The following is a 54139-nucleotide window of genomic DNA, read 5'->3' on the forward strand; positions in this document are numbered from 1 at the left end:
GGCCCCCTGGTTCATGGTGGAGGCCCTGCAGCGTGCGATGGGCGCGGTTCCGCTGTGCAGCGCCGCGCCCGTCACCGACATCTGCCGGATGCAAAAGTCGCCGGCCGAGCTGGCCCTGATCCAGCAGGCCATGTCGATCACGATCGAAGTGCAGCAACAGGCCTTCGAATCCCTGCGCCCCGGCATGACCACCCGTCAGGTCCGGGCCTTCATCGACGAAACCCATCGCGCGCTTGGCGCCGACGGCGGAAGCACCTTCTGCGCGGTCCAGTTCGGCGAGGCGACCGCCTATCCGCACGGCATCGCCGGCGACCAGCAACTCCAGCGGAACGACCTGGTGCTGGTCGACACCGGGTGCCAGGTCGAGGGCTACCACTCCGACATCACGCGCACCTATGCCTTCGGCACGCCCAGTGACGAACACCGCCGACTCTGGGACCTCGAACGCGATGCGCAGCAGGCGGCGTTCGATGCGGTCCGGGTCGGCGTGACCTGCGAAAGCATCGACAACGCCGCGCGCTCGCTGCTGACCCGCGCCGGCCTGGGGCCGGACTACCGCCTGCCCGGCCTGCCCCATCGCACGGGCCACGGCATTGGCCTGGCCATCCACGAACCGCCTTACCTGGTGCGCGGCGACCGCACGCCCTTGCAGGCGGGCATGTGCTTCAGCAACGAGCCGATGATCGTCGTCCCGCGCCGCTTCGGCATCCGCCTCGAGGACCACTTCCACGTGACCGACACGGGCGCGCGGTGGTTCACGCCGCCGGCCGAATCGATCGCGCGGCCCTTCGGTTGAGCACCGCGCAGCCACGCAGATGACCGGGCCGGCGGGAGCGGCGCCGGCCTTCGAAAGACCACGCCAGCGATGCGGCACCGGGCCGCCACGCGGGCCCGGGGGACCGTCCCCCGGCTGCAGGACCCCGGACCCGGACGGACAGGCAGTACGGGACCGGCCATCCATCGACATTGCGCAAGGGGGGCGTTGTCGGCGGCGGATACATCCGCCTCACTCATCCAAGGGAGACACCGCAATGCAAGCACCACGTACCCGCCGGGCCCGTCGCCTGGCCGCGATCGCCAGCATCGCCGCGATCGCTTCGTTCATCAGCTATGCCAGCCAGAACGGGCTGCCCGCGTTCGTGACCGGCCCCATGCCGGACAAGGCGGCCCCCAATGCCACGCCGGCACCTGCCGCGCGGCAGGTCGCCCAGGGCCGCACGCAACCCCGCAGCGCAAGCTTGCGCGCCGCCGATCCGTCGGCCCGCAGGATCAGCCGCCTGCGCGCAGTGGAAAAGTCGCCGCAGACCGAACGCCAGGTGTTCGGCCAGCACGTCCAGTCCGAGCGCCTGCCGCCTTCCCGCCGCATGCCCACGCAGAGCCCGTTGAGCCAATGGGTGGATACCGCCTACGACCACGGCGACGCGCGGGCCAACATCCTCCAGCGGCCGTCGCTGGAATCGCAGGGGACGATGCGTGCCGCCGCGACGACGGCCGACTGCACCAGCACCCAGTTCGCCTCGCTCAGCGGTGCGTCGCTGGTCGCGGCCGTCAAGGGCGCCACCACGAGCTGCATCAATGGACTGTTCTCGCTCACCGGGACCACCGCGCGCGACACGTTCAACGAGTCCAAGATGGTCACGATCGCCAACGCACTGGCGACTTCGTCCGGCCGCTATGACGGCACCAACCAGGACAGCACGCTGCAACTCGTGCTGTTCCTGCGTGCCGGCTACTACGTGCAGTACTACGACCCCGCCGTGGGCGACTACGGCGCGGCCTTGCGGAACGCCATCCGACCCGCGCTGGACGCCTTCGCATCCAACGCCAACTTCGGGCGGGTCGACGACGTCCACGGCGAAACGCTCGCCGAGTACGTGACCCTGATCGACAGCGCCACCGAGAACGCGCGCTACCTGTACGTGGTCAAGCGCCTGCTGAATGCCTACGACAACCGCTACGACGCGTACTACTGGATGCGCGCCGCGACCAACAATGCCTACCTCGTGCTGTTCCGGGGACACCAGAACACCGACTTCCAGCAACTCGTGCAGGCCGACATGTCGATCGTCGACACCCTGTACGACTTCGCCAACAGGCATTTCAGCCTGATGGGGAGCGAGAACGACTATCTGGTCTCCAACGCCGGGCGCGAACTCGGCCGGTTCCTGCAGTACGGTGGCGCGCTCAAGTCACTGGCCCGGTCCCGTGCGAAGGCGCTGCTGGACCGCTCGTCGGTCACCGGCGTCACCGCACCCTTGTGGGTGGGCGTCGGCGAGATGGTCGATTACTACGACAAGGCCAACTGCAGCTACTACGGCCTGTGCGACTTCAGGGAGCGTGTCGAAGCGGCCGCGCTTCCCATCCGGCACACCTGCAGCGCCACGCTGAAGATCCGCGCCCAGGCGATGAGCAGCAGCGAGCTGGCGGAAACCTGCCAGATCGTCGGCGGCCAGGAGGCCTACTTCCACGACCGCCTCGGCACCGCCGGCCGGCCAGTTGCCGACGACAACAACGCGGCGCTGGAGATGGTGGTGTTCAACAGCAGCACCGACTACGGCACGTACGCCGGCGCGATCTACGGCATCGACACCAACAACGGCGGCATGTACCTGGAAGGAGACCCGTCGGCGAGCGGCAACCAGGCGCGTTTCATCGCCTATGAGGCGGAATGGCTGCAACCGGAGACGTTCGAGATCTGGAACCTCACCCACGAGTACGTCCACTACCTCGACGGCCGGTTCAACATGCATGGCGACTTCGGGGACGCGATCTCCCAGGACACCATCTGGTGGATCGAAGGCCTCGCCGAATACATGTCCTATTCCTACCGCGGCATCCCCTACGCCGCGGCGGAACGCGAGGCGGCCAAGGCCACCTACGACATCAGCACCATCTACGGCAACGACTACGGCAGCGGCCAGACCCGGGTCTACAACTGGGGCTACCTGGCGGTGCGCTACATGTTCGAGGAGCGTCCCGGCCAGGTGGATTCGATCCTCGCCCGCCTGCGTATCGGCGACTACACCGGCTACGCCAGCTTCATGGCCAGCCTGGGCACCAGCAACAATGCGGGCTTCCGGAGCTGGCTGCCCTGCGTCGCGACGCCCGACGCGCCCATCTGCGGCGGGTCCGGCAACACCCCGCCGGTCGCGGCGTTCGGCGTGACGACGAATGGCCTGACCGCGCAGTTCTCCGACACCTCGAGCGACTCGGACGGCCGCATCGTCTCGCGGGCCTGGAACTTCGGCGACGGCACGTCCTCCACGTCCACCCACCCCAGCCATGCCTATGCGAGCCCCGGCACCTATACGGTCAGCCTGACCGTCACCGACGACGCGGGCGCGTCCCACACCCGCCAGCAGAACGTGACCGTCAGTAGCGGCGACGGCGGCGGCGGCTTGCCGGAATGCAGCGGGGGCAGCCAGGTGCTGGGCAAGGACTGCGCGCGCCGCAACGTATCCGTGGCCGCCGGGGACCATGCCTATCTGTACCTGTATGTCCCCCAGGGCACGCGATCGCTGCACATCAGCACCGCCGGCGGCAGCGGCAACGCCGACCTGTACGTGAACACGCTGGGCAGCTGGGCCACGCGTAGCTTTCATAACTACCGCTCGACCCAGGCCGGCAACAGCGAAACCGTCGTGGTGGACTATCCGCCCGCCGGCTATGTCTACGTCAGCCTGTACGGCCGGACGGCGGCGTCGGGCGTGACCGTCAGTACCCGCTACTGAGCTGCAGCCAGTGGTTTGGCGCCCGTCCAGATGGCGGGCGGGCCGGGGTGGAGGCCATGCCCTCCCCCCGGCGTTTTTTTGTTGCTACCCTTCCGCACGCCTCCGCCCTCGCCAACCCCGCAGCCCGGCGCCATGTCCCGCATCAAGATCTACGGCCTCAAATCGCACCTCGATCCCATCCGTGGCGCGCTTTCGGACACCATCCACGGCTGCATGATGGAAGCCTTCAAGCTCCCGGCCCATCACCGCTACCAGCGTTTCATCGGCCTGCAGGCGGATGAGTTCTACTTCGGCGACGGCCACTCCGACCGCTTCCTGGCGCTGGAGATCGCCTGCTTCGAAGGACGTTCGATGTCGGCGAAGAAAACCCTGATCCGGCTGCTGCAGGAACGCCTCGAGGCCCAGCACGGCATCCCGCGCAACGACATCGAGATCTCGATCACCGACACGCCTCGCTGGAACTGGGGCCTGTACGGCAAGGCCGGCGACGAAGTGATGGTGGACTACCCCGTCGGGGTCTGATTGCCCCACGGGACGTGGTCCTTCACCCGGTTGCGGGGAGGCGTCAAGAAGTAAGCCGGTGACCCTGGGGTTCGCGTGACACGCCGTAAACCCATCCCTGGGGGCTCGGGCGCGGCATCCATGCCGCGCACGGTCACGCGAACCCCAGGCCCACCGACTTCTGGACAGTAGCCTGGCGCTTTCGAAAGCAACCGAAGCCCTGAGCTGCACGATCGCGGTAGGCGCCGGTCGACGGGGTGGGGGTTGCGGAGAGCAGACCATGGATGGTCTGCGACCCGACTTCACGACAGGACGTCGTCAGGAGGGCGGAGCAACCCCCACCCCGGCGGGCGGCGACTCCTTCCGAAGTTGCCCCCACCCAGGAAAAGACCCACGAAAAAGGCCACCCGGAGGTGGCCTTTTCCTTGTCACGCTGGCGGAACCGCTCAGCCCGCGAGGCGCTTGGCGATCGCCGCGCCCAGGTCGCCCGGCGACTTCACGGTGGTCACGCCCGCCTTCTCCATCGCGGCGAACTTGCCCTCGGCCGTGCCCGAGCCGCCCGACGCGATCGCGCCGGCATGGCCCATTCGCTTGCCCTTCGGGGCCGACGCGCCGGCGATGAAGCCGACGACCGGCTTGGTGACGTGCTTGGCGATGTACTCCGCCGCCTGCTCCTCGGCCGAACCGCCGATCTCGCCGACCATGATGATGCCCTCGGTCTGCGGGTCTTCCTGGAACAGCTTCAGCGCGTCGATGAAGTTGGTGCCATTGATCGGGTCGCCGCCGATGCCAATGCAGGTCGACTGGCCCAGGCCCACGTCGGTGGTCTGCTTGACTGCTTCATAGGTCAGCGTGCCGGAACGCGACACGATGCCGATCTTGCCCGGCTTGTGGATGTGGCCCGGCATGATGCCGATCTTGCACTCGCCCGGGGTGATCACGCCGGGACAGTTCGGGCCGACCAGCACCACGTCCTCGAAGCCCTTCAGCACGTTCTTGACGCGCAGCATGTCCAGCACCGGGATGCCCTCGGTGATGCACACGATCACCTTGATGCCGGCGGACGCCGCCTCGAGGATCGCGTCGGCCGCGAACGGCGGCGGCACGTAGATCACCGAAGCGTCGGCGCCGGTGGCCCGGACGGCCTCGGCGACGGTGTTGAAGACCGGCAGGCCGAGGTGCTCGGTGCCGCCCTTGCCCGGGGTCACGCCACCCACGACCTGGGTGCCGTACTCGAGCATCTGCTCGGCGTGGAAGGTGCCCTGCGAGCCGGTGAAGCCCTGGACGATGACCTTGGTGTTCCTGTTGATCAAAACGCTCATGTCAGTCCTGCCTCACTTGCCCGAAACGGCGGCGACGGCCTTCTTGGCGCCGTCGTTGATGTCATCGGCCGGCGTGATCGCCAGGCCGGAGTTCTTCAGCAGGTCCTTGCCGGCTTCGACGTTGGTGCCTTCCAGGCGCACGATCACCGGCACCTTGACGTCGACTTCCTTGACCGCGGCGATGATGCCCTCGGCGATCATGTCGCAGCGGACGATGCCGCCGAAGATGTTGACGAAGATCGCCTCCACCTTGTCGCTCGACAGGATCAGCTTGAACGCCTCGGTCACGCGCTCCTTGGTGGCGCCGCCGCCGACGTCGAGGAAGTTCGCCGGCTCGCCGCCGTTGAGCTTGATCACGTCCATGGTCGCCATCGCCAGGCCGGCGCCGTTGACCATGCAGCCGATGTTGCCGTCCATCGTGACGTAGTTGAGGTCATGCTGGCTGGCCAGCACCTCGGTCTCGTCCTCCTGGCGGATGTCGCGCATCGCGGCCAGGTCCTTGTGGCGGAAGGTCGCGTTGTCGTCGCTGTTGATCTTGCCGTCCAGCACGGCGAGGTCGCCGTTGGTGAGGATGGCCAGTGGGTTCAGCTCCACCAGGGCCAGGTCCTTCTCGTTGAACAGGCGGTACAGGCCCAGCATGATCTTGCTCAGCTGGCCGACCTGCTTGGCGTTCAGGCCCATCGCGAAGCCCAGCTCGCGGCACTGGTACGGCTGCAGGCCCTCGACGTAGTTCACGTTGAGCGTGTGGATGGCCTCCGGCTTCTCGGCGGCGACCTGCTCGATGTCCATGCCGCCTTCCGCCGAGGCGATGAAGGTGATCGACTGGGTGTCGCGGTCGACCAGCACCGACAGGTAAAGCTCGTTGGCGATGTCGGTGCCCTCGGAGATCAGCACCGTGTCGATCGGCAGCTCGACGCCCGCCGTCTGGTAGGTCGCCATCTTCGTGCCGAGCATGGCCTTGGCGTACTCGCGGACCTCGTCGAAGCTCTTGGCCAGCTTGACGCCGCCGGCCTTGCCGCGGCCGCCGGCGTGGATCTGGGCCTTCACGACCCACAGGTCGCCCGGGATTTCCTTGGCCGCCGCGACGGCTTCGTCGGAAGTGCGGGCCACGCGGCCGGTCGGCACGGCAATGCCGTAATCGGCAAAGAGCTGCTTTGCCTGGTATTCGTGGAAGTTCATGCGTCACCGAGGGGAGTTGGACGAACGCCCCGCGCAGGCCCGGCCCTGAGGCCGGCAAAGACGCGAGGCGGCCCGCCATTGTCGCCGATCCCACGGCCCCGGGCAAAACCGCCCTTGGCCGGAGGCAGGGCGGAGACCGGGGGCCACTCGCAAATCCTTGATCCACGTCCCTATACTGCAGCGGAAACCGCCGCGGGAGTGACGCGCTTGCCGTTCAGAATCGCGCCATTGCAAGTCGCCGACGCCGACAAGGCGCTGCGACGCGAACTCCATTTCTACACCCTGTACCGTCTCCTCGAAGCGGCCATGCTGCTGCTGGTCCTGTTCGGCCCCTTCGCCGAGCAGTTGCCCGATCCGCGCCACCTCCCCTTCGCGATGGCGATCGCGATCGCCTATGCCTTCGTGGCCGTGCTGCTGTTCGTTTTCGGCCGCAAGGGCAACTTGCGCATCTGCACCCTGGCCGGCATCTCCGCCGACCTGTTCTTCGGCATCCTCGCCATCCATGCGATCCCGGCCGCCGGCACCGGCATCGCGCTGATGTTGATCTTCAACATCGGCGCCGCTGCGTTGCTGCTGCCCACCCGCTACGGCATCGGCTTCGCCCTGGCCGCGGTGGGCGGCCTGATCGCCGAGCACCTGTGGTCGAGCATGATCGACGAGCTGCCCGGCGTCTCCCTGGTCCAGCCGCTGATGTTTTCCGTCGGCTACATGGCGATGGCCACCCTCACCAGCCTGCTGGGCCGCCAGATGCGTGCCAGCCACGCCCTGGCCGAAGAGCGGGGGGAGCAGACCGCGCACCTGGTCGAAGTCAACGAGCTGATCATCCGGCGGCTTCGTACCGGGGTCCTGCTGGTGGACGGCCACAACCGCATCACCCTCGCGAACGAAGCGGCGATCGTCCTGCTGGGCGGCGCGAAGGAAGAGGACTGGCAGCTCGATGCAGTCCTGCCGGAGCTGGCCCGGCGCCTGACCGCCTGGCGGAACGGCGCCAAGCCGGACGAAACGCCGTTCCAGCCCAGCCCCGAGTTCTCCGAGGTAGTCCCCCGCTTCACCCGGCTGCTGGCGGGCAGCGACCAGACCTTGATCTTCCTGGACGACACGTCCCTGGTGTCCAAGCGGGCGGAGTCCATCACCCTGTCCACGCTCGGCCGCTTCTCGGCCAGCCTCGCCCACGAGATCCGCAATCCGCTGGCCGCGATCAATTACGCCGTCCAGCTGCTGGAAGAGTCCGACGACATCCGCCCGGCCGATCGTCGCCTGCTGGAGATCATCCGCCAGCAGGGTGGCCGGATGAACGGCATCGTGGACAACGTCCTGGGCCTGGCCCGGCGCGAGCCGGCCAAGCCGGAACATGTCGACCTGGTCCTGCTCACCCGGCAGTTCATCAACGAGTACCAGGCCGGCCATCCGCTGGAGGACGACAGCCTGACCAGTACCTCCACCCGGCCCGCGCTGCCGGCCATGGTCGACCCCCGCCAACTGCACCAGGTGCTCACCGTCCTGGTCCACAACGCCCTGCTCTACGGTCGAAAGCCCGGCGAGGCGGCCCGGATCACCCTCCATGTCGCCACGGAGAGCAATGGCGGCGTCCGAATCGACGTGCTCGACCGCGGCCCCGGGATCCCCGAGCGCCAGGCCACCCAGCTGTTCAAGCCCTTCTTCACTACCTCCCCGCACGGGACGGGGCTGGGCCTCTATATCGCCCGTGAATTGTGCCGCGCCAACCAGGCCACGCTCGAGTACGTGCCCACCCCGGGCGTGGGCAGCTGTTTCCGCATCCGCTTCCCGGCCAGTGCCGCCCGAGCGGCCGCATGATGGCCGCGGAACCGGCATGAATGATGTCTGACCGCTTGGCCGTGCGGGGGCCATCGGCTATCTTGGCGGGCGGAGGACTCGATGCCAGACACCCGTAGCGCCCTCATCGTCGACGACGAACGCGACATCCGCGAGCTCCTGGTCATGACCCTGAGCCGGATGGGGCTGCGTTGCGACACGGCATCGAACCTCGGCGACGCGCGCAACCAGCTGCAGCGCAACACCTATGACCTGTGCCTGACCGACATGCGCCTGCCGGATGGCTCCGGCATCGAGCTGGTCGGCGAGATCAGCCAGAAGTACCCGGACACCCCGGTGGCCATGATCACGGCCTTCGGCAACGTCGAAGCCGCCGTGGAGGCGCTGAAGGCCGGTGCCTTCGACTTCGTCGCCAAGCCCGTGGACCTCCCGGTGCTGCGCGACCTTGTCCGCCACGCGCTCGACCTCAAGGAAGCCCGCAAGGCAGACGCCAGCGCCGTGTCCTCGCGGCTGTACGGCGAATCCCCGGCGATGACCACCCTTCGCCAGACCATCGCCAAGGTGGCCCGCAGCCAAGCGCCGGTCTACATCGCCGGCGAGTCCGGTGTCGGCAAGGAACTGGTGGCCCGCACCATCCACGCCGAGGGTGCGCGCGTCGAGGGCCCGTTCGTGCCGGTCAACTGCGGTGCCATCCCGTCCGAACTGATGGAAAGCGAATTCTTCGGCCACAAGAAGGGCAGCTTCACCGGCGCGCATGCGGACAAGCCCGGCCTGTTCCAGACCGCCGACGGGGGCACCTTGTTCCTGGACGAAGTGGCCGAGCTGCCGCTCCCCATGCAGGTCAAGCTGCTGCGCGCCATCCAGGAAAAGTCGGTCCGCGCGGTCGGCGCGAACACCGAAAGCCCGGTGGACGTGCGCATCCTCTCCGCGACCCACAAGGACCTCGCCAAGCTGGTCGCCGAGGGCAAGTTCCGCCAGGACCTCTATTACCGCATCAATGTGATCGAACTCGCGGTGCCGCCGCTGCGCGAACGGCTCGAGGACCTCCCCGGCCTGTCCGCCAAGATCCTGGGCCGGCTGGCCGAACACCAGGGACGCAACGTTCCCGCCCTCGGTGACGACGCCCTCAAGGCCCTGAAGGAATACCCCTTCCCCGGCAATGTCCGCGAGCTCGAGAACATCCTCGAGCGCGCACTGGCCCTGTCCGACGGCGACACCCTCGCCGCCAGCGACCTCCACCTGCCGCGCGCCGCCGCCGGGGGCGATGCCGGCGTCGCCGCAGCGGCAGCCGGCGTGGCGGCGGCAGGCCGCGATCCACGCACGCTCGACCCGCGCGACACCGCCACCAGCGCCCTGCCCTCCTACATCGAGGAGATCGAGCGCGCCGCCATCCAGCACGCGCTGCAGGAAAACCGCTACAACAAGACCCGCACCGCGCAGGCCCTGGGCATCACCTTCCGCGCCCTCCGTTACAAGCTGAAGAAGCTCGGCATCGATTGAGCGCCCCGGGCCGGCCACGGCCCGAGACCCATCCATACCCACTCCCCTTCCGTGGCGGGAGCCGCCTAACTCCGTCTTTCCGCTGGCGTGCCCGCACGCCTGGCGGCACACCCCTGCATGCGCCTCCTGCGCATCGATTCCATGCATCCCCGCATGCCCGACAGGCGCCTCAGGGAACGTAATCGAGCGACCCCGTCACATGACGCGCCCACAGAATCTGACGCTATGCGTCACTTTCTCACCCGCCTGTGACGCGACACGTCACGGCAAATTTGACGACCGTCACGAATCCCGGCCATTCAGGCATTCCAAGCGTGATACAGCCCACGTTCATCGACTTGGCACGGCCCTTGCGTCTATTCCCCTGCACGTGCAGCACGCACGGCAAGCCGATGGACCGGGGACCCGGGCCGGCAGGCACGTGATATCAACAACTCCTAGGGGATACACCATGAAGAAGCAGCAAGGCTTTACCCTGATCGAACTGATGATCGTCGTCGCGATCATCGCCATCCTGGCCGCCATCGCTCTGCCGGCTTACCAGGACTACGTGGCCCGCTCGCAGGTCACCGCTGGTCTGGCCGACATCCGTGGCGGCGTGACCGCTGCCGAAGAAATCATCAACAAGGGCAGCCCGACCACGTTCAACACCGCTGCAGAAATCGGCCTTCAGGCCAACACCGCGCGCTGCAGCGCCATCACCGTGAACGGTAGCGCCACCACCGGCGTGGGTACCATCAACTGCAATCTGGAAGGCAACCCGAAGGTGGCTCCGTACGCCGTCCAGCTGACCCGCAACACGTCGGGCGCTTGGGAGTGTGAAGTCTCCGGCGGCATGGACGAAAAGTACGTTCCGCAGGGTTGTGCGCGCACGCTGTAATCGCTAGTGAACGGGAGAAAGGGCGGGCGGTAGCTCGCCCTTTTTTCTGACGAAGACTTTAGCAACCCGGCTCGTTTCCGGACAAAACCGACTCAAGCCCAAGCAGGACATTCCGGGCAGACAGCCACAGGGGGAATGGACATGAAGCAAGCAAAGGGTTTCACCTTGATCGAGCTGATGATCGTCGTGTCCATCATTTCGATCCTGGCGGCAATTGCGATACCCCTTTACCAGGACTACGTCGCCCGCTCGCAACTCAGCGCTGGTTTGAGCGACATCAGCGGCGGCCGCAGTCCTTTCGAGTCCCAGGTCGTCGCTCAGAACAAGACGACCTTCACTCTGGATGAGATCGGGCTCAAGTCCCCGACGCCCCGCTGCAATCCATTGACGTCGCAAGTGAACGGTGACGGGAGTGGCTACATTCGTTGCGTGGTCGTCGGCACACCCAAAGTGGCCGGCGAGACCATTCAACTGACACGCAACACGAGCGGCGCGTGGACATGCGACGTATCGGCTGCCATCGAGAACAAACACAAGCCCACAGGGTGCCAATGACCGCTCCCGGCAGCTTCATGCATCAGGCAGGCACTCCACCTCTCCCGTGTAAGGTGGTAGAAGCCGGTATTCGGCTCGACCAGTAGGAATTATCAATGTGAAGTGGAAAGCCTGGCAGGCATGGCCCGCTTGGGTAATGATGGTGCCCATTACGATGCTTGTCGCGGCAGCGTTTTGGCCGGGCTTGAGTGGGCGTTTCATCTTCGATGACTACCCCACCATCGTCAGCAACCCCGGAATCCATATCGACTCGCTTTCCTGGGAAGCCATCCAGAGAGCGGCAGGCTCGTTCAGTCAGGGGTACTACGGCCGCCCACTCGCCACCATCTCCTTGGCATTGAACTATCTGGCGGATGGGACCGACCCTTGGGGGTACAAACTGACAGGACTGTGCATACATGTCCTGAATACCCTGATCGTCTGGATCCTCCTCAGGCAGTTGCTGGGTATCCGGTCCGAGGAAGGCGAGAACTGGCCGAAACAAGCGGCCGCCGTCATCGCTTTCATCTGGGCAGTACACCCCTTGCAGGTCTCTCCTGTGTTGTACGTCGTACAACGCATGGAAACGCTTTCACTGTTGTTCGTGCTGCTGGCGCTCGCTTGCTACGTCAAGGCCCGGCGCAATCAGCTTTCTGATAGACCCAGCGCTTTCTGGTTTGCTGCCTGCCTGCCTCTGATGCTGTTGGGGCTCGCTAGCAAGGAAAGTGCCGCACTGTTGCCGGCGTACACCCTTTCACTTGAGATCGCAATCTTCCGCTTCCGTGCGAGTTCCTCTGCAAGTGAACGTCTCCTCAAGCGAACCTATGCTGTCGCGGTCTCACTCGCGTTGGGCGTCTATCTCCTCGTTGTCCTGCCTCACTACCTGACTGGCGATAGCTACGCTCTTCGAGACTTCTCTGCCTCTGAGCGCCTCATGACCCAGATGCGGGTGCTCCCCATGTACCTGGGCCAAGTCCTGTTCCCGCGCCCAGACCAGCTTACGTTTTACTACGACGACATTATTGTTTCCACGGGACTGCTATCGCCGCCGAGCACGGCTCTGGGAGCCTGCCTGCTTCTCTCGCTTGCATTCGTTGCCTTTTTCGTTCGACGCAAGGCGCCGATCGTGTCACTCGGGGTGCTCTGGTTTTTCGCGGCGCATGCAATCACGAGCAACGTGTTCCCGCTCGAGCACGCATTTGAGCATCGCAACTATTTTGCTTTGCTGGGTGCTCTCCTTGCATTGGCCGACATCGTCCGGCGCATCCCCATGCGTGACGGGCCTGCGCTGAAGTACGTGGCCATTGGCGGCATCTGTACCTTCTTGTTCGCTTTGACGCTGGTACGTAGCGCTACGTGGGGAAACCCACTTAATCTTGCGATGGAGTTGGCCAACGCAAACCCTCGATCAGCGCGCGCCAGCGTCGACTTGGCAGAGAAGTACGAGATGCTCGCCGGCGGAGATCCAGAATCCCCGTTCTACAGTCTCGCAATGACCGAGTTCCATCGGGGAGCAGGCTTAGCGTCTGCGTCTTCCCTTCCCATCCAGGGCGCCATCATGCTTGCCGCAGGCCAAGGGCGACCCGTACCGGAGGCATGGTGGGCCACCCTCGAAAGTAAACTTTCCACTGGCACCATCAGTCCGCAGGACCACTACGCCATGTCCGGGCTCCTCACAGCCCGTGCGCGGGGGATGGCATTGGACGATGAGCATCTGGCAGCGGCTTACGAGGCGATGGCGAACCGGAGCCAGTTGCCCGCGGGCATGTATGCGATGTTTGCGAATCACGCGCTGACCCGGCTCGAAGATCACGACCTCGCCGCGCGCCTGTTTGCAAGTGCGGTCGAGGCGGAGAAAGACGACCGGCATTATGCAGAGCGACTCGCTTCTGCCCTCCGGGCTGACGGGCATAACCAGGAGGCCCAAGCCGTTGAGGCGAAAGCCGCGGCGCTGAGGCTGGCAGATTGATCCGAACCTCACTAACAGGCCAGAAGCCGTGATCAACTCCCCCTATATCGTGTTCGCCGCACCTGATATACACGACGAAGAGATCAACGAAGTCAGCGCATGCCTTCGTTCGGGATGGCTAGGGACCGGGCCGCGGGTGGCAAGGTTCGAAGCTGCCTTCGCGGGGTACAAGGGCGTCGACGCTTCGCAGGTCGCCGGCCTCAACTCCTGTACCGCGGCTCTGCATATCGCCATGTTGGCACTCGAACTGGAGCCCGGCAGCGAGGTCATTACCACGCCACTGACGTTCTGCGCCACCGCCAATGCCATCATCCACGCAGGTCTCGTGCCGGTGCTGGCGGACGTCGATCCCGTCACCCAGAACATCGACCCGGCGGCGATCGAAGCCGCCATAACGCCACGCACCAGCGCAATCCTGCCGGTGCACTTCGCGGGTCGCCCTTGCGAGATGGATCGCATCACGGCCATCGCGGAGCGACATGGACTTGCCCTGATTGAAGACTGCGCGCACGCCATTGAAACGGAGTACAAGGGACGGAAGGCGGGCACGTTCGGCGATTTTGGATGCTTCAGCTTCTATGTCACCAAGAACGTCGCCACCGGCGAAGGCGGCATGGTCCTTGGACGCGACGCATCCCGCATCGCACGAGCCAAAGTGCTTTCACTCCATGGCATGAGCAAGGATGCGTGGCATCGTTTCAGCGACTCGGGCTACAAGCATTACCAAGTCGTTGAGAGCGGCTTCAAGTACAACATGATGGACCTCCAGGCGGCGATCGGGATCCATCAGCTCGCGCGCGTCGAGGCGAGCTGGCAGCGGAGGCAAGCGATCTGGTCCGTGTACGAGACCGCGCTGGCGCACCTCCCGGTGACCCTACCCGCGCCTGCCGCACCTGAGACGAAACACGCCCGCCACCTGTTCAATCTCCTGATTGACCCGGAAGCGAGCGGTATCACGCGTGACCGTTTCCTTGAGGCCATGCATGAAGCCGGCATCGGGACAGGTGTTCATTACCTATCGTTGGCGGAGCATCCCGTCTACCAGGAGCGATTCGGCTGGAGGCCCGAGCAATGGCCCCATGCTATGCGGCTGGGACGTACGACGGCCAGCCTCCCCTTGTCCCCCAAGTTGACGGAACACGACATAGCACGTGTTTGCAGAGCCACGGAAAATTGCTTGACTGGCGGATAGTTCCACGCGCTGTTCAGGAGACAAACCTCGCTACGCACCGCCTGAGCCATCGCGCCCGGACCCCGGGAAGCGAGCACGACCACACCGACACCATGGGCTTCTTTCGGACGGCGAGCGCAAGCGCCTTCAGCGTCTCTCGCCTGGGCACTCCGTCTCCTTTGAGAAGCTTCAGGAGGAACCGCTCCAGACTGATCCAGGAATGGACGGCGACATCAGTGTCCGCCCCCTGCAGCGCGCCTCCCAAGACCACTGCCCGCATGTCCGACAGCACGTCGAAGCCGGAGGCCTGCAATAGTTCGATCTGAAGCCATGGGCGCGGGTTCAGTTCGAGGAGCTTCGGGTTTCCGTCTGCATCTGCGAGAAAGGAAAGCTCAGCCACCCCGACCAGATCCAACGCGCCGACGATCGATTCGGTAGCCTCCCTGAGCACTTCGGACCCCGGGCACGTCTCCACCCAGCACGCACTCCCTCCCTTCCCAGGGAACTTCATCCGCTCTATCACCTCCGCGTAACGATACTGTCCGCTCGCGTCGCGAACGACACAGGCACTTCGCTCGCCTCCGCTAATGGGTTGCAGGAGAGGCTGCGCGACCCAAGTCTGGCCACGTTCGAACTCGGTTCGCAGCAGCTGTCGGACCCGGGCGAGTTGAAGATCGTGTTCGCGAAACAGCTTCACACCGCCGGGTAGCGTGTCGCCCCATGGCTTGTGAACGGGCTTCAGCACAAACCGCGGGCCAAGAGTGTCAGCCACCCTCTCAAGATCGTCGAGACATCTAACTTCCTGCGTCACGGCAAGAAAGCGACCAAGCTCTTCGCGCTGCAGGAACTGGAATACCTCTGCCTTGTCCAGCCCGCCCTTGGACAGCGCTCTGCAACGGGAGAGCCGGAGGTCCTGCCCTCGTGCTTCCATCGCATCGACGAGAATGCCCAAAGAGTCGTCTTCCGTTGCGATAGCCAGTACACCGGAAGTGCCGAAGCGCGAACGTAGCAGGCCTTCGAGATCCTCGAGTACAGCTTCGCGCGGCCCCGCAGGCGCAAAGTGCACTTCGCACCGCGGCACTCCCGCCAGCAAGGAGCTCGAACCCAGCGCGTAGACGAAGGCATACCCGTCCAGGGACACGCATCGCTCGACGACGGCCAACGATACCGCCTCCGCACCACCGGACACGATCACGGTGGGCGTGCTCATGAGCGTTTGGTGAAAACCCAAAGATAATTGGCGTATTGCCATGAGAAGGGTCCGGCGAACCGCTCCATCAGCCGTCGCTCCAACCTGGACAGCATGGGAAAGGCGCTTGTCGGAATGAGGCCGTAGCGGACCAGATAGATCCAGGGCCAGCGCGCGCCTCGTATCGCCCGCCTGCTCGCCAGCTCAAGTCCGCCTCGCGCGAATATCCCCGTCAAGTCTTCTTCGCGCATGTAGCGAGCGTCGCCACGCCTCAGGTTATCGATGACGACCACGTGCCCCCCCGGCTCAACATATCTGGCGACGGACTCGGCTATGCCTGCCACCCCCATCAGATGTAGCGAACGCATGACGTTCAGCAGGAAAGCGCAGGAAACCGAGCCATGCTCCAACGGCAGGTCGGGCAACGCCCCCACGCGGAAATCAGGCGTCGGGAAAAGCGCCCGGGCGGCTTCGATGACCCGCTGGGACGGATCGATGCCTACTAGGGAGTCGAATCCCAGCTCTGCGAGGCGGGCGGTCATCCTGCCATAGCCGCACCCGACATCCACCGCGACCCCGCCCGTCCGACCGAGCACCGACCGGATCGCATCCAACTGCAGGAGGCTGATGTACGCAGTCTTTCGACCCGCGCTGTCATGTGGGTCGAAGATATTGATCCCGGCATCGTCGAATACCGGCACGCTCCCCTTATCCATTCCGCACCCCTGGCAGGAACAAAACGCCCAACAAAAGGTCCCCGGCAAGCATGGCGGCGCGAACCAGAACGGCGATACCCGCGACCACCGGATCCGGAAAGCCGGTGGCAAAGGCCGCGAACGTGAGTTCCCGGACACCCAGCCCGGAGGGCGTCACCAGCGCAACGAAGCCGACGACCCAGGAGATCGAGTAGAAGGCACACAATCTCAACGCGCCTTCCGTCGATACGTCGTCGCTCGCGAGCGAGAAAGCCAACCACGCGCTGACGTACACCGCCCAGGAGGTCGCCATGTACAGGATCGCCTTCCAAAACCTTGGACTGCGCGTCGTGCGATGGAGATGGTTCACCCACCCAGCCATCCCTTTCCGCCGCAGGCGCGCCAGCAGCAGGTACGCGGGTCCGGGGCCAAGCAACAGCAACAGCAAGGCCGATTGCACCACCATCGGACGGTCCGGGCCGACGCCCAGGATAAGGATGACGGCCACGAGCAACGACATCCAGATGGTCAGCCCCATGAACGCGAGGTTCGCCGCGACCCACTGGCCAGGCGAGGCCAGATGTGCGGCATTGGTGGCCTGATAGGCCACGCCCAGGAAGCGCCCGGGTATGTGCTTCATCAGTTGACCCGCGAAGTGGAACCCGCCCAGAGCGTAGAATCCAAGGGAGCGGCCCGAAGCGCTCTCCATGATCTCACGGAAAGCCGCGAAGGAAAGCAGCAAGCTCAAGAGCAGGAGTAAGAAGCTCCCGAGCCCGTATCCAGGCTGGATACTCCAGACGAAGCCCGCGATTCGTCCCCACGCGCCGTTCAACAGCCACGCTGCCCACAGCAGCGTCACGATGACCAGGCACAGCGAGACGATCCGCAGCCACAAGGGCCTTGGCCGTCTCGTGGGGGAGCCCCGGCGACCTCGATCCTGCCCGATCATGTCCTTGAGGCGAACCTGCGGGGTGCTTTGATCATTGCTCATCCGAGCAGCTTCCCAAGGAGACTGCGAGCCGCGACGTCGACGTCAAAACGCGCCGCCATACACTCCATGGCAGGCTGGAACGAGACGGGGTTCCTTCTAAGGATTCTGGAGATGGCGTCCGAGAATGCCCGCGCTGTTACGTCCACCGCCAGTTCGCCGACACCCTGGCCCACCAGCGCAGGCAAGTCGCCGACCGGCATTGCGACCACGGGGCAACGAAGCTTCATTGCATCGGAAAACACCAGGGGAATGCTCTCGATGCGGGAAGGAATGAGCAAATAGTCCGCGTCGTTGATCGACGCCTCTGCAGCCTGCTTGTCGAGGAACCCTCCTGCATGTACCGGCCTCCCCGCACCCTGAAGGTCGGAAACCCTTCGGCGCACGGTCGCCTCCATCGGGCCACCTCCATTGATGCGAACCGACTCGATGCGATTCCAGTCCTCATCGGACAACAAGCCCAAGGCCTCAAGAAGAATGTCGACGCCCTTGTTGGCGTGCCAACGCCCCAGGAACGTCAGCACGAAAGGGGCGCCGCCGGTACGGGATGCCGGTTGGCTGAGGATCCGCCGGGTGCTGGGGAGGAAAATCACCTCGCGATCTGCCAGCTTCTGCGTTTCCTGCGCCAACCCAAGCCCGTCAGAGAAGCAGTAGCGTCCCTGCCTGAGGACGAGCCTGAGAAACCACCGGACTACCGGCACGCGTCCCAGCGACCAGATGTCGCTTCCGAGAGTCCAGGTCGAGTACGGAACCGCGTGCTTCCCAGAGCAGCGCTTGGCCCAATAGCCGCACGGCAGGGCCCAAAGGGCCAGCACATGAGCCGTCGGACCGGAAGTCACCGCCCGCTCGGTCACCCGTGACCCGGAACGCATGACCCGGAAGGCCGCCACCAGATCCCTGAAGGACATGAAACTCAGCGTGGAAAGCGGCTTGTCCGGCGCGCGAAAGCGGAATACCTCGACACCCGGAGACCAGGTTTCGATGCATTCTCTTTCGCCCGGAGCCACGACCTTCACGCTGACCCGCTCCCCCAGGAGCTCGGCGAGATCCGATACGAAAGAGCCCGCGGCCTCGCGCCCGTCCCCCCGGATGGGAAACGACGTGGTCACCAGGACAATTGCACCCGGACCGAGGGTCATCCGCGACTCGCCAACACGGTGTAGCCACTGGTCATCGCGTCCCAGTCCGGGCAGCATTTCCCTCCGATCCAGGCAAGCAGGTTCACCACCGGCACCGCACAGACAAGGAGCGGCAACAGCAGGACGGCGGGAGACCGGCGCCTCAACGCCTCACGCGCGACCCCTCCCAGCGACAAAGAGGCAAGAAGGCCTGCCGTCTCCAGCGCACCCAGGCCCGGCGTGGTCGCCTTGAGGATGAACCCCGCCGCCCGGAGTTCACGTTCCAGCCCATGCCGGGTGTAGCGTTGATAGTCGTGGGGTGCATCATGGATCGGGTAAAGGAAAGGCATGCTCAAAAGCAGAATGCCACCAGGACGCAGCACGCGTGCCGCCTCAGCACATGACTCCCGAGGACATCGCAGATGCTCGAGGACCTCCAACATCACCACGGAGTCCACGCTCGCGTCGGCAATGGGCAGTCTCGAAGCATCCGCATACAGTGTCGGACGTGCCCCGTACAGTTCTCTTCCCGTCGCGGGGTAGTCCAGTCCCAAGTACGTGCAGTCGCGCGGCAAACACCGCTCTACCCAGCGATCCGCGCACCCAATGTCCAGTACGCGGCCAGGTGGCAGTGTAGCCAGCAATCCCCGGAGTTCTTCGGTACCACGGAGCAACCATTGCGGATGCAGTGGGGTCGCCTTCAGGCGCCGCACCCAACGGTTCAAGCGGGAAGCCACCTCACTCCTCGTCCCGGCGTGCCGCCAGGTAGGTCAATCCGGTGATCTGCTCGCTTACGAGCCCGATCAGGAAGATGATCACCGCAGCGCTGAACAGCAGGGCGCTCATGTTGGTGAACCGCCCCATCGTCGCAAACGTCCAGGCGTAGTAACCCGCGCCCAGCAGGAAAAACGCCGCCGCCGCAGGGGCGAACAGTTTCAAGGGTGAGTACAGCGTCGCGATCCGGAAGATGATCAGCAGGAAACGCACCCCGTCGCGAAGCGGGCGTATGTGACTGCCGGTGCCGACCCGCTTGGCAACGGGAATGGGTACGTACGTCACTGGGTAGGCACTGCGGAAGAACGCCATCGTGCTGGTCGTGGGGTAGCTGAAGCCGTTCGGGAGCAGGTGTAGGAACTCCCGGAAGCGATCCGCGCGCACCGCGCGGAAGCCCGACGTGAGGTCCATGACCTTGTGCCCGGTCATCCAGCTGGCGAGCGTGTTGTAGAACCGGTTCGCCAGTCCCCGGTGCAGGTTCGCCTGGCCACTGCCGTCCCGCGCGCCCACGACCAGGTCGTAGCCTGCCTCGATCTGCTCCAGCAGCAGCGGGATATGCGCCGGATCGTGCTGGCCATCGCCGTCCATGAAGACGATGACGTCGCCCCCGGCCGCACGCGCTCCCCGCTTGATCGCCGCGCCGTTGCCCATCGAATAGGGGGATGACAGCACCCTCGCGCCCAGGCGCGTGGCCACCTCGGCCGTATCATCGGTGGATCCGTCATCAACCACGATGACCTCCGCCCCCGGCACGGTGGCGGCCAGCCCGGGCAGGGTCCGGGCCAGGCCGGCGGATTCGTTCTTTGCGGGCAAGACCACGGTAACGCGCATGCATCCCCCTTTCATCGAGCGAAAGAGTACCCTGAAACGGCGTTCCGGAAAGGTGCGCTGCGTCCGTTCGCCAAATGCCGGGATTGCGGTAAAGTCGTCCCGGGGAGAGTGCCTGGGGGCCAGATGAATACGGTTTCGACCGCCAACCTGGTGGGAATCACGGGTATTGCCCGTCGGCTCGTCATGGACGGGGCCCTGGACGAGGCCGCCGCCCGCGAAGCCATGGCCGCATCCACGGCGGACAACCGGCCCTTGTCCCTGTACCTGGTCGAGAAACGGCTGGTCAGCCAGCAGGCGCTGGCCGCCGCGAACTCGATGGAGTTCGGCATGCCCCTGCTGGACCCTGGCGCGCTGGACCCGGCGCAGACGGCCATCGGGACCGTGCCCGAAGAGATGCTCCGCAAGCACAACGTGCTGCCGCTGTACAAACGCGGCGGGCGGCTGTTCCTCGGCATCGCGGACCCCACCAACATCCATGCCCTCGATGAGATCAAGTTCAGGACGAACCTGGCCGTCGACGCCGTCCTGATCGACGACGAGTCCATTCGCCGGAACCTCGACCGCTGGCTGGACAACGCGGACGTCATGGAGGGGGCCAATGACGAAGGGCTGGAGAACCTCGAGGTCGGTGGCAGTGACGATGAAATCGGCGACAGCGGTGTCGACGCCAAGGGCGACGACACCCCGGTGGTCAAGTTCGTCAACAAGGTGCTTGTGGATGCGATCCGCCGCGGCGCCTCTGACATCCACTTCGAACCCTATGAAACCGAGTACCGGGTTCGCCAGCGCATCGACGGCCTGCTGAAACAGGCGGCGAAGGTGCCGGTGAAGCTGCAGGCCCGCATCGCGGCGCGCCTGAAGGTCATGTCCCAGCTGGACATCGCCGAGAAGCGCGTGCCGCAGGACGGCCGCATCAAGCTGAACCTGTCCAAGACCAAACAGATCGACTTCCGCGTCAGCACCCTGCCCACGCTGTTCGGCGAGAAGATCGTGCTGCGTATCCTCGACGGCAGCGCCGCGAAGCTCGGCATCGACAAGCTGGGGTACGAGGACGACCAGAAGGATCTGTACCTGAGCGCCATCGCCAAGCCCTACGGCATGGTGCTGGTGACCGGCCCGACCGGTTCCGGCAAGACGGTGTCGCTGTACACCGCGCTGAACATCCTCAACGACGAAACGCGCAACATCTCCACCGTCGAGGACCCGGTCGAAATCCGCGTGCCCGGCATCAACCAGGTGCAGATGAACGTCAAGCGCGGCATGACCTTCGCGGCCGCGTTGCGCAGCTTCCTGCGTCAGGATCCGGACGTGATCATGGTCGGCGAAATCCGCGACCTGGAAACCGCCGAGATCGGCATCAAGGCGGCCCAGACCGGCCACATGGTGCTCTCCACCCTGCATACCAACGACGCCCCGCAGACCATCGCCCGCCTGATGAACATGGGCGTCGCGCCCTTCAACATCACCTCTTCGGTGACGCTGGTGATTGCCCAGCGACTGGCGCGCCGGCTGCACGATTGCAAGCGCCCGGTGGACCTGCCCGACCACGCGCTACTCGCGGAGGGGTTCTCGCAAGAAGAGATCGATGCAGGCCTGAAGATCTACGAGGCCGTCGGCTGCCCCGACTGCACCGAGGGCTACAAGGGCCGGACCGGCATCTACCAGGTGATGCCGATGAGCGAAGAAATCCAGACGATCGTCTTGGCGGGCGGCAACGCACTGCAGATCGCGGAGGCAGCGCAGAGGTCGGGCATCCGCGACCTTCGCCAGTCCGCGCTGCTGAAGGTCAAGAACGGCGTTACCAGTCTTTCCGAAATCAACCGCGTGACCAAGGACTAAACCATGTCCGCAACCCGAACCGCAACGACCAACCAGACCGTCCGCCGCGCCAACCCGCTGGAGCTTTTCGTATGGGAAGGCACCGACAAGCGCGGCGTGGTGATGAAGGGGGAGCAGCCGGCCAAGAGTGCCAACATGCTACGGGCTGAACTGCGCAGGCAGGGCATCACTCCGAAGGTGGTCAAGGCCAAGCCCAAGCCGCTGTTCGGCGCCGCGGGCAGTCGCATCACCCCCAAGGACATTGCGGTCTTCAGCAGGCAGATCGCGACGATGATGAAGTCCGGCGTCCCGATCGTGACCGCCATGGAGATAATCGCGCAGGGGCAGAAGAACGTCCGGATGAAGAACCTGGTCAACACGGTCAGGAGCGACATCGAAAGCGGCTCTTCCCTGTACGAGGCCATCAGCAAGCACCCCGTACAGTTCGACGAGCTCTACCGGAATCTGGTCCGCGCCGGCGAGAGCGCCGGTGTACTGGAGACCGTCCTGGACACCGTGGCGACGTACAAGGAGAACGTCGAAAGCCTGAAAGGCAAGATCAAGAAGGCCCTGTTCTATCCCGCGATGGTGATCGCGGTGGCCCTCGTCGTCAGCTCCATCCTCTTGATCTTCGTGGTGCCGCAGTTCGAGGAAGTCTTCCAGGGCTTTGGTGCCGACCTGCCGGCGTTTACCAAGCTGATCATCAAGTTCAGCGACTTCATGGTGAGCTGGTGGTGGCTGATCCTGCTTTCGGTGGTGGGCGCCGGCGTGGCATTCGTCATGCTGATGAAACGGTCCACGGCCTTCGCCCGTTTCGTGGACAGGATGCTGCTCAAGGTGCCGGTGGTCGGCCAGATCATGCATAACGCGGCGATCGCCCGTTTCGCCCGCACCCTTGCCGTGACATTCGCCGCGGGTGTGCCGCTCGTTGAAGCTCTGGGTACGGTGGCGGGCGCAACCGGCAACAGCGTGTACGAGAGTGCCGTCCTGCGCATGCGCGATGACGTGGCGGTGGGTTACACGGTCAACATGTCCATGAAGCAGACGAACGTGTTCCCCCACATGGTCACCCAGATGGTCGCGATCGGCGAGGAAGCCGGTGCGCTGGATGCGATGCTGTTCAAGGTGGCCGAGTTCTACGAAGAAGAGGTCAACAATGCGGTGGATGCGCTGAGCAGCCTGCTGGAGCCGCTGATCATGGTCATCCTGGGTGTGCTGGTGGGCGGCATGGTCATCGCGATGTACCTGCCGATCTTCAAGCTGGCAGCAGCCGTCGGCTGACACATGGCATTCCTCGACCAGAACCCGGCCATCGGGTATCCGCTGGTGGCCGGACTGGGGCTGCTGGTGGGCAGCTTCCTGAACGTGGTGATCCTCCGCCTGCCCAAGCGGCTGGAGTGGGAATGGAAGCGGGACAGCCGCGAGATCCTGGGCGAGCCCGAGGATTACGACCCGCCACCGCCCGGCATCGTGGTGGAGCGCTCCCACTGCCCGAAGTGCAAGCGCCAGCTCCGATGGTACGAGAACGTCCCGGTCGTGAGCTGGGCCATCCAGGGCGGCAAGTGCCGGGGCTGCGGCGAGAAAATCTCCATCCAGTACCCGCTGGTGGAGCTGGTGACCATGCTGCTCGTGGTCGCCAGCGTGTGGCAGTTCGGGTTCGGCTGGCAGGGTTTTGGCGCGGCGCTGTTCAGCTGTTTCCTGGTGGCGCTGTCGGGCATCGATTTCCGCACCCAGCTGCTGCCCGACCAGCTCACCCTGCCCCTGATGTGGCTCGGCCTGATCGCCAGCGCGGACAGCCTGTACATGCCGACCAAGCCCGCCCTGCTGGGGGCCGTGGGCGGCTACCTCAGCCTGTGGACGGTGTGGTGGATCTTCAAGCAACTGACCGGCAAGGAAGGCATGGGCCATGGCGATTTCAAGCTGCTCGCCGCCATCGGCGCATGGGTGGGCTTGAAGGGCATCCTGCCCACGATCCTGATCTCCTCCCTGGTCGGCGCCATCATCGGTTCGGTCTGGCTGGCCATGAAGGGCCGGGATCGGGCGACGCCGATCCCCTTCGGTCCCTACCTGGCGATCGCCGGCTGGATCGTGTTCTTCTGGGGCGAACCCATCGTAGGCGGCTACCTGCGCTATTCCGGGCTGGGCTGACCGTCACGCGGGATCGCGCGACAATGCGCGCATGAGCGACACCATCATCGGCGTCACCGGGGGCGTCGCCTCCGGCAAGAGCACGGTCACCCGCCTCTTCGAGGCGCTCGGCGTCGAGGTCGTTGACGCCGACGTCGCCGCGCGTGAAGTCGTTGCGCCAGGCAGCGATGGGCTGGCCGAAGTCGTGACGGCTTTCGGCGCCGGGGTTCTGGACGGCAGCGGGGCGTTGGACCGCGCGTCCATGCGCCAGCGCGTCTTCGCCGACGAGGACAGCCGCCATCGCCTTGAGGCCATCATCCACCCGCGGGTCCGCACCTGGATGCAGGAACGTTGCTTGGCAGCCACCGGTCCGTACGCGATCGCCGCGATCCCCCTGCTCGCGGAAGGCGGCGGACGTGCCACTTGGCCCTGGCTGGCACGCATCCTGGTGGTGGACGTGCCGGAAGCCGTGCAACGCGAGCGCCTGATGGCGCGCGACGGCGTGGACGAGGCGCTGGCGCTGCGCATGATAGCGGCGCAGTCCGATCGTGCCGGGCGACTGGCGATCGCCGACGACGTGCTCGTCAACGACGGGCCGCTTGAAGCGCTGGATGCACACGTGGCGGCCCTGGACCGCCGCTACCGGGCGCTGGCCAGCGTCTGAGCGGAGCGGGCGGACCGGGGCGGATTCAGGCCGTCATCGGCCACAGGCTGCGGATCGCAGCGATGCCCTGGGCCCCGTGGCGACGCGCTTCATCGAGATCGTCCAGCCCCAGGCCCCCGATCGCATAGATCGGCAGGCTGACCTGTTCGCGCAGCTGCGCAAAGCCTGCCCAGCCGATGCCGGCCACACCGGGATGGCTGGGCGTTTCCCGCACCGTCCCGAGCACGGCGAAATCGCAACCCAGGGCCTCTGCCTGGCGCAGCTCGGCAAGGTCATGGCACGAGGCGCCGACCGGCACCGACCCGGGCAACGGGCGTTCGTCGAGCTCCCCCAGCTGGGCGGCAGTCAAGTGCACGCCGGTGCCGAGCAGCCGGGCCAGTGCGATGTCACCGTTGAGCAGGCACTCCACCCCGGCTTTGCGGCAGCGCCGTGCCACGGCCGACGCCAGTGCCCGGATCCGCTCGGGCGCCAGCCCCGGCACCCGCACCTGCACGCGCTCGATGCCGGTCTTCAGCGCGGCATCCAGCCCCGCCAGCCAGCGACCGTCGTCTTCGCCGGGCAATGGCGTCACCAGGTAAAGCGGGGGCTGGCCCAGCGCGGCCACCACCGGCACGTCGGCCGGTGGCATGGTGTACCGGTCGAGCTTCTCCGGAGGCACCCAGACCAGCGCCTGCTGCTCGCGACCGCGCGGCGCCCCGTCCCAATCGTCGATCTCGCGGACTTCGAGGCGCAGGCGCTTGTCGGGATATTCCTGCGGCACGGTGATGACGTGCGCGCCCACGCGGGCCTCGATCCCCAGCTCCTCGCGCAGTTCCCGGACCAGCGCCTCGTCGGGCGATTCACTGGCCTTGCGCTTCCCGCCGGGGAACTCCCAGCGACCGGCGAAATCACGGCCCTCGGTACGCCGGGTCAACAGGACCCGACCTCGCGCGTCGCGGAGCACGCCGGCCACCACGTCCACGTGGCGCTTGCTCATGCCATGCCGCATCCCTGCCGGTGCCACTCCCCCCCCCCTGCCCTCCGGCCCGGCCTTCATGGCCGTGGGCGGGCAGGGCCGACTGGACGCCGGGTCAGTCGAGCTGCCCATGGCAATGCTTGTACTTCTGGCCGCTACCACAGGGGCAGGGGTCGTTGCGCCCGACCTTGGGCAGGGCACGCGCGGCCTGCTGGAAACGCTGGCCCGGCGCGGCCACGTCGGCCGCCTCCTCGTCAGCGCCGTAACCGCCGGAGTCGGCATGCCGGAACTGCATCTGGCGCGCCTTGGCCTCGGCGGCGGCGCGCTCCTGCGCCTCCATCATCGCGATCTCTTCCTCGGTGCGGATGCGCACGCGGGCCAGCAGCGTCACGACCTCGCTCTTCACCTTGTCGAGCATCTGCCCGAACAACTCGAAGGCCTCGCGCTTGTACTCCTGCTTGGGCTGCTTCTGCGCGAAGCCGCGCAGGTGGATGCCCTGGCGCAGGTAGTCCATGCGTGCGAGGTGCTCCTTCCAGCTCTGGTCGAGCACGTTGAGCATCAGGTGCTTCTCGAGCTGGCGCATGGTGTCGCTGCCCAGCTGGGTCTCGCGTTCGTCGAAATGGCGGTCGACCGCCTGCACGACGAGTTCCTCGATGCCTTCCGCGTCGATGTCGTCGCCATTGGACACGCGCGACTGCAGCTCCGTCTTGACGCCCAGTTGCGCCTCGAGCGCGGCCTCCAGGCCCGGCAGGTCCCACTGCTCGTCCACCGAATCCGGCGGCACGTGGCGGGCGACCAGCTCGGCGACCACGTCGTAGCGGATCCCGTCGATGTTCTCCTTGACGCTCTCGGCCTCGAGCAGCTCGTCGCGCTGGCCGTAGATGACCTTGCGCTGGTCGTTGTTGACGTCGTCGAAGTCGAGCAGGTTCTTGCGGATGTCGAAGTTGTGCGCCTCGACCTTCCGCTGCGCGTTGGCGATCTGCTTGGTGACCAGCGCGCTCTCGATGATGTCGTCTTCCTTCAAGCCCATCCGCGCCATCACCTTCTGCACCCAGTCGGCGGCGAAGATGCGCATCAGGTTGTCTTCCAGCGACAGGTAGAAGCGCGAGGAGCCCGGGTCGCCCTGGCGACCGGCGCGGCCGCGCAGCTGGTTGTCGATGCGGCGGCTCTCGTGGCGCTCGGTGCCGATGATGTGCAGGCCACCGGCCTGCTTGACCGCGTCGTGGCGGACCTGCCACTCCGACTTCAGGCGCGCGCGCGTCAACTCGTCGACCGGCGCTCCGGTGCTCTCCGCCAGGGCCTCCAGCTCGGCCTCCAGCGCGCCGCCCAGCACGATGTCGGTACCGCGGCCGGCCATGTTGGTGGCAATGGTGATGGCTCCCGGCCGGCCCGCCTGCGCGATGATGTGGGCCTCGCGCTCATGCTGTTTCGCATTGAGCACCTCGTGCGGGATACCGGCCTTGCGCAGCTCTTCGCTGAGCAGCTCGGAAACCTCGATCGAGGTGGTGCCGACCAGGACCGGCTGGCCCTTGGCGTTCGCCTCCTTGATCTCGCCGACAACGGCGCGGAACTTGCCGTTGCGGTTGAGGAACACCGCGTCCGGGTGGTCCTTTCGCTGCACCGGCTTGTTGGTCGGGATGACCACCACTTCCAGCCCGTAGATGTTCTGGAACTCGTAGGCCTCGGTGTCCGCGGTGCCGGTCATGCCGGCCAGCTTGTTGTACATGCGGAACAGGTTCTGGAAGGTGATGCTGGCCAGCGTCTGGTTCTCGCGCTGGACAGGCACGCCCTCCTTCGCCTCGACCGCCTGATGCAGGCCGTCGGACCAGCGGCGCCCGGCCAGGGTGCGGCCGGTGAACTCGTCGACGATGATGACCTCGCCGTCGCGGACGATGTAGTCGACGTCGCGCTGGTAGATCGCGTGCGCGCGCATCGCCGCGTTGAGATGGTGGACCACGCTCAGGTTGGCGCCGCTGTAGAGGGAGTCCTCGTCATCCTTGAGGATGCCGGCCTCGCGCAGCAGGTGCTCGGCATGCTCCTGCCCGCTCTCGGACAGGTGGACCTGCTTCTGCTTCTCGTCGACCCAGAAGTCGCCCTCGCCGTCCTCGGTCGCCTGGCGGACCAGCTGCGGCACGATGCGGTTGACCTTGATGTACAGCTCCGGCGACTCGTCGGCCGGGCCGGAGATGATCAGCGGCGTGCGTGCCTCGTCGATCAGGATCGAGTCGACCTCGTCGACGATCGCGAAATTCAGCTCGCGCTGGTGCTTGTCCTGCTTCGACAGCGCCATGTTGTCGCGCAGGTAGTCGAAACCGAATTCGTTGTTGGTGCCGTAGGTGATGTCGGCGCCATACGCGGCGCGCTTGTCGCCGTGCGGCATGCCGGGGTACACCACGCCGACGCTGAGGCCCAGCCAGCTGTACAGCTTGCCCATCCACTCGGAGTCGCGGCGGGCCAGGTAGTCGTTGACGGTAACGACGTGCACGCCCTTGCCTTCCAGCGCGTTGAGATAGACCGGCAAGGTCGCGACCAGGGTCTTGCCTTCGCCGGTGCGCATCTCGGCGATCTTGCCCAGGTGCAGCACCATGCCGCCGATCAGCTGCACGTCGTAATGGCGCATGCCCATGACGCGGCGCGAGGCCTCGCGGCAGACCGCGAAGGCTTCGGGCAGGACCTTGTCGAGGGTCTCGCCGTCCTGGATGCGCTTCTGGAATTCCGGGGTCTTGGCCTGCAGCTCGGCGTCGGAGAGTTTCTCCATCTGCGGCTCGAGCGCGTTGATCTTGTCGACGGACTTCTGCAGTTGGCGCAGCAGGCGTTCGTTGCGGCTGCCGAAGACACGGGTAAGCAGGCTGTTGAGCATGGACGGACCGATGGTGTTCGTGGACGGAACCCGCAGGGCGGACGCCGGAAAAAAGAGGGGGGCGCAAGCGCCCCCCGGCACTCCGATTGTAGCTGGGGGCGAGGAAGCCTGCTTGCAAGGCACTGCCTTGCAGGCGTCCGAGCGCCCGGAGCGGCTGTGACGCGCAGGGCCGGAACGAGGAAGCCTGCTTGCAAGGCATGGCCTTGCGGGCTTCCGGGTGCCCGGAGCGACGGCGTGCCTGCGGGCGGCTCCCCGCGCGGATCGGCGCGCCTTCGGCCGCCCGGAATACAACGAAGGCCGCCCGGGGGCAGCCTTCATCGCATCGATACGGGATTTCAGCCCTGCAGCAGTGGCGACTGCTGGCTGAGGAAGTTGCGGGGGTTCACGACCTTGCCGTGTTCCCACACTTCGAAGTGCACGTGGGCGCCGGTCGAGCGACCGGTGGAGCCCGCCTTGGCGATCTCCTGGCCGGCGCGGACCAGCTCGCCAACCCGGCGGGACAGGCGCGAGTTGTGCGCGTACCGGGTCACGTAGCCATTGCCGTGGTCGACTTCCACCACCTTGCCGTAGCCGGAACGGACACCCGAATAGCTGATGACGCCGTCCGCGACGGCGTAGACCGGGTCACCGGTGTTGGCGTCGAAGTCCAGGCCCTTGTGCAGCGCGCGACCGCCGCGGAAGGGATCGGCACGGTAGCCGAAACCCGAGGTGATGTAGCTGCGACCCACCGGTGAACGCGAGGGCACGGCGTTCAGGTCGAGCTGGCGGCTGAACAGCAGCGACTCCAGTACGGAGAGCTGCTCGCCCGAGGCCTTGAACTGCGCATCGAGCTGCTGCAGGCCTTCGTCGAGCTCGGGCTTGCTGATATCTTCCACCGGGCCTGCACCACCGACGCCGACGGGCTTCTCGAAGTCGAATTCGCCGTCCTGGAGCTGGCCGATGCGCGTCAGGCGCTCGCCCAGCGCGTTCAGGCGGTTCGCCTCGGCCTGGAGTTCGCCCAGGCGGGCAGCGAGCGCGTTGACCTCGCGCTGCGCCTCGCGCCGGGTATCCTCGATCTGCGCCTGTTGCGCCGCCACCTCGCTCCGGAGCGAGGACGTGGACAACGCAGCGACGCCCAGGCCGATGCCGAGACCGGCCACCAGCAGCGCCGAAGCGTACACGCCGGGGCGGCTGGCGCCGAGGCGGTGGCCCCGGTCGAGCAGGCCGACGTTGCGAAGTCGCGGCGAAATGTATTTGTCGAAGGTCATGTGTCCGATGTCTGATTCCAAAGCCAAGTCGCGAAGTGCCCGCCAATCGGCTCCGCAGGAAGCGCTGGACGCGCTGCTTGCCGAGCCTTCTGGCGATCCGATCCGCCGGGCCATATGGCTCGGCGAAGTCGACCGTCGCCTACATCCCCACCTGCCCCCTTCACTCGCCGAACATGCACGGCTTGCGAACATCAAGGGAAGCACGCTGGTTTTTGTCGTCGACGCTCCGGTATGGAGTGCGAAACTGCGCCTTGCCGCACCGGACCTGCTCGACGTGGCCCGATCCATCGGGCTTGTCGCCACCGACGTGGCCATCAAGGTTTCGACGGATGCCCGCCTGCCCCCCGTAACGCCACCACGCCGGCCCATCCCCCTGTCACCGCGATCCGAACAGGCATTGCGGTCGGCCCTCGACAGCCTGCGGGACGACGAGGCGTCGCGCGACTGAAGGTCGGACCAGGCGACGCGTCTCCGGGACGCACACGCCATGACAAAGCGATGTGAAATCCTACTGAGCGAAACCGGGCTGTTTGTTAACTATTCGATAACAAAAAAGAAATTAATTGTTAAAATTTAGTTAACGCCCGGGAGAGTGTTCACGTCTGTGACGGCGGCACGTTTCATTCGTGAACGGATCACGCGCCCACCGGCATCGCGGATGCCGGCATGGCCAAGGCACTTCCGATAGGGCACAGGGCGCCGGTGCCGCGGGCCCGGCGCAATCGCCGGCGCAATCGGGAACGGGGGGCAGGCCGCCGCCCCGTCAGGCGTCTCAGGCCCCCGCAGGCGCGGGTGAATAGGCCACGGGCTCGGCCACGTCGTCTTCGAAGGTCACTTCGTCCCAGGCGGACGTTTCCGCCAGCAGCGCGCGGACCAGGGCGTTGTTGAGGGCGTGCCCGGACTTGAAGCCTTCGTAGGCGCCGATGATCGGATGGCCGGCCAGGTAGAGGTCGCCGACCGCATCCAGGATCTTGTGGCGGACGAACTCGTCGGCGTAGCGCAGCCCGTCTTCGTTCAGGACGCGGAACTCATCCAGCACGATCGCGTTGTCCATGGAGCCACCCAGCCCCAGGTTGCGCTCGCGCATGAACTCCAGGTCGCGCATGAAGCCGAAGGTCCGGGCCCGGCTGACTTCCTTGATATAGGCCGCGGTCGAAAAGTCCACTTCGGCCCTCGACTGCGAGTCGGGAATCGCGGGATGGTCGAACTCGACTGTAAAGCCGAGGCGGAAGCCATCGTGCGGCTCGAAGCGGGCGATCTTGTCGCCGTCGCGCACTTCCACCGGGTGCTTGATGCGGATGAAGCGCTTCGGGGCGTCCTGCTCCAGGATGCCCGCCGACTGCAGCAGGAACACGAACGGACCCGCCGAGCCATCCATGATCGGGACTTCCGGCGCGGAGAGTTCCACGATTGCGTTGTCGATGCCGAGGCCGGCCATCGCGGAGAGCAGGTGTTCGACGGTCTGGATCTTGGCCGGGCCGCAGCTGAGGCCGGTGCACAGCACGGTTTCGCTGACCAGCTCGGCGCGCGCGGGGATCTCCGCGACCGGATCGAGGTCGACCCGACGGAATACGATCCCGTGGTCCACCGGGGCGGGCCGCAAAGTCAGGAACACCTTCTCGCCACTGTGCAGCCCCACGCCGGTGGCGCGGATCACGTTCTTCAGGGTGCGTTGGCGCTGCATGTCGGGAATCGGTGCCTGTGCGGGGCGTGGGGACGCCGAAAACACGGGGGAGAATATCACGCAGGTGGCTGAACCTGAACGGAAAGACGGCACTGTCCCATGCCTGTCATCCGACCCGGGGAAACTGACCGACCCGACGTGACGGGCCGGTCAAGAAGCGGTCGCGCCATGCGACGCGCCGCGAAATCCCCACCGGCCGGGGACGAGTCCGGCCGGAGGCATGCCGGGTTCCGGGTCAGTCCGCCTGGCGGCGGAGGAAGGCCGGGATGTCCAGGTAGTTGCCGTTGCCGCCGAAGTCGGCCACGTCCGCCTTGCCCGCGCCCGCCGTCTCGGCCTGGCCGGCCTCGCGGCGAAGGCTGTTGCCGAAGCTCGGCGTCGCCGGCTGGACCACCTCGTCCATGGCGCTGAATTCCGGTTGGCCGGTGGTGCCGTTGCGGACCAGCTGGATGTTGCGCTCCTGCGGGCGCGACTGCTTGGCCGCGACGCGGTTGAGGCCCGTCGCCACCACGGTGACACGCACTTCGTCCTGCATGTCCGGATCCAGCACGGTGCCGATGACCACGGTGGCATCCTCCGAGGCGAACTGGTCGATGGTGCGGCCCACCTCGTCGAACTCGGCCATGGTGAAATCCGGGCCGGCGGTGATGTTGACCAGGATGCCGTTGGCGCCGGTCAGGTTGACGTCGTCCAGCAGCGGGTTCTGCACCGCCGACTCGGCGGCGGCCTGGGCGCGGTCGTCGCCGCGGGCGGCGCCGGTGCCCATCATCGCCAGGCCCATCTCGGACATGACGGTGCGGACGTCGGCGAAGTCGACGTTGATCAGGCCGGGGCGCACGATCAGGTCGGCGATGCCCTGGACGGCCCCCTGCAGCACGTCATTGGCGGCGCGGAACGCCTGGATCATCGTCGCGTTGCGGCCGAGCACGGTGATCAGCTTCTCGTTCGGGATGGTGATCAGCGAGTCGCAGTGGTGGCTCAGTTCCTCGATGCCCTTGAGCGCGACCTGCATGCGGCGGCGACCCTCGAACGGGAACGGCTTGGTGACGACGGCGACGGTCAGGATGCCCATTTCCTTGGCCAGCTGCGCGACCACCGGCGCGGCGCCGGTGCCGGTGCCGCCACCCATGCCGGCGGTGATGAACACCATGTCGGCGCCTTCCATCGCGTCCATCAGGCGTTCGCGGTCCTCGAGCGCGGCCTGGCGGCCGACCTCCGGGTTGGCGCCGGCGCCCAGGCCCTTGGTGACGTTGCTGCCCAACTGGAGCTGCAGCTTGGCACCGCAGTTCTTGATCGCCTGGGCATCGGTGTTGGCGGTGATGAATTCGACGCCATCGACGTTGCTGTTGACCATGTGGGCGACGGCGTTGCCGCCGCCACCGCCGACGCCGATGACCTTGATGATGGCATTGGGCGCCATGCTCTCGACCAGTTCGAAATGTGCCATGTCCTCGTCCTCTTCTGTGCAGTGCTTTGTAGTTGTGTGTGTGGTGCGTGTGCTTGCCCTGCGTCCTGGTTCGACCTTTCCGCCCGCCTGCTCGCCCGCGACGCCCTCGCCGCGACCGCTTGGTGTCAGAACTCCCCGCGATACCAGTTCTTCAACTTGGTGAAGAACGTGCCCGCCCGGCCGGTGGAGATCACCGGTCGGCGCGGATTCTCGATCTGGCTGCCCATCAGCAACAGGCCGACGCCGGTGGCATGCACCGGATTGCCGACCACCTCGCCCAGGCCGGTGACGTGCTGTGGAATGCCGACCCGGACCGGCATCTGCAGCATTTCCTCGGCCAGTTCGACGACGCCCTCCATCTTCGAGGCGCCACCGGTCAGGACCATGCCGGCGCGCACGTGCTGCTCGAAGCCGCTGCGGCGCAGCTCGGCCTGGACCATCTCGAACAGCTCCTCGTAGCGGGCCTGCACGGCCTGTGCCAGGGAGTGGCGGGGCATGCGGCGTGGCGGGCGGTCGCCCACCGACGGCACCTGGATGGTTTCCTCGGCCGTGGCCATCTGCGCCAGCGCGCAGGCATAGCGCACCTTGATCTGTTCCGCCTCCGGGGTGGGCGTGCGCAGCATGTGCGCAATGTCCTCGGTGACCTTGTCGCCGGCGATCGGCAGGCTCGCGCTATGGGCAATCGCGCCGTTGACGAACACCGCGATGTCGGTGGTGCCGGCGCCGATGTCCACCAGCACCACGCCGAGTTCGCGCTCGTCGCCGGTCAGTACCGCCTGGCTGGAGGCGAGCACCCCGAGCACCAGGTCATCGACCTGTAGGCCACAACGCTGCACGCACTTCCTGACGTTGGCCGCCGCGGACTGCGCGCAGACCACAAGGTGGGCGTGGACCTCGAGCCGGACCCCGGTCATGCCGACCGGGTTGCGGATGCCCTCCTGGGAATCGTCCAGCACGTAGTCGCGCGGGATCGCGTGCAGGATGTTCTGGTCCGCGGGGATGGCGACCGCCTTGGCGGCGTCGAGCACGCGGTCGAGGTCGCCGTGGCTGACCTCGCCGTCGCGGATCGGGGCGATGCCCTGCGAGTTGCGGCACTGGATGTGGCTGCCGGTGATCGAGGCATAGACCGAGCGGATCTCGCAGCCGGCCATCAGCTCGGCCTCCTCGACCGCACGCTGGATCGACTGCACGGTGGATTCGATGTCCACCACGACGCCCTTGCGCAGGCCGCGCGATTCGTGGGAGCCGATGCCGATCACCTCGATCGGGTTGCCGGAGTGGCCACCATCGGGCGAGTACTCACCGACCAGCGCCACCACCTTGGAGGTGCCGATGTCGAGTCCCACGATCAGCGACTTGTCGCCCTTGCGGTTCATGATTGTCCTTGCGATTGCGTTGGCGACGCGTTGCCGTCTTCCGGCGCCCACGTCAACGAGAAGCCATTGGTGTAGCGGAGGTCGGCGCGCAAAAGCGGCGCCACCCGCTGGGCCGTCAACTGGGGCAGCACCCGCACGAAACGCGCCAGTCGCTGGTCCGCCCCGGAACGGCCCACCACGACCCGGGTGCCATTGCGAAGCGCCACGCTCCAGCTGCCCCGCGCGTCGAGCTGCACTTCGTGCACGGCCAGGCCGAGCGGCGCGAAGACGCCACGCGTGCTGTTGTAGAAGCGCACCACCTCGGAAAGCCGTGCGTCGGGCCCGCGCAGCACCGGAAGGCCGTCGGGCACTTCCACGCCGTCGGCCGGGAACAGGCGACCCTGCTCGGAAAGCAGCCGTCCATCGCCCCAGCGTGCGAACGGACGGTGCTCCACGACCTTCACTTCGAGCACGTCGGGCCAACGCTTGCGAACCTCCGCGCTCTCCACCCATGGCAGGCGGGCGACGTCGGCCTGCGCGTCTTCCAGCCGCACCGCGAAGAAGCCCTGCCGGGCATACGGCAGCAGGGTTTCACGCAGCTGCGCGGCATCCACGCGCTGGAATTCGCCGGTCGCACGCAGGCGGGTCAACGGCCACTGATCCTGGCCGACCCAGCCCTTGAGCACGGCGACGACCGGCAGCACCACCAGGGCGACCGCCAGCGTCCAACCGAGCACGCGCACGAGGCGGTTCACGGGCAGGCACCTCCCGGCATGGTCGTCTCGAGGATGCGCCAGCACAGCGTCGGGAAGTCGATGCCCACCTGCGCCGCGGCCTTCGGGACCAGCGAGTGGCTGGTCATGCCCGGTGCGGTGTTGATCTCGATCAGCTGGAAACCGAGCTCACGGTCGCGCATCACGTCGACCCGCCCCCAGCCGGTACACCCGGCCGCGCGGAAGGCGTCCAGCGCCAGCTCGCGGACCGCGGTCTCGTCGTCGCCGTCGAGTCCCGGACACCGGTACTGCGTGTCGTCGGCAATGTACTTGGCGTGGTAGTCGTACCAGGCGCCGGCCGGGACGATGCGGATCGACGGCAGGGCCCGCCCGTCGAGGATGCCCACGGTGTACTCCCCGCCCTGCACCATGCGCTCAACCAGCAGCTCACCCCCATGCGTCGCGGCAAAGGCCACGGCCGGCGCGAGGTCGCCCTCCTCGAGAATGCGGAACACGCCGACGCTGGAACCTTCGGTGGAGGGCTTGATGAAGACCGGCAGTCCGACCTCGCGCGCCGCGGCCACCAGATCGCCGCCCGCGGGGACACGGACGAAACGCGGCGTCGGCAGGCCCGCCGCCATCCAGACCTGCTTGGTGCGCACCTTGTCCATCGTCAGGGCGGAGCCGAGCACGCCAGGACCGGTGTAGGGCACGCCCATCGCTTCGAGCAGCCCCTGCAGGACGCCGTCCTCGCCGCCTCCCCGGTTGCCGTGCAGCACGTTGAACACGCGGTCGACACGCCGGTCACGGATCGCGTCGACGAGGGCGGGAATGCCGTCGATCGCATGGACGTCGACGCCCTTGCCCGACAGCGCGTCGAGCACCGCCGCGCCGGAGTCCAGCGACACCTCCCGCTCCGCACTGGTGCCGCCCATGAGCACCGCGACCCGGCCGAAGTCCCGCGGATCGGCATGGCGCAACGGGGCCAGCGAGCCGCTCATGCCCGTCCTCCTGTGAACCCGTCGTTGGCGATCGCCTGCGCGACCTGCCCGATGTCGCCCGCCCCCATGACCAGCACCAGGTCGCCGTCCTCCAGAACGTCTCCGAGGATCTCCGGCAGGTCCGCCGCGCCGCCGACCACCACCGGGTCGATGCGGCCCCGGGCGCGGATCGCCCGGGCGAGGGCGCGCGCATCGGCACCGGCGATCGGCGCTTCGCCTGCCGGGTAGACCTCGGTCAGGACCAGCGCGTCGACCGATGACAGCACCGCGGCAAACTCGTCGAAGAGGTCGCGCGTGCGGGTATAGCGATGCGGCTGGAACGCAACCACCAGGCGACGATCCGGCCAACCGCCGCGGGCGGCGGCGAACACGGCTTCAAGCTCTTTCGGATGATGGCCATAGTCGTCGACCAGCTGCACCGAGGCCCCCTTCGGCGTGGTCAGCGGCGGCAGCAGGTTGAAGCGCCGCCCGATGCCCGCGAAGCCCTTCAGGGCACTCGCGATCGCGGCCGGCTCGACGCCCAGTTGCCAGCCGACCGCGGCGGCCGCCAGGGCGTTGAGCACGTTGTGGTGGCCGGGCAGCGCGAGTTCCACCGCCGTGCGCGTGGCGTCCGGCAGGCACAGGGTGAACTGCATCGCCCCGCCCTGTTGGCGGATGTCCTCGGCGCGCACGTCGGCATCGGCATGGGTGCCGTAGGTCATCACGTGGCGCGGCGTCTTCGCCGCGAGCGCGGCGACTTCATCGTCGTCGATGCACAGGATGGCCAGGCCGTAGAACGGCAGCCGGTGCATGAACTCCTCGAACGCGGCCTGGACCTGGGCGAAGTCACCGCCGTAGTTCTCCAGGTGGTCCGCGTCGATGTTGGTGATGATCGCCACCTGCGGATTGAGGCGCAGGAAGCTGCCGTCGCTTTCGTCGGCTTCCGCCACCAGCCAGTCGCCGCTGCCCAGGCGTGCGTTGGCGCCCGCCGCGAGCAGTTGCCCGCCGATGACGAAGGTGGGGTCGACGCCGCCCTCGCCCAGCACGCTCGCGGTCAGCGAAGTGGTCGTGGTCTTGCCATGCGTGCCCGCGACGGCGATGCCACGCTTGAAGCGCATCAGCTCGGCGAGCATCTCCGCGCGCGGGACCACGGGGATGCGCTGTGCATGGGCTTCCATCAGCTCCGCGTTGTCGGCCTTGATCGCACTGGAGACCACCACGCAGTCGGCCCCCAGGACATTGGCCGCGACGTGCTCGCGGTGCACCTTGATGCCCAGTCCCTGGAGGCGGCGGGTAACCGCGTTGTCGGCCCGGTCCGTGCCGGACACGCGGTATCCCAGCGTGTTCATGACTTCCGCGATGCCGCTCATGCCGGTACCGCCGATGCCGACGAAATGCACGCGCGGCGGCAGCCCGTCGGCGCCGGTGCGTGCGGGATCGCCATGGTGTTGCAGCCGCCGGCTGCGCACGGTCGCGCTCATGCGGCGGACTCCTGGGTCTTCGATGCAGGGGAAACGCCGAGCACGATGTCGGCGACGCGTTCGGCCGCGTCCGGCCGCGCCATCGCGCGGGCCGCACGGGCCAGTTCGAGCAGGTCCACGCGCTCGTTGAGGATCTCGATGAAGGCCGACAGACGCTCGTGCAGGGTCGGTCCCTGCTCGAGCACCATCGCGGCGCCGCGCGCGCGCAGGTACTCGGCGTTCTTGGTCTGGTGGTCGTCGACCGCCTGCGGGAACGGCACCAGGAAACTGCCGACCCCCACCGCGCACAGCTCGGCCAGGGTCAACGCGCCGGCCCGGCAGATGACGAGGTCCGCCCAGGCGTAGGCCTCCGCCATGTCGCCGATGAACGGCTCGACGCGCGCCTCCACGCCGGCATCGCGGTAGGCCGTGACGGCTTCTTCGTGCAGTTTCTCGCCGCTCTGGTGACGCACGGTGCAGCGGATGGAGCCTGGCAGGCTCGCAACCGCACGCGGCACCGCCTGGTTCAGCGCACGCGCGCCCTGGCTGCCGCCCAGCACCAGCAGGCGCAGCGGGCCCTCCCGCCCTTCGAAGCGCACGTCCGGACCCGGCACGGCGGCGATCACGTCGCGTACCGGATTGCCCACCCATTGTTCGTCGCGTCCCGGGAACGCACCGGGAAATCCGACCAGGAGGTCCCGGGCGAACCGGGCCAGCACCCGGTTGGTCAATCCGGGCGCGCGGTTCTGCTCGTGCACGACCAAGGGCAGGCCCATCATCCTCGCAGCGAGGCCACCGGGACCTGCCGCGAACCCGCCGAACGCCACCACGGCCCGCGGCCGCAGGCGTGCCAGCACGCGACGCGCCTCAGCGACCGCGCGCCAGAGGCGCCACGGTGCGGCCAGCTGGGTCGACAGGCCCTTGCCGCGGATGCCGCGAACGCTGAGGGTGTCGATCGCAATGCCCTGCGGCGGGACCAGCCGGGTCTCCATCCCGCCTTCTGAACCGATCCAGTGCACCGGCACGCCCCGCCCCTTCAGTGCGGCGGCGACCGAGAGGCCCGGGAAGATGTGGCCGCCCGTTCCGCCGGCCAGGATCACCACGGGTGCACCGCTCATGACGGCCTCCCGAAGATCGGTTCGATGCGCTGGCGCAGGCGGCTGGTACCGTGCGCCATGGCAGCCGGCCGTGCCACCGGTGCGTCCTGCGCGGATGCCTTGCGATCGGGCGCGCCCGGGACGCGCGGCGATGTCGCGACGGCCGGATCGCCCGGTCCTCCGCGCAGGCGTGCGACCTGGCGCTGCGCCCGGTCGAGTTCATAGGACACCCGGAGCAGCAGGCCCATCGCCAGGCAGGTCATCAGTACGCTGGAGCCGCCCGAGGAGATCAGCGGCAACGTGAGTCCCTTGGTTGGCAGCAGCCCCAGGTTGACGCCCATCGAAACGAAACTCTGCAGGCCGATCCACAGGGCGATGCCGAACGCCAGGTAGGCCGAAAAGTAGCGGCGCATCTCGACGCACTGCAGGCCCAGCCAGAGCGCCCGCCCGACCAGCAGCGCGAACACGGCGATCACCGCGCACACGCCGACGAAGCCCAGTTCCTCGGCGATCACCGCGAGGATGAAGTCGGTGTGCGCCTCGGGGAGGTAGTAGATCTTCTGGATCGAGCCGCCCAGGCCCACCCCCAGCCATTCGCCACGGCCGGCCGCCATCAGCGCGTTGGTCAGCTGGTAGCCGCTGCCGAAGGGGTCGGCCCACGGATCCATGAACGAGGTCAGGCGGCGTGCACGGTAAGGCTCGGCAATGGCGACGAAGGCGAGCAGCGGCAGGATCGCCAGTACCGGCGCGAACATCTTCGGCACGTTGGCGCCGCCCAGCACCAGCATCCCGGCGGTAATGGCCAGCAACAGCGCCGATGACCCGAAGTCCGGCTGCGCCAGGAGCATGACGACCAGTGCGAGCACGACGCCGATCGGCTTGAGCATCGCCGCCCAGGTCGCATTGACCTCGTCCCGGAACCTCACCAGGTAGCTGGCCAGCCACACGATGAAAAGCACCTTGACCGCCTCGACCACCTGGAAGTTGGACACGCCAAGGTTGATCCAGCGGTGCGCGCCCTTGACGCTCACGCCCAGCCCGGGGATGAACACCAGGCCCAGCAGGACCACGCAGGCGAGCAGCATGAGCTGGTTGTAGCGCTCGACGCTCTTGAGTTCCGTGCGCATGGCGAACCAGGCCAGCACGCCGCCCGCGGCCAGGAACATCAGGTGGCGGGTGAGGTAGTGGAAGGGATTGCTGTCCTGGTACAGCGCCGCCGAGCCCACCATGACCACGCCGAACGACACCAGCGCCAGCACGGCGCCGAGCAGCCACGGGTCGAAGCGACCCTGGATGTCGTCGATGCGGGTGGCCTGGCGTGCGAAGTCGCCCATCAGCGCACCTTCAGCGTCGCCAGGCCGACGAGTACGAGGATCACCGAGATGATCCAGAAGCGGACGATCACGCGGGGCTCCGGCCAGCCCTTCAGCTCGAAGTGGTGGTGGATGGGGGCCATCCGGAACACGCGCTTGCCGGTCAGCTTGAAGCTGGCGACCTGGATCATCACCGACAGCGTCTCGATCACGAACACGCCGCCCATCACGACCAGCACCAGTTCCTGGCGCACGATCACCGCGATGGTGCCCAGCACCGCGCCCAGCGCGAGCGCGCCGATGTCGCCCATGAAGACCATCGCCGGGTAGGTGTTGAACCACAGGAAGCCGAGGCCCGCGCCGGCGATCGCCGCGCAGATGATCACCAGCTCGCCGGCACCGGGGATGCGCGGGATCTGCAGGTATTCCGCGAACTGCGCATGGCCCGAGGCATAGGCGAACACGCCCAGCGCGCAGGCGACCAGCACGGTCGGCATGATCGCCAGGCCGTCCAGGCCATCGGTCAGGTTAACCGCATTCGAGAAGCCGACGATCCACAGGTAGGCGATGGCGATGAAGCCCAGCCCGGCCAGCGGCAGCGCCACTGACTTGAAGAACGGCACGAAGAAGCTGGTCGCGGCCGGCACGTCCGCGGTGTAGAAGAGGAACACGCCGGCGCCGAGTCCGAACAGCGACTGCAGCAGGTACTTCCAGCGCGACTTCATGCCGTTGGGGTCGCGCTTGACGATCTTGATCCAGTCGTCCCACCAGCCGATCCAGCCGAAGGCGACCATCACCGCGAGCACCAGCCAGACATAGCGGTTGCGCAGGTCGCCCCAGAGCAGGACCGCGGCGAACACCGCGAGCAGGATCAGCGCGCCGCCCATGGTCGGCGTGCCGGCCTTGGAGAAGTGCGACTCCGGCCCGTCCTTGCGGATCGGCTGGCCGCCCTTGAGCTGGGCCAGGCGGCGGATGACCCACGGCCCCCACCACAGCGACAGCCCCAGCGAGGTCAGCGCCGCGAGGATGCCGCGGAACGTCAGGTAACCGAACAGGGCGAAATGGCCCTGCAGCTGTTCCAGCCAGCGGAAGAGTTCAAGCAGCATCGTCGCCCCCCTTGTCAGCGGCCGGCACGAGGGCGTCGACGACCTGTTCCATCGCGCTGCCGCGCGACCCTTTCACCAGCACGTGTACGCCCGGCGCGAGCGTCGCCCGCACCGCCTCGGCGAGGGTGGCGTGGTCGGTGAACGCCTCGCCGCCTTCGCCGAACGCTTCGGCGGCCTTCGCGCTCAGCGGTCCCAGCGCGAGCAGCCGGCGGATCCCGGCGGCGCGCGCGCGGCGTCCGACCTCGGCATGCATGGCCTCCGCGTCGGCGCCGATCTCCCGCATGTCGCCGAGCACCAGCCAGCCCTCTCCCCCCATCGACGCCAATGTCGCGATGGCGGTGGCGAGCGATCCGGGATTGGCGTTGTAGCTGTCGTCCACGATCACCGCCCCGTTCGCGAGACGGTGCGCGACCAGCCGGCCGGCCACCGGACGGGCCGCGGCAAGGCCGTCCAGGATCGCCTCGAGCGGTGCGCCCGCGCCCATCGCGAGCGCGGCGGCGGCCAGCGCATTGGCCACGTTGTGGCGACCGGGCATCGCCAGTACCACGTTGCCGCTGCCCAGTGGCGTATCGAGGATGAAGCGGGCACCGCCGGCATCGAGCTCGATGTCCCGCGCGATCACGTCGGCGCTCGCGTCCAGGCCGAAGCGGATCAGCCGGCGGCCATGGGCACGCTCGGCGAAATAGGGGGCGAAGGCATCGTCCGAATTGATCACGGCGACGCCGTCGGCCGGCAGCGCGTCGTAGATCGCCGCCTTGGTATCGGCGATGCCGAGCAGGCTGCCCATGCGCTCCAGGTGGGCGGGCGCGACGTTATTGACCACCGATACGTGCGGGCGCGCGATCGCGGTCAGGTAGGCGATGTCACCCGGCTGGCCCGCCCCCATCTCATAGACGGCGAAGCGTGCATCGGCGGGGGCCTCGAGGACCGCCAGCGGCAGGCCGATCTCGTTGTTGCGGTTGCCGGGCGTGGCGTGGGTCGGCCCGACCCGGCGCAGGATCGACTCCACCAGCGCCTTGACGCTGGTCTTGCCGTTGCTGCCGGTGATGGCGACGACGCAGGTCTCCCGCGCCTTCTGCACGAAGGCGGCCAGGTCGGCCAATGCACGCACCGTGTCCGCCACGACGACCTGCGGGATGTCGGTGGCGACCGGCTCCGACACAAGCGCGGCGATGGCACCCGCTTCGGCCGCGGCCGCGACATGGGCGTGGCCGTCGAAGCGTTCGCCCTTGATCGCGACGAACAGCGTCCCGCCGGACGCGGGCAGCGCGCGGCTGTCGGTGGCCAGGGTATCGACCACCCGGTCCTCGCCGACGAGCCGGCCGCCGGTGGCGCGGGCGATCGCGTCGAGCGCCATCGGCGTCATGCGCGCACCTCCAGCGCACGGCGCGCCTCGTCGGTGTCGTCGAAGGCATGGCGGACGCCGGCGACTTCCTGGTACGGCTCGTGGCCCTTGCCCGCGACCAGCACGATGTCGCCCGGCCCCGCCTCGCCCACCGCGCGCCGGATCGCCGCGCGGCGGTCGCGCTCGACGACGATGGCCCCCGGGTCGGCGAACCCGGCGAGGATGTCGGCGACGATGGTGTCGCCGTCCTCGCCGCGCGGATTGTCGTCGGTGACGAAGACGCGATCGGCCAGCCGCTCGGCAACCGCGGCCATCTCCGGCCGCTTGCCGCGATCGCGCTCGCCGCCACATCCGAAGACGCAGCTCAGACGTCCTTCGACGTGTGCGCGCAGCGACGACAGGGCCTGCTCCAGCGCATCAGGGGTGTGTGCATAGTCGATCACCACCAGCGGCAGGCCGTCTTCGCCGCCCAAGCGGTTCATGCGGCCATGGATCGGCTGCAGGCGGCCCAGCACGCCGGCGATGTCAGCCGTCGGATGGCCAAGGGCCCACAGCGCACCGGCGACCACGAGCAGGTTGTCGACATTGAAGCGTCCGACCAGCGGCGAGCGGACCGGGTGCGACTCGCCCCCGATGACCAGATCGAATGCGAGGCCGCGGCCATCGAGGCGCAGCGCGTGCGCCTGCACCGTCGCGTCATCGCCCCGGGCACTGACGGTCACGCCCTCCAGCGGCGCTTCGATGCGTCCGGCGAGCGTGCGGCCGAACGCATCGTCGATGTTGATCACCGCCGCGCGCAGGCCCGGCCATGCGAACAGGCGCGCCTTGGCCTCGCCGTAGCGCTGCATGTCGCCGTGGTAATCCAGGTGGTCGCGGGTGAGGTTGGTGAACACCGCCACGTCGAAGTGGATGCCGGCCGTCCGGCCCTGGTCCAGCGCGTGCGAGCTGACTTCCATCGCCAGCGCACGGGCGCCATCCGCGTGCAGGTCGGCCACCAGTCGATGCGTGCGCAGCACCAGGGTCGTGGTGAACCCGGTGGGCTGGGCCGCGCCGTAGAGCCCGGCGCCGAGGGTACCGATCGTCGCCGCCGGGGTCCCCAGCAGCGTCCAGGCCTGGGCCAGCAGCTGCACGGTCGAGGTCTTGCCGTTGGTGCCGGTGACACCCACCACCGCCATGTCCGCACTGGGCTCGCCATGGAAGCGGTCGCCCATCGCGCCGAGCCGCGCGCGCAGGCCGGGCACGGCGATGGCGTCGTCCGGCGGCGGGAGGTCCGCGGGCGCGGGTGGCTCGAACAGCACCGCCACCGCACCGCGTCGCCGGGCTTCGTCGACGAACTTGAGGCCGTGCTCGCCGAAGCCGGCGATCGCCACGAAGGCATTGCCCGGCTCGACCTCGCGGCTGTCCATCACCAGCCCGGTGATCTCAAGGCCGGCCGGCACGCCGGCGACGTCCGGCAGCAGCTCGGACAGGCGCATGCGACGGCTCATTGAACGCCTCCGCTGGCCGGAAGCTGCGCGGCGGGTACCGGCGCACGCGCAAGCGGGGCAACCGCTGCCCGGCGTGCGTCGTCGGCTTCCTGCTCCGCGAGCCAGGTGTCAATGTCGTCCGGCGGGACATCCATCAGGCGCAGCGCACCTTCCATGACGTCCTTGAACACCGGCGCCGAGACCAGGCCGCCGAAGTAGCCCTTGTCCGGATCGGGGTCGTCGATCACCACGACCATCGAGAAGCGCGGGTCGGCCACCGGCACCAGTCCGGCGAAGAACGAGGTGTAGCGGCGCGAGTAACCGCCGCTGGCGTTGAACTTGCGCGCGGTGCCGGTCTTGCCGGCGACGTGGTAGCCGAGGATCGCCGCCTGGGTCGCGGTGCCGCCGGGTTCGGTCACGGTCTGCATCATCCGCAGCACTTCGTCGGCGACCGCCGGCTCGATGGCCTGGCGCGGTTCGTTGCGCTGCCCCTTGACGAAGGTCGGCTGCACCCGGCGCCCGCCATTGCCCAGCGCGGCGTAGGCACTCGCGATCTGCAACGGGGTGGCCGACAGGCCGTAGCCGTAGGACATGCCCTGCTTGGTGGTGCCGCTCCAGCGCGCCGGCTCCAGCAGCACGCCGGGCGACTCTCCCGGAAAGCCGCTGCCGGTGCTCTCGCCGTAACCGAGGCGGTGCAGGTACTCGTAGAAGTAGCCGCTGTCGAGGCGGTGGACGATCTTGGCGGCACCGACGTTGGAGCTCTTGCGGATCACCCCGGTGGTATCGAGCACACCGTAGTTGCGGTGATCGGTGGTCCGGTAGCGGCCGTTCGGCATCCAGCCCGGGTTGGTGTCGAAGGTGGTGGCGGGGGTGATCACGCCCGCTTCGAGCCCCGCGGCGACGGTCACCGGCTTCATCGTCGAACCCGGCTCGATCACGTCCGTCACCGCGCGGTTGCGACGCGCGTCCGCCGGCTGCCCGCCCAGTGCGTTCGGGTTGTAGGTGGGCAGGTTGGCCATGGCGAGGATCTCGCCCGTGTCGACGTCCATCACCACCGCCGATCCGCTGGCCGCACCGGTGCGCTCCAGCGCCTTGCGCAGTTCGCGGAACGCCAGGTACTGGATGCGGCGGTCGATCGACAGCGTGAGCTCGTGCCCCGGCTGCGCGGCCTCGACCAGTTCGACGTTCTCGACGATGCGGCCACGGCTGTCGCGGATCACCCGTTTGCTGCCCGGGGTGCCCTTCAGCCACTCGTCGAAGGCCAGCTCCAGCCCCTCCTGGCCACGGTCGTCGACGTTGGTGAAGCCGAGGACATGCGCCATCGCCTCGCCCTGCGGATAGAAGCGCTTGAACTCCCGCTGGCTGTAGACGCCCGGGATGCCACGGTCGAGGATGGCCTGGGCCTGGTCGGGGTTGATCCGCCGCTTGAGGTACATGAACTCGCGGTCGGCGCGCTGGGTGATGCGCTGCATCAGCTCGTCGGCGGGCACCTCGAGCGCGGCGGCGAGCTCGGGGATGCGGTCCGGCGCGTCCACCAGTTCCTGCGGGTTGCCCCACACCGACTCGACCGGCGTCGACACCGCCAGCGGTTCGCCATTGCGGTCGGTGATCATGCCGCGCGAGGTCGGGATCTCGATGTCGCGGAGGATCCGCTGGTCGCCCTGGTGCCGGTAGAACTCGTTGTTCCAGACCTGCAGTGTGAAGGCGCGGCCGACCAGCGCCAGCGAACACAGCCCCAGCACGCCGCCGACCAGCAGCAGGCGGTTGCGCGGGTTGTAGCGGGCACGGCTGCTGCGCGGGCGGTCGCCGGAGCGCACGCCACGGATGCGGTCGAACAGGCCCTGCATGAAGGCAGCGGGCGCGGCCGGGCGGCGGTTCATGGGCGCACCACCACGATCTCGTCGCCTTCCGGGAACTTCATCCCGAGGCGATCACGGGCGACCTGGTCGATGCGGTTGCTCTCCGCCCAGGTGGCCTGCTCCAGCTGCAGGCGGCCGAACTCGATGTCCAGCTCGTCGCGGGTCTTTTCCAGCCGCGACAGCTGCACGAACAGCTGGCGGTTCTCGTGGCGCGCGTAGACGACCATCAGCGCGCTGGCCAGGTTGGCGACCACCAGGACGACCAGCACCAGGCGCAGGCTCATGCGGCCTCCCCGAGCTTCTCGGCGACGCGCAGCACGGCGCTGCGCGCGCGCGGGTTGGCGGCGGTCTCGGCCTCGTCGGCCTTGATCGCGCCGCCGATGGCGCGCAGGGTCGGGGTGAACGCCTGCACGTCCGGCAGCCGGCGGTTGGCCGGCGGCGCCTTGGCGTGGCGTGCGATGAACTGCTTGACGATGCGGTCTTCCAGCGAATGGAAGCTGATCACCGCGAGCCGCCCGCCGGGCTTGAGGCGGGCCATCGCCGCGTCCAGGCCCTGCTCGAGGTCGGCCAGCTCGCGGTTCACGTGGATGCGGATCGCCTGGAAGCTGCGGGTGGCCGGATGGATGCGACCGTCGCCGCGCGGCATCGCCCGGGCGATCAGCTCGGCCAGCTGGGCGGTGCGGGTGATCGGCGCCTCGCTGCGGGCGGCCACCAGGGCGCGGGCGATGCGGCGGCTCAGCCGCTCTTCGCCATAGGTCCACAGCACGTCCGCGATCTCGCGTTCCTCGGCGCGGGCCAGCCATTCGGCGGCGCTCTCGCCGCTGTCCGGGTCCATGCGCATGTCGAGCGGGCCGTCCTTGCCGAAGCTGAAACCACGCTCGGCCACGTCCAGCTGCGGCGAGGACACGCCAAGGTCGAGCAGCACGCCATCCAGGCCGGCGACGGTCGCGTCCCAGTCGGCCATCCGGGCGAAGCTGCCGCGGAAGATCGCGACGCGGGCGTCCGCACCGAACTCGCGTTCGGCCACGGCAATCGCGTCGGGGTCCTTGTCCATCACCAGCAGCCGGCCTCCCGGGCCGAGTTTGTCGAGCACCCCGCGCGCGTGTCCGCCGCGCCCGAACGTGCCATCGAGGTAGGTGCCGCCTCCATCGACGCGCAGGCCCTCCAGGACCTGTGCGTACATCACGGGGAGGTGGCCGGATGGCGCCGCGGCGCGCTCCACGCCACCCCCCGTCACAGCTGCAGGTCGAGCAGCTCCTCGCTCAGATCCTCGTCAGACACCGTCTGCTGGATCTGCGCGTGGTGCGCCTGCTCGCTCCACAACTCGAACTTGTCGCCCATGCCCAGCAGCACCGCCCTGCGCTCGATGCCGACCGCGGCGCGGTGGCTGGCGGGCACGGTGATGCGCCCATTGCCGTCCAGTTCGACGAAGGTCGCCGCGCCCACCAGCTTCAGCTGCAGGTTGCGGTTGACCTTCTTCGCCTTCGGCAGCTTGTTGACCTGGTCGCGCACGCGTTCCCAGGTGGCATGGGGATACAGGTACAGCGAGCCGGACTCGAAGGGGTTGTAGGTGAGGACCAAGCGGTTGCCGCACGCGGACGCGACGAGCTCGCGGTGGGCGGTGGGCACCGCCAGCCGGCCCTTGTCGTCGATCGTGATGGCGGTCTCGCCCTGGAACATCGATTCACCTGTGGGAGCCCGCCTCTCCGGGCGGGTCTGCCTGTCGATGGAACCGCCCAACCCGGGCGACTCCGGCCACGGAAAACCACCAAATTCCCGGTTTTCCCTCGGATGTCCACCTTAGGCACGCCCCCTACCCTTGTCAACAGGTTTCCGGGGCGAATTTCACCAGTCGCATCAAGGGCTTGCGAAGAAGTTCACAGACTTGTTCAAGACTTATCCACTAAGCCTTGTTTCGTCTCATATTTTGAGATTGGACCGTGTCGGTCGTCATGGTTCAGGCCACCGACCGGGGCCGGGGCCTGGGATGCTGCAAAGCAACATCCCTCCCCGGCCTGCGTCGGGCCGGGTATCCCCGCCGCCGGAATGACGGGCAGGGAAAAGGGGCGGAGCCGGCCTGTAAGCCGGGTTCTGTCGTGGGCAACCATTCCTCTAGGCGCGCCGTCACCGGCGCGCTCAAGCAACCTACCCGGAGACACCGCGGGCCACGGCATCGTCTCCCTATTTGGTCTTGCTCCCGATGGGGTTTGCCGTGCCGGTCTGTTGCCAGACTCGCGGTGCGCTCTTACCGCACCGTTTCACCCTTGCCTGTGCCCTCGCGGGCCATCGGCGGTCTTCTCTCTGTTGCACTTTCCGTCGGCTCGCGCCGCCCAGGCGTTACCTGGCACCGTGCCCTGTGGAGCCCGGACTTTCCTCGGCATGCCTTCGCATGACGCGGTTGCCCGGCCGACTCCGCCGGGCGCCATTCTAGCGGTTCGAGGGCCGAAGCAGGGGCCGCGGCGACGCCCGGGCTAACCGCCGTACAGGGCCTTGCGCGGCGCGCCGCTGAGTTCGGCCGCCAGCTTGGCCGCGGTCGACGGCGGCAGGTGCGGGGCCAGCAGGGCATACACGCGGCGGCCCTCGGCGACCTGGGCCTCGCCGTCTTCGCCCGCGCCCTGCACCACCAGCACGAACTCGCCCTTGCGCTGGTCGGCGTCGGCCTCGACCCGCTCGAGCAGGGTGCCGAGCGGACCGTCAAGCACGGTCTCGAACAGCTTGGTCAGCTCGCGGGCCAGCACCGCCGGGCGCTCGCGGCCGAACACGGCGGCCATGTCATCCAGGCATTCGACGATGCGGTGCGCGGACTCATAGAAGACCAGGGTGCGCGGCTCACCGGCCAGCCGCACCAGCCGGTCACGCCGCGCGCCGGCCTTGGCCGGCAGGAATCCCTCGAAGGCGAACCGGTCGGATGCCAGGCCCGCCACGCTCAGCGCGGCGATCGCGGCGCAGGCACCCGGCACCGGCGAGACCCGGATGCCGGCCTCGCGCGCGGCGCGGATCAGGCGGAAGCCGGGGTCGCTGACCAGGGGGGTGCCTGCATCGGACACCAGCGCCATCGACTCGCCCGCGCGCAGGCGCTCGACCAGGTTCGCCGCCTGCGTGTCCTCGTTGTGCTGGTGCAGCGCCTGCAGGGCCTGTTCGACGCCGAAGTGGGCCAGCAGTTGGCGGGTGTGCCGGGTGTCTTCCGCGCACACCAGGTCGACCGTGCGCAGGACCTCGAGCGCACGCGGGCTGAGATCGCCGAGGTGGCCGATCGGGGTGGCGACGACATGCAGGGTTCCGGCCGGGGCGCTGATGGCGGATGACTCCACGAAGGGGGCAGGTAGAATCGTACCCGGTTCCCGGATGACGCCGCTTTGCGGTGCTTGCTGCCCATGACTCCAAGCACGTTCTTCCTCCGTTCGCGCCCGCCCGCCCTGGCGCTGGGCCTCGCGCTGGCGGTGTCCGCCTGCGGCGGTGTCGCCACCCGCTCGACGCCGGCCGAGGTGGTCTACAGCCCGGCGACCACCCAGGCCGCCGAACTCGCGCGCAGCGGCGCGGTGCTCACCGGCCAGGCACGCATCGACAACGCCCACCAGATCCGCCAGCTGCTGTCGCAGCTCGACGACGCGACGCTGGCCCGCGAAGCCGCGGCCCTGCCGGCCGGCGACCCGCTCTATACCTACATGGGCGAGGCACTGATGGCGCGCGGCCTGCCGCTGCCGCGGCCGTTCGACCATGCCGCCTGGACCTTCGACGCCAACGGCCGCCCGCCGGCCGACGGCGATGGCTACCGGCCGCCGGTCAAGCTGGCCCTGCTGCTGCCGTTGAGCGGCGACATGGCGGTGGCGGCCTCGCCGGTGCGCGACGGCTTCCTCGCCGGTTACTACGCCGAGCACCGCCGCCGCCCGGAGGTCAGCTTCTACGACACCACCGGCAGCATCGCCGGCACCCTGTCCGCCTACGACCGCGCGGTCGCCGAGGGCAACGACTTCATCGTCGGCCCGCTGGACCGCGCCGCGGTCGACGCGATCTTCGCGCGCGGTGCGTTGCCGGTGTCGATGCTGGCGCTGAATGCCGGCACCGAATCGCCACCGCCGGGCAATGCCAGCTTCGCGCTGGCGCCTGAAGACGAGGGCCGCGCCGCCGCGGACTTCCTGCTGCGCCGGAACGCGAAGCGCGTGCTGGTCGTGGCCGGCGGCGACGACAGCCAGCAGCGCGCCGTGAACGCGCTGCGCACCCGGCTGGAGGAGAACGGCGGCACCGTCACCGACGTCGCCGGCGAGGGCATCGCCGACCTGACGCCGTTCGCGACCCGCGAGGGTGGTGTCGACGCCGTGTTCCTGGCCGTGCGTGGCGCGAGCGCGCGCGAACTCGTGCCGAAGCTGTCGCTGGCCGGGCTCGCCGGCAAGCCGCGGGTGGCGACCTCGCAGTTGCTGTCCGGCACCGGCGACGCCGAGAAGGACCGCGTGCTCGACGGCATCGCCTTCCCGACCGAGACCTGGACCGCACGCGGCGCGCGCGGCCTGCCGATGGCCTCGACCACCGCCGAGCTGCTGCCGACCGCGCGCGGACCGGCGGCGAAGCTGTTCGCCTTCGGCCATGATGCCTGGAGCCTGTCCGCCTACATGGAGCGCCTGGTCACGGTCGCCGACGCCAGCCTGCCCGGCGCCACCGGTACCCTGCGCGTGGACGGCTTCGGCAACGTCCTGCGCACGCCGACCTGGGCCACCTTCATCAGCGGCGTGGTGATGCCGCTGCCGGATGGCAGCGACCGTCCCTGACCGCCGCGCGCGCGGCGCGGCCGTCGAGTCCGCGGCGCTCGCGCACCTCCGTGCGGCCGGCCTGCGCCCGCTGGCGCGCAACGCCGGCAGCAAGGTCGGCGAGATCGACCTGGTGATGGACGACGCTGGCACGGTGGTCTTCGTCGAAGTGCGCTACCGGCGCTCCGCCGCGTTCGGCGGCGGCGCCGCCTCGGTCGACTGGCGCAAGCAGGCGAAACTGGTGCGGGCCGCGCAGGTGTACCTGCTGCGCCGCCCGGCGTTGTCGGCGCGGCCCTGCCGCTTCGACGTGGTGCAGGCCAGCGGCGATCCGGACGCGCCGGTGCTGGACTGGATCCGCGACGCCTTCCGCGCCGACGGCTGATGGCCGCCCTGCCCCCCGCGCTCGACCACGCGCTCGCCGATCTGCTCGGCGACGGCTGGCGCACCGATGCCAGCGAGCGCCTGACCTACGGCTACGACAACTCGCGCCGGCACGCGATGCCCGACGCCGTCGCCCTGCCCACCACGGCGGCGCAGGTGCAGGCGCTGGTGCGCGCCTGTCGCGTGCATCGCGTGCCGATCGTCGCGCGCGGGCGCGGCACCAACACCACCGGCGCCGCGGTCCCGGCCGCGGGCGGCGTGGTGGTGTCGTTCGAGCGCATGGACCGGGTCCTCGCCATCCGCCCCGGCGACCGCTGCGCGGTGGTCGAGCCCGGCGTGCTCAACGGCGACCTGCAGGCCGCCCTGGCCGCGCACGGCCTGTTCTGGCCGCCCGACCCGACCAGCGCCGCGTTCAGCACGGTCGGCGGCAACCTCGCCTGCAACGCCGGCGGCCCGCGCGCGGTCAAGTACGGCGCCAGCCGCGACAACGTGCTGGCCCTGACCGCGGTGACCGGCGCCGGCGAGCTCGTCCACTGCGGCAGCGCCACCACCAAGGGGTCCACCGGCTACGACCTGCAGCGCCTGCTGGTCGGCAGCGAAGGCACCCTGGCCCTGGTCGTCGAGGCCACCCTGCGGCTGACCCCGGCGCCGCAGGCCCGCGGCGCCCTGCGCGCGGTCTACCGCGACGTCGCCAGTGCCGCGCGCGCGGTCGCCCGGCTGATGGCCCAGCCGGTCACGCCGTCGATGCTGGAGTTCATGGACCACCACGCCGTGCGCCTGGCCCGCGACGTCGGCGGCGCCGATCTGCCGCACGCGGCCGGTGCACTGCTGATGATCGAGGCCGACGGCGACGCCGCCACCCTGCCCCATGCCCTCGAAGCACTGCGCCACGCCGCGCATGGCCACGGCACCGGCGATGGCGTGATTTCGATCGACGCCGCCGACGACGAGGCGGCCCGCAGCCGGCTGTGGGCCGCGCGCAAGACGCTGTCCCCTGCCCTGCGCACCCTCGCCCCGGGCAAGATCAACGAGGACGTGGTGGTGCCGGTTTCGCGCATCCCCGACCTAGTCGACGGCGTGCAGCGCCTGGCCGCGTCGTTCGACCTGCCGATCGTCTGTTTCGGGCACGCCGGCAACGGCAACCTGCACGTCAACCTGATGTTCGACCCCACCGACCCGGCCCAGTCCACGCGCGCCCACGAAGCCATGGCCGGCGTCTTCGACCTCGCGCTCGAACTGGGCGGGACCCTGTCCGGCGAACACGGCATCGGCCTGGCCAAGCGCGATTTCATGCCGCGCGCGATCGACCCGCCGACCCTCGCGCTGATGCGTGCGATCAAGGCCCAGTTCGACCCCGACGGCATCCTCAACCCGGGCAAGCTGCTGCCGCCCTGAGCCTCACATCATCGCCAGCTCGGTATTGCTGAGCGTGCGCTTGTAGTGGTCACGCAGCGCCACCTTGCGTTCCAGGTCGGCGATCAGGTGGCCGCTGAAGTCGATGCCGGTCAGGTCGTCGGCCATGCTCAGGCCGCCCGGCGTATCGACGTTGATCTCCATCATCTTGTCGCCGACGATGTCGAGCCCGGCGAAATACATGCCATCGCGCATCAGCTTGGGGGCAACGATACGCGCGATGTACAGCGCGTCGGCGTCAGGCTCGGCCATTTCGTACTTGCCGCCGGCGCTGATGTTGCTGCGCGCGTCGCCACTGTCGTTGTAGCGGCGGATGCAGGCATAGCGGCCGTCGATCTGGAACGGACGGCCGTTGAGGGTCAGCAGGCGCAGGTCGCCGTCCTTCGCGCGCGGCAGGTACTCCTGCGCGATCGCGTAACCGTCGCGGGTCACCGCATCGATCATCTGGTTGAGGTTGCCCTCGCTGTCGGGCGTCACCACGAACACGCTCTGCCCACCGGAGCCCTGCAGCGGCTTGATGACGGCGTGGCCGTCGTGCGCGGCGATGAAGGCCTTGATCTCCTCGGCGTCGAGGGTGATGCAGGTGACCGGCCGCACCTCCTCGGGGAAATGCTGGAAGTAGGTCTTGTTGGACGCGTCGGTGAGGTGGGTGGGGTCGTTGAGCACGATCACGTGCCGCAGCGCCGCGAGTTGCGCGAACAGCAGGCCGCTGTTCGGCGCCCACGGGCGCTCGTTGAGTTCGTCGGCCGGGTCGCTGCGCAGCATCAGCACGTCGAGCGCCTCCACCGAGATGCGTTCGATGCGCGCCTCGTCCGACTGCAGCTCCGCCAGCAGCGCCGCGTCGTCTTCGTGATCGCGGCCGGCGGGCACGTGCGCATGCGCCCGCACCACCCCGCCGCTGTCGTAGATGAAAGCGCCCAGACCGATCAGCGCCACCTCGTGGCCGCGCTCCAGCGCCCGTCGCGCCAGCCGCAGGGTGGTGTAATTGGCCTTTTCGGTGGCGATATCGTTGATCACGAAGCCGATGCGGATGGCGCGCCCGGGCGCGGCGGGGCCCTTCGAAGAACCGGCAGGGGGCGTGGCGGTCATGGCTCGGGTTCTCCCTGGAAGAAAGCGGTGACGTCGCCGTCGCGGCAGCGGGCCAGGCGCCGCGCGTGGTCGGGGTGCTGGACGTAGCGCGGCAACAACCGCGGCGGCACCACCCAGCCTTCGTCCGCCAGCGCGTCGAGGACGGTGTGGTGCGACAGCGCGAACTTGCCGCGCAGCAGCGGTTCCAGCGGCTCGCCGGCGGCGAGGTGGTCGAGCAGGTCGCGCAGGCCGCGCAGGTAGACCGCATCCTTGGTCAACCCGCCGCCGCGCATCGCGCGCACGGCGATGTCGAAGGCCTCGTCGGTCGGCAGGCCGTGTTCGTTGTGCAGGCAGTCGAAGATGCCCGGCACGCCCTCGCCCTCCAGCGCGAGGTGCACGGCCAGCACCCGCGCCGCCAACACCCGCAGGCGGTTGCCCGGCAGGTAGCCGGCCAGGTACTCGGCCAGCACGCCGAGCCCTTCCTGCAGCGCGTCGTAATGCGCGAGGCCGACCTCCAGTTGCCGCAGCGGCTGCGCCGCACCGTTGTGGCGGGTGACCACGTGGGTGCCGATCTCGTGCTGGACCAGCGGCTGGATGCGGGCCCGCGGCAGGCGGATGTTGCCGTCCACGTAAAAGGTGCCGTGCGACACCATCATCATCGAGCCGATGTCGGTGTCGACCACGAGGTCGGCGTGGAAGCCGGGCTCGCGTTCGCGGTACCACGCGAGTTCGGCCTCCACCGCCTCCACCAATATTTTTTATCTAACGCATTGTTTTAACGAGAATATTTTGAGTTCGATTTCCAGTCCGGCACAGATCGGTCTGGACGGCACGGGATTTACTGCGCTTCCCCCGTCCGGATCGAG

At 67.8% G+C, this 54139-nt stretch carries 46 protein-coding genes and 1 other RNA gene (1 of these 47 running past the window's edge); 17 read left to right on the plus strand and 30 right to left on the minus strand.

Going from position 1 to position 54139, the window contains the following annotated elements; genetic code table 11:
- The 3 genes from H4F99_RS08745 to H4F99_RS08755 all read left to right on the plus strand — a co-directional run.
- On the plus strand, positions 1–796 hold the 3' portion of the coding sequence (locus tag H4F99_RS08745) for a M24 family metallopeptidase (protein ID WP_182669348.1). Its footprint begins 419 nt before the window's first position; the window shows 796 of its 1215 coding nt (coding positions 420–1215); its start codon lies beyond the left edge, outside the window; the stop codon is at positions 794–796.
- Positions 797–1031: 235 nt separating this feature from the next.
- Positions 1032–3731: a collagenase gene (locus tag H4F99_RS08750; protein ID WP_220481089.1), complete on the plus strand. Its 2700-nt coding sequence runs from the start codon at positions 1032–1034 to the stop codon at positions 3729–3731.
- Between the two features lie 132 nt (positions 3732–3863).
- A complete protein-coding gene (locus H4F99_RS08755; RefSeq protein WP_182669349.1) occupies positions 3864–4253 on the plus strand; it encodes a tautomerase family protein in 390 nt (129 codons plus the stop codon).
- Positions 4254–4678: 425 nt separating this feature from the next.
- On the opposite strand, the gene sucD is transcribed toward H4F99_RS08755, so the two are convergent.
- Both sucD and sucC read right to left on the minus strand, forming a co-directional pair.
- Positions 4679–5554 carry a succinate--CoA ligase subunit alpha gene (gene sucD, locus H4F99_RS08760; RefSeq protein WP_182669350.1) on the minus strand — a complete coding sequence of 292 codons (876 nt, stop codon included), beginning with the start codon at positions 5552–5554 and terminating at the stop codon, positions 4679–4681.
- 12 nt (positions 5555–5566) lie between these two features.
- Positions 5567–6733: an ADP-forming succinate--CoA ligase subunit beta gene (gene sucC, locus H4F99_RS08765; RefSeq protein ID WP_182669351.1), complete on the minus strand. Its 1167-nt coding sequence runs from the start codon at positions 6731–6733 to the stop codon at positions 5567–5569.
- 228 nt (positions 6734–6961) lie between these two features.
- Here sucC and H4F99_RS08770 point away from each other — a divergent pair, with 228 nt between their 5' ends.
- The 6 genes from H4F99_RS08770 (at position 6962) to H4F99_RS08795 (ending at position 14602) form a co-directional block, all read left to right on the plus strand.
- On the plus strand, positions 6962–8548 hold the full coding sequence (locus H4F99_RS08770) for a sensor histidine kinase (RefSeq protein ID WP_246371541.1): 1587 nt from the start codon (positions 6962–6964) through the stop codon (positions 8546–8548).
- Between the two features lie 81 nt (positions 8549–8629).
- Positions 8630–10027 carry a sigma-54-dependent transcriptional regulator gene (locus H4F99_RS08775; RefSeq protein ID WP_182669352.1) on the plus strand — a complete coding sequence of 466 codons (1398 nt, stop codon included), beginning with the start codon at positions 8630–8632 and terminating at the stop codon, positions 10025–10027.
- 451 nt (positions 10028–10478) lie between these two features.
- Entirely contained in the window at positions 10479–10907 is a 429-nt protein-coding gene (locus H4F99_RS08780; RefSeq protein WP_182669353.1) for a pilin, read from the plus strand.
- A gap of 141 nt (positions 10908–11048) precedes the next feature.
- Entirely contained in the window at positions 11049–11462 is a 414-nt protein-coding gene (locus H4F99_RS08785; protein WP_182669354.1) for a pilin, read from the plus strand.
- 97 nt (positions 11463–11559) lie between these two features.
- Entirely contained in the window at positions 11560–13410 is a 1851-nt protein-coding gene (locus H4F99_RS08790; protein ID WP_182669355.1) for a hypothetical protein, read from the plus strand.
- 28 nt (positions 13411–13438) lie between these two features.
- Positions 13439–14602, plus strand: a complete 1164-nt coding sequence (locus tag H4F99_RS08795; protein ID WP_343064177.1) for a DegT/DnrJ/EryC1/StrS family aminotransferase — start codon at positions 13439–13441, stop codon at positions 14600–14602.
- A gap of 13 nt (positions 14603–14615) precedes the next feature.
- Here the strand turns inward: H4F99_RS08795 and H4F99_RS08800 are convergent, their stop codons facing one another.
- The 6 genes from H4F99_RS08800 to H4F99_RS08825 are packed head-to-tail and all read right to left on the minus strand — an operon-like array spanning position 14616 to position 20176.
- Positions 14616–15791, minus strand: coding sequence for an ATP-grasp domain-containing protein (locus H4F99_RS08800; protein WP_182669356.1), 1176 nt, complete (start codon positions 15789–15791; stop codon positions 14616–14618).
- Complete coding sequence (locus tag H4F99_RS08805) at positions 15788–16486, minus strand: class I SAM-dependent methyltransferase (protein WP_182669357.1); 699 nt, start codon at positions 16484–16486, stop codon at positions 15788–15790. Before H4F99_RS08805 ends, H4F99_RS08800 begins: the two co-directional genes overlap by 4 nt.
- On the minus strand, positions 16479–17456 hold the full coding sequence (locus tag H4F99_RS08810) for a lysylphosphatidylglycerol synthase domain-containing protein (RefSeq protein WP_182669358.1): 978 nt from the start codon (positions 17454–17456) through the stop codon (positions 16479–16481). Before H4F99_RS08810 ends, H4F99_RS08805 begins: the two co-directional genes overlap by 8 nt.
- Positions 17453–18592: a glycosyltransferase gene (locus tag H4F99_RS08815; RefSeq protein WP_182669359.1), complete on the minus strand. Its 1140-nt coding sequence runs from the start codon at positions 18590–18592 to the stop codon at positions 17453–17455. The genes H4F99_RS08810 and H4F99_RS08815 overlap by 4 nt, the downstream gene beginning before the upstream one ends.
- Entirely contained in the window at positions 18589–19308 is a 720-nt protein-coding gene (locus H4F99_RS14625; RefSeq protein ID WP_343064178.1) for a class I SAM-dependent methyltransferase, read from the minus strand. Before H4F99_RS14625 ends, H4F99_RS08815 begins: the two co-directional genes overlap by 4 nt.
- Position 19309: 1 nt before the next feature.
- Positions 19310–20176 carry a glycosyltransferase family 2 protein gene (locus H4F99_RS08825; RefSeq protein WP_182669361.1) on the minus strand — a complete coding sequence of 289 codons (867 nt, stop codon included), beginning with the start codon at positions 20174–20176 and terminating at the stop codon, positions 19310–19312.
- 123 nt (positions 20177–20299) lie between these two features.
- Between H4F99_RS08825 and pilB the strand changes: the two genes are divergently transcribed.
- Genes pilB through coaE form a run of 4 tightly spaced genes read left to right on the plus strand, consistent with a single transcriptional unit; the run spans position 20300 to position 24785 of the window.
- A complete protein-coding gene (gene pilB / locus H4F99_RS08830; protein WP_182669362.1) occupies positions 20300–22015 on the plus strand; it encodes a type IV-A pilus assembly ATPase PilB in 1716 nt (571 codons plus the stop codon).
- Between the two features lie 3 nt (positions 22016–22018).
- The gene (locus tag H4F99_RS08835) at positions 22019–23275 is read left to right on the plus strand and encodes a type II secretion system F family protein (RefSeq protein ID WP_182669363.1); all 1257 of its coding nucleotides are present in this window, start codon (positions 22019–22021) and stop codon (positions 23273–23275) included.
- Positions 23276–23278: 3 nt separating this feature from the next.
- Positions 23279–24142 (plus strand): prepilin peptidase, encoded by an 864-nt coding sequence (locus tag H4F99_RS08840; protein ID WP_182669364.1) that lies wholly within the window; start codon positions 23279–23281, stop codon positions 24140–24142.
- 31 nt (positions 24143–24173) lie between these two features.
- Positions 24174–24785, plus strand: coding sequence for a dephospho-CoA kinase (gene coaE, locus H4F99_RS08845; RefSeq protein ID WP_182669365.1), 612 nt, complete (start codon positions 24174–24176; stop codon positions 24783–24785).
- Positions 24786–24810: 25 nt separating this feature from the next.
- Here the strand turns inward: coaE and H4F99_RS08850 are convergent, their stop codons facing one another.
- The 3 genes from H4F99_RS08850 to H4F99_RS08860 form a co-directional block, all read right to left on the minus strand.
- The gene (locus tag H4F99_RS08850; protein ID WP_182669366.1) at positions 24811–25761 is read right to left on the minus strand and encodes a Nudix family hydrolase; all 951 of its coding nucleotides are present in this window, start codon (positions 25759–25761) and stop codon (positions 24811–24813) included.
- 94 nt (positions 25762–25855) lie between these two features.
- The gene (secA, locus tag H4F99_RS08855; protein ID WP_182669367.1) at positions 25856–28600 is read right to left on the minus strand and encodes a preprotein translocase subunit SecA; all 2745 of its coding nucleotides are present in this window, start codon (positions 28598–28600) and stop codon (positions 25856–25858) included.
- Between the two features lie 335 nt (positions 28601–28935).
- Complete coding sequence (locus tag H4F99_RS08860; RefSeq protein WP_182669368.1) at positions 28936–29847, minus strand: peptidoglycan DD-metalloendopeptidase family protein; 912 nt, start codon at positions 29845–29847, stop codon at positions 28936–28938.
- Here H4F99_RS08860 and H4F99_RS08865 point away from each other — a divergent pair.
- Positions 29834–30295 carry a DciA family protein gene (locus H4F99_RS08865; protein WP_425488008.1) on the plus strand — a complete coding sequence of 154 codons (462 nt, stop codon included), beginning with the start codon at positions 29834–29836 and terminating at the stop codon, positions 30293–30295. The two genes, H4F99_RS08860 and H4F99_RS08865, sit on opposite strands and share 14 nt — an antisense overlap.
- Before the next feature lie 324 nt (positions 30296–30619).
- Here the strand turns inward: H4F99_RS08865 and lpxC are convergent, their stop codons facing one another.
- The 17 genes from lpxC to rsmI all read right to left on the minus strand — a co-directional run bounded on the left by lpxC (position 30620) and on the right by rsmI (position 48965).
- On the minus strand, positions 30620–31531 hold the full coding sequence (gene lpxC, locus H4F99_RS08870) for a UDP-3-O-acyl-N-acetylglucosamine deacetylase (protein ID WP_182669369.1): 912 nt from the start codon (positions 31529–31531) through the stop codon (positions 30620–30622).
- A gap of 235 nt (positions 31532–31766) precedes the next feature.
- On the minus strand, positions 31767–32975 hold the full coding sequence (gene ftsZ / locus H4F99_RS08875) for a cell division protein FtsZ (protein WP_182669370.1): 1209 nt from the start codon (positions 32973–32975) through the stop codon (positions 31767–31769).
- A 125-nt stretch (positions 32976–33100) separates the two neighbouring features.
- On the minus strand, positions 33101–34351 hold the full coding sequence (gene ftsA / locus H4F99_RS08880) for a cell division protein FtsA (RefSeq protein ID WP_182669371.1): 1251 nt from the start codon (positions 34349–34351) through the stop codon (positions 33101–33103).
- A complete protein-coding gene (locus H4F99_RS08885; RefSeq protein WP_182669372.1) occupies positions 34348–35085 on the minus strand; it encodes a cell division protein FtsQ/DivIB in 738 nt (245 codons plus the stop codon). Before H4F99_RS08885 ends, ftsA begins: the two co-directional genes overlap by 4 nt.
- The gene (locus H4F99_RS08890; protein ID WP_182669373.1) at positions 35082–36044 is read right to left on the minus strand and encodes a D-alanine--D-alanine ligase; all 963 of its coding nucleotides are present in this window, start codon (positions 36042–36044) and stop codon (positions 35082–35084) included. The genes H4F99_RS08885 and H4F99_RS08890 overlap by 4 nt, the downstream gene beginning before the upstream one ends.
- Positions 36041–37504 (minus strand): UDP-N-acetylmuramate--L-alanine ligase, encoded by a 1464-nt coding sequence (gene murC, locus H4F99_RS08895; protein ID WP_182669374.1) that lies wholly within the window; start codon positions 37502–37504, stop codon positions 36041–36043. The genes H4F99_RS08890 and murC overlap by 4 nt, the downstream gene beginning before the upstream one ends.
- Positions 37501–38601, minus strand: coding sequence for an undecaprenyldiphospho-muramoylpentapeptide beta-N-acetylglucosaminyltransferase (murG, locus tag H4F99_RS08900; protein WP_182669375.1), 1101 nt, complete (start codon positions 38599–38601; stop codon positions 37501–37503). The genes murC and murG overlap by 4 nt, the downstream gene beginning before the upstream one ends.
- Positions 38598–39914, minus strand: a complete 1317-nt coding sequence (gene ftsW / locus H4F99_RS08905; RefSeq protein WP_182669376.1) for a putative lipid II flippase FtsW — start codon at positions 39912–39914, stop codon at positions 38598–38600. Before ftsW ends, murG begins: the two co-directional genes overlap by 4 nt.
- A complete protein-coding gene (gene mraY, locus H4F99_RS08910) occupies positions 39914–40999 on the minus strand; it encodes a phospho-N-acetylmuramoyl-pentapeptide-transferase (RefSeq protein ID WP_182669377.1) in 1086 nt (361 codons plus the stop codon). The genes ftsW and mraY overlap by 1 nt, the downstream gene beginning before the upstream one ends.
- On the minus strand, positions 40989–42365 hold the full coding sequence (locus H4F99_RS08915) for a UDP-N-acetylmuramoyl-tripeptide--D-alanyl-D-alanine ligase (RefSeq protein WP_182669378.1): 1377 nt from the start codon (positions 42363–42365) through the stop codon (positions 40989–40991). Before H4F99_RS08915 ends, mraY begins: the two co-directional genes overlap by 11 nt.
- Positions 42362–43831 carry a UDP-N-acetylmuramoyl-L-alanyl-D-glutamate--2,6-diaminopimelate ligase gene (locus H4F99_RS08920; RefSeq protein WP_182669379.1) on the minus strand — a complete coding sequence of 490 codons (1470 nt, stop codon included), beginning with the start codon at positions 43829–43831 and terminating at the stop codon, positions 42362–42364. Before H4F99_RS08920 ends, H4F99_RS08915 begins: the two co-directional genes overlap by 4 nt.
- Positions 43828–45627, minus strand: a complete 1800-nt coding sequence (locus H4F99_RS08925; RefSeq protein ID WP_182669407.1) for a penicillin-binding transpeptidase domain-containing protein — start codon at positions 45625–45627, stop codon at positions 43828–43830. Before H4F99_RS08925 ends, H4F99_RS08920 begins: the two co-directional genes overlap by 4 nt.
- A gap of 59 nt (positions 45628–45686) precedes the next feature.
- Positions 45687–45953: a cell division protein FtsL gene (gene ftsL / locus H4F99_RS08930; protein ID WP_182669380.1), complete on the minus strand. Its 267-nt coding sequence runs from the start codon at positions 45951–45953 to the stop codon at positions 45687–45689.
- A complete protein-coding gene (gene rsmH / locus H4F99_RS08935) occupies positions 45950–46906 on the minus strand; it encodes a 16S rRNA (cytosine(1402)-N(4))-methyltransferase RsmH (RefSeq protein WP_343064179.1) in 957 nt (318 codons plus the stop codon). Before rsmH ends, ftsL begins: the two co-directional genes overlap by 4 nt.
- A complete protein-coding gene (gene mraZ, locus H4F99_RS08940; RefSeq protein WP_182669382.1) occupies positions 46903–47349 on the minus strand; it encodes a division/cell wall cluster transcriptional repressor MraZ in 447 nt (148 codons plus the stop codon). The genes rsmH and mraZ overlap by 4 nt, the downstream gene beginning before the upstream one ends.
- A gap of 384 nt (positions 47350–47733) precedes the next feature.
- Positions 47734–48083: RNase P RNA component class A (gene rnpB / locus H4F99_RS08945), an RNA gene on the minus strand.
- Positions 48084–48140: 57 nt separating this feature from the next.
- On the minus strand, positions 48141–48965 hold the full coding sequence (gene rsmI / locus H4F99_RS08950) for a 16S rRNA (cytidine(1402)-2'-O)-methyltransferase (RefSeq protein WP_182669408.1): 825 nt from the start codon (positions 48963–48965) through the stop codon (positions 48141–48143).
- Between the two features lie 78 nt (positions 48966–49043).
- Between rsmI and H4F99_RS08955 the strand changes: the two genes are divergently transcribed.
- From H4F99_RS08955 to H4F99_RS08965, 3 genes are read left to right on the plus strand one after another with little or no spacing between them, the layout of a single operon-like run.
- Positions 49044–50432, plus strand: coding sequence for a penicillin-binding protein activator (locus H4F99_RS08955; protein WP_182669383.1), 1389 nt, complete (start codon positions 49044–49046; stop codon positions 50430–50432).
- On the plus strand, positions 50413–50793 hold the full coding sequence (locus H4F99_RS08960; RefSeq protein WP_182669384.1) for a YraN family protein: 381 nt from the start codon (positions 50413–50415) through the stop codon (positions 50791–50793). The genes H4F99_RS08955 and H4F99_RS08960 overlap by 20 nt, the downstream gene beginning before the upstream one ends.
- Complete coding sequence (locus H4F99_RS08965) at positions 50790–52187, plus strand: FAD-binding oxidoreductase (protein WP_182669409.1); 1398 nt, start codon at positions 50790–50792, stop codon at positions 52185–52187. Before H4F99_RS08960 ends, H4F99_RS08965 begins: the two co-directional genes overlap by 4 nt.
- Positions 52188–52190: 3 nt before the next feature.
- On the opposite strand, the gene H4F99_RS08970 is transcribed toward H4F99_RS08965, so the two are convergent.
- A complete protein-coding gene (locus H4F99_RS08970; protein ID WP_220481090.1) occupies positions 52191–53294 on the minus strand; it encodes an ATP-grasp domain-containing protein in 1104 nt (367 codons plus the stop codon).
- Positions 53291–54013: a tyrosine/phenylalanine carboxypeptidase domain-containing protein gene (locus H4F99_RS08975; protein ID WP_182669385.1), complete on the minus strand. Its 723-nt coding sequence runs from the start codon at positions 54011–54013 to the stop codon at positions 53291–53293. The genes H4F99_RS08970 and H4F99_RS08975 overlap by 4 nt, the downstream gene beginning before the upstream one ends.
- Between the last annotated feature and the right edge of the window lie 126 nt (positions 54014–54139).

Origin of the sequence: Marilutibacter penaei (assembly GCF_014145395.1) — a bacterium.
In the GTDB taxonomy this organism is placed as follows: domain Bacteria; phylum Pseudomonadota; class Gammaproteobacteria; order Xanthomonadales; family Xanthomonadaceae; genus Marilutibacter; species Marilutibacter penaei.

What these genes read in the sequence shown, in the direction of transcription:
- H4F99_RS08750 (WP_220481089.1), top strand. Translation starts at nt 1,032, where the DNA reads ATGCAAGCACCACGTACCCGCCGGGCCCGTCGCCTGGCCGCGATCGCC.
- H4F99_RS08755 (WP_182669349.1), top strand. Translation starts at nt 3,864, where the DNA reads ATGTCCCGCATCAAGATCTACGGCCTCAAATCGCACCTCGATCCCATC.
- sucD (WP_182669350.1), bottom strand. Translation starts at nt 5,554, where the DNA reads ATGAGCGTTTTGATCAACAGGAACACCAAGGTCATCGTCCAGGGCTTC.
- sucC (WP_182669351.1), bottom strand. Translation starts at nt 6,733, where the DNA reads ATGAACTTCCACGAATACCAGGCAAAGCAGCTCTTTGCCGATTACGGC.
- H4F99_RS08775 (WP_182669352.1), top strand. Translation starts at nt 8,630, where the DNA reads ATGCCAGACACCCGTAGCGCCCTCATCGTCGACGACGAACGCGACATC.
- H4F99_RS08780 (WP_182669353.1), top strand. Translation starts at nt 10,479, where the DNA reads ATGAAGAAGCAGCAAGGCTTTACCCTGATCGAACTGATGATCGTCGTC.
- H4F99_RS08785 (WP_182669354.1), top strand. Translation starts at nt 11,049, where the DNA reads ATGAAGCAAGCAAAGGGTTTCACCTTGATCGAGCTGATGATCGTCGTG.
- H4F99_RS08800 (WP_182669356.1), bottom strand. Translation starts at nt 15,791, where the DNA reads ATGAGCACGCCCACCGTGATCGTGTCCGGTGGTGCGGAGGCGGTATCG.
- H4F99_RS08805 (WP_182669357.1), bottom strand. Translation starts at nt 16,486, where the DNA reads ATGGATAAGGGGAGCGTGCCGGTATTCGACGATGCCGGGATCAATATC.
- H4F99_RS08810 (WP_182669358.1), bottom strand. Translation starts at nt 17,456, where the DNA reads ATGAGCAATGATCAAAGCACCCCGCAGGTTCGCCTCAAGGACATGATC.
- H4F99_RS08815 (WP_182669359.1), bottom strand. Translation starts at nt 18,592, where the DNA reads ATGACCCTCGGTCCGGGTGCAATTGTCCTGGTGACCACGTCGTTTCCC.
- H4F99_RS08825 (WP_182669361.1), bottom strand. Translation starts at nt 20,176, where the DNA reads ATGCGCGTTACCGTGGTCTTGCCCGCAAAGAACGAATCCGCCGGCCTG.
- pilB (WP_182669362.1), top strand. Translation starts at nt 20,300, where the DNA reads ATGAATACGGTTTCGACCGCCAACCTGGTGGGAATCACGGGTATTGCC.
- H4F99_RS08835 (WP_182669363.1), top strand. Translation starts at nt 22,019, where the DNA reads ATGTCCGCAACCCGAACCGCAACGACCAACCAGACCGTCCGCCGCGCC.
- H4F99_RS08840 (WP_182669364.1), top strand. Translation starts at nt 23,279, where the DNA reads ATGGCATTCCTCGACCAGAACCCGGCCATCGGGTATCCGCTGGTGGCC.
- coaE (WP_182669365.1), top strand. Translation starts at nt 24,174, where the DNA reads ATGAGCGACACCATCATCGGCGTCACCGGGGGCGTCGCCTCCGGCAAG.
- H4F99_RS08850 (WP_182669366.1), bottom strand. Translation starts at nt 25,761, where the DNA reads ATGAGCAAGCGCCACGTGGACGTGGTGGCCGGCGTGCTCCGCGACGCG.
- secA (WP_182669367.1), bottom strand. Translation starts at nt 28,600, where the DNA reads ATGCTCAACAGCCTGCTTACCCGTGTCTTCGGCAGCCGCAACGAACGC.
- H4F99_RS08860 (WP_182669368.1), bottom strand. Translation starts at nt 29,847, where the DNA reads ATGACCTTCGACAAATACATTTCGCCGCGACTTCGCAACGTCGGCCTG.
- lpxC (WP_182669369.1), bottom strand. Translation starts at nt 31,531, where the DNA reads ATGCAGCGCCAACGCACCCTGAAGAACGTGATCCGCGCCACCGGCGTG.
- ftsZ (WP_182669370.1), bottom strand. Translation starts at nt 32,975, where the DNA reads ATGGCACATTTCGAACTGGTCGAGAGCATGGCGCCCAATGCCATCATC.
- ftsA (WP_182669371.1), bottom strand. Translation starts at nt 34,351, where the DNA reads ATGAACCGCAAGGGCGACAAGTCGCTGATCGTGGGACTCGACATCGGC.
- H4F99_RS08890 (WP_182669373.1), bottom strand. Translation starts at nt 36,044, where the DNA reads ATGAGCGGCTCGCTGGCCCCGTTGCGCCATGCCGATCCGCGGGACTTC.
- murC (WP_182669374.1), bottom strand. Translation starts at nt 37,504, where the DNA reads ATGAGCGCGACCGTGCGCAGCCGGCGGCTGCAACACCATGGCGATCCC.
- murG (WP_182669375.1), bottom strand. Translation starts at nt 38,601, where the DNA reads ATGAGCGGTGCACCCGTGGTGATCCTGGCCGGCGGAACGGGCGGCCAC.
- ftsW (WP_182669376.1), bottom strand. Translation starts at nt 39,914, where the DNA reads ATGGGCGACTTCGCACGCCAGGCCACCCGCATCGACGACATCCAGGGT.
- mraY (WP_182669377.1), bottom strand. Translation starts at nt 40,999, where the DNA reads ATGCTGCTTGAACTCTTCCGCTGGCTGGAACAGCTGCAGGGCCATTTC.
- H4F99_RS08915 (WP_182669378.1), bottom strand. Translation starts at nt 42,365, where the DNA reads ATGACGCCGATGGCGCTCGACGCGATCGCCCGCGCCACCGGCGGCCGG.
- H4F99_RS08920 (WP_182669379.1), bottom strand. Translation starts at nt 43,831, where the DNA reads ATGAGCCGTCGCATGCGCCTGTCCGAGCTGCTGCCGGACGTCGCCGGC.
- ftsL (WP_182669380.1), bottom strand. Translation starts at nt 45,953, where the DNA reads ATGAGCCTGCGCCTGGTGCTGGTCGTCCTGGTGGTCGCCAACCTGGCC.
- mraZ (WP_182669382.1), bottom strand. Translation starts at nt 47,349, where the DNA reads ATGTTCCAGGGCGAGACCGCCATCACGATCGACGACAAGGGCCGGCTG.
- H4F99_RS08955 (WP_182669383.1), top strand. Translation starts at nt 49,044, where the DNA reads ATGACTCCAAGCACGTTCTTCCTCCGTTCGCGCCCGCCCGCCCTGGCG.
- H4F99_RS08960 (WP_182669384.1), top strand. Translation starts at nt 50,413, where the DNA reads ATGGCAGCGACCGTCCCTGACCGCCGCGCGCGCGGCGCGGCCGTCGAG.
- H4F99_RS08970 (WP_220481090.1), bottom strand. Translation starts at nt 53,294, where the DNA reads ATGACCGCCACGCCCCCTGCCGGTTCTTCGAAGGGCCCCGCCGCGCCC.